The following is a 57,434-nucleotide window of genomic DNA, read 5'->3' as shown; positions in this document are numbered from 1 at the left end:
ACCGCTTCCCGAACGCTCGGGTGACGGCCATCGATCTTGATCCACTGCTGCTGACCCTGGCAAAAGAAGCCATGATCGAGCACAAAGACCGCATCCAGTTCATTCATGCTGATATCGCGCTACCGACCTGTTTTGATTCCGTTGAAGGAAAACCGCAGGCCATGGTATCCAGTACGGCCATTCACTGGCTGTTACCGGAACAGCAGACTGTGCTTTACCGCAATATCTATCACACTCTGGATCAGGGCGGCCTGTTCATGAATGCCGACCACCAGCGTTTTGATAACCGCAACCCACGCCAGAAACTGATGGCGCAAATGCACGATGAGCTGACGCAGGAACAAGGCTGGGCGGCGGGCGCGCAGGACTGGGATACCTGGTTTGAAACAGCAACCCGCCACCCTGAACTTGCCGAAAAAATGGATGAACGTACCGCTATCTTTGCTGGCCGTCCGATGCCGCTGCCGACGCCGATAGAATTCCAGCTCGCCATGCTGCGTCAGGCAGGCTTTGACGAGACTGGTACCGTCTGGCAGTTCCTGGATGATTACGTTATCGCTGGCTGGAAATAACCATGCTACGTTCCTCCGTCATCCGTGTTTTGATTCTGGTGCCAGCGTTACTGCTAGTGCTGTGTGTTGCCATTAAATTCGGCCCTGTCACCTTCTCACTTGATGAGGTGGTGAACGCCGTGATGGCGGGTTACTGGCATAGCGATACGGAAGGAACACTGCACCAGCGGATTCTATGGTCGCTGCGATTGCCCCGCGCCCTGCTGGCCACGCTGGCAGGCGCATCCCTGGCGCTGGCTGGAACCGTGCTTCAGTCGCTGACGCGCAACCCACTGGCTGATCCATGGGTGCTGGGTATTTCCTCCGGCGCTGGCGCTGGGGCGGTGCTGGTTATCGCGCTCGGTCTCAGTGTGGGCTGGGCGGCTGTCCCGGCAGGGGCATTTTGTGGTGCGGTGCTGGCCTTTGTGCTGGTGCTGTCGATGGCGGGAAAATCCCTTTCCGGTTCCTCCAGCCGCTTCATCCTGACAGGCGTGGCCGTCACGCAACTGCTGTCGGCGCTCACCTCGCTTATCACGCTCTGGAAGACCGACGCGGATACCACCCGTGGGGTAATGTTCTGGCTGCTGGGCAGTTTCGCTCAGGCAAGCTGGATGCAGGTGCTGTTGTGTGCGCTGGTGCTGCTGCCTGTCGGGCTATTCTGCTGGTGGCGCGCCGTGGAGCTGGATGTTATGACCTTCGGGAGCATTACCGCGCAATCCCTGGGTGTGGAAGTCGGCCAGATCAAACTGGTAATGTTCTGCCTGCTTACGCTGCTGACGGGGGTTGTCGTCGCCTGCTGTGGCGCTATCGGGTTCATCGGCCTGACCGTCCCGCATATCGCACGGATGCTTATCGGCCATCGGCATCGGACGCTGCTGCCTGCAGCCATACTGTCGGGGGCTATCTTCGCCGTACTGGCCGATACACTGGCACGCACGATACTTGCCCCACGTGAATTACCCGTGGGGATCTTAACCGCGCTTTTAGGCGTCCCTGTCTTCTTGTTCCTGATATCCAGAACGACCAAATAGCAATGTGGTGACCCTGTACTCGCTGACGCTATTCCAGCCGCAAGATCGGTGGCGTATCTAACACCTTTGAGTTTATAGTCAGAGAGTGGGCGCAGATGAAAAACGATAAAGAGTCATTTTCCCCAGCATCGGCATAAGGGATTAAATCTCTAAGGAAATCATTTAAACTTTGGTTAGCTAACTACAGCAACTCAAACAACTGCAATTATCCGTGATGGAAATCTCCGTATTGAAACGGCGAAATAAAATTCACGAATGCATATCAACGCAAACCATAACAGGTAGTACAAGTCCCTGGATAAGCCTCACCTGCCCCTTGATCTGAGAGACAGAGAAGAAGTTTGTACCTCCAAGTACCATTTCATTTAACATAACCTCTGGCGCTAAATCCTCTGGAGTTTTAGTCATTTTCACATCCGTTATATTAAAAATATTTGAACCAACGACTTTATCTACACTAACCTGATAATCTCTATTAATCAGATAACTTTCCCCCTTCTGAGTCATTATTCCTTTATGAATGATAGTAACAGCGCCAGAACTATTAAAGATAAAAAAAGATGTCACACGGATCTCTGCATCTTCACCAGATGAATCAGCTTTACGTACAACGACATCTGATTGACACCGAAAATCATCAAGATGATGTTCATCCCGGATAAAGTAATAAAAAATCACACAACCAGTGGCAATCAACATAATTATGACAAATATTATCTTTAACAACTTATCAGCCATCATCTAAGTTCCTGTCATGTTCCTGTAAGATATACAATTTTTATAGTCGTCGGCCTCTTTATTCCAATAGCATACACCTAAAAAAACAATTTCAATCTGGTGTTGTCCAAAGTTTGAATAGTAGACATCAGCACCGGGTAATTGACAATTGACATGCTCATCAACAATCATATTTCGTATCCTGTCCAGATAATGATTTACTGGCTCAACTTTGTTTTTCCCAACAAAATAAACTGCACATTCACTAATTTTACCGAGAAAATGTTGATGAATACCTTCTGAATACGGGTGCGGGTAATCGTCTTTTCGAATTAGTAGCAAAAATGTAGTTATCCCTATAAAAATACTGATAAAAAACACCCTCAACTTCCATACATGCTGTCGTGAAAATTGAGAACAAAAATGCCAACGGGTATTCATGAGGAAAATTTTATTGCGGGGTGTTTTTTCTGCCACCTGTTTTTGACTATCAGAAACTCTCAGTGTGTGATGATCAATATTCGCCTCAAGACAGAAACCCTTGCCTCGGATGGTCCTTATCAGCATGGGGTCACATCCGAGATAACGAAACGCTTTTCTTATTTCACTTACAGCTACATTCAGACTCACTGAAGAACCTGTGAATCCATGATCTTCCCACACTTTCTTTATCAAATCTTCACGTTCTACTACATGTCCATTATTAATGATTAATACGTATAATAATCTTGCACCTTGGTTAGATAAATGAATCGATGATTCTTCCTCACCATTAATCATAATAATTCCGCTATCGACTTCGTAAAGCATTGTAAGATCAATGAGGTACTTCATAAGTATCCTTACGAGCTAGTACATAAGAGAAATAATACCCACAAAATATTATGCGTCAAGTAAAGCCAACTAATTAACCGCAATGAAGTTATATATCCTGGTTAATTAAGAATTATTAAATGATTATTATGCATAGATATATCAGGCGTAGTAGATAGTAAAAATAATTCAGCCCAGAAAAGAAGATTATAATGTCGTTTATCGCCATTAATCAGTATAATGTTTTGATATGTGTCTTTTTGTTGCATGATACTCACGTTGAAGCAGAGTCGTTTCATCGACATACATATACCTCTGATGTTTCTGATTAGAAAATTTTAGTCACGTATTTAATTCAATGGTAAATCTGTGCGAAAGAATCAACTCCCCCGCTACATACCCATATTATTTGATATCAATCAAACGGAGTTTATTATGATTAAAAAGGTCATGATCGTATCTGCATTTGCAGCAGTTACCACTTCAGCAAGTACGATTGCTGCCGACGATACTGCTGGTGGCGTTATCAACTTTAGTGGTGCTATTACAGATACAACTTGTACAATTAATGGAGGTAAAAGTGCTGACTTTACTGTAGCGCTCTCTCCTATTACAATTACGGAAGCAGGAAATACTGTAGGCCTTATCAACAAAAATAAAAAGTCATTTTCAATGACATTCTCTGATTGTACACCAGCAGTTAGTACCTCAGGCATCCATTTTTTGAAAATTAATTTCTTTTCTGCTGATAATATTTCAACTGATGGGAAATATTTATTAAATAACTCCGTCAACGAAAACGACCCAAGCGTTGCACGTAATGTTGGCTTCTCACTTGTAGAGCCGGGTGCTACCGCACCAATTATTCTAAACCAACCATATACAACCTCGATTACAGAAGCCGCAAAATTATCTGACGAAGAGACACTCACTCTGGATGTTTACTACTATAAGACAAATACCACTGCCGCCACTGTGGGGGCATTAAGTTCGAACGTTACTTATACCATTTCATACCTGTAAGTCTCACCCATTCAGACTCTGCAAAAGCAGAGTCTGAATTAAAGGTTATAATCATGCTTAAAGCAACTTTACTGACTGTGTTTTTTCTAAGCATTAGCAATACACATGCTAATATAGTGATCAATGGCACGCGAATTCTTTATCCTGAAAAGAGTAAAGAAGTTATCGTTCAATTAATTAATAATGGCGATGCTCCTTCTTTAGTTCAATCATGGATTGATGATGGGAACATAAAATCAACCCCAGAAACTGCAAATGTTCCCTTTCTGCTTTCCCCCCCAGTAATAAAGGTTAACCCTAATAATGGTCAACATCTTCGCATCAAAAAGATACCGGCGAATCTGCCGACAGATCGTGAATCCGTTTTCTTTCTCAATGTACTGGATATTCCACCGACCCCTGAAAATTTACATGGTCAGAATACAATACAACTTGCTATCAAGACTCGTATCAAACTATTTTATCGCCCTGCCGCTTTAAATGGTTCTGTGGATAGTGCATTGTCCAGGCTAAAATTTATCGCAGAACATAAGCAGCTACGTATCATTAATGAAAGTCCTTTTAATATTACTATCGCTAATATTGAAAATATTCAAAAAGATAAATTACTGAATGAGCCGTTGATGATTTCGCCATTTGCACATGAAATCACCTTAACAACAAAAACTATCAACCCGGGTCAAAAATACTGGATTATGTATGTTGATGACCTGGGGGCATATAAACGCCACACTATCACCAGTCAGTGATAGGAATGTTTCATCATGCAAATTACGCAAAACAAGTTTTATCTATTGGTTATATGTCCGCTTCTATTTTCGTACAGATCGAGCGCCCTGACTTTCGATACTTCTATACTTGCTGGAGCATCTGGCAAGTCTGATCTTTCTCGCTTTTATGAAAATAATGAAATGCCAGTTGGTAAACATCCATTAAATATCTACGTAAATGGTAACTGGAAAGGCTGCTATGATGTCATATACGGAAAAGAACGAGATGATATCCGTCTCGGCTGGAAAGATTCACAACTACTAGGAATTAATACTCAAAATATCCCTACACCTGCAACTGAATCCGCTCAGGTGCAATTGCATGATTTGGTACAGGGAGGACGTATTGAAACGGATCCAGGTTCGTTAAGTGTAAAACTTACTGTTCCTCAGGCCGCGATAATTCGTACAGAAGAAGGCTATGTTGCCCCACAATTTTGGGATGAAGGTATCTCTGCAATAACACTTTCATACAACATGACCTACTACAACACGCAAACTAAAACACCCCCAAAAGTCAACAATGATGATTTCTACGCTGGTCTTAATTCCGGGGTTAATCTGCTCGGTTGGCAATTTCGTGATAACAGCACATGGAGTAAGCGCACCAGTAACGAAGGCCAGTGGGAAAATAATACCCGTTACTTTCGCAAACCCATTGCCGGACTGAAATCAAATCTGACTTTCGGTGATTTCTATACACCCGGAGATCTCTTTGACTCCCTTAGGATCCGAGGGTTTTCAATTAATTCTGAGATGAAAATGCGGCCTAATTCTCAACAAGGTTTTTCTCCAGTGATACATGGTATCGCACAGACAAACGCTCTCGTTAAAGTAATCCAAAGCGGCAATATCATTTACCAGGAGAATGTACCACCGGGCCAATTTTGCCTGGACAGTATTCAGCCAACAGGTTCCGCAGGAGATCTCCTGGTGGTCATTCGTGAAGCCGATGGGACAGAGCAATCTTTCACCGTGCCTTTTTCATCTGTGCCTGGCATGCTAAAAGCAGGGGTAACTCAATACGGTATTATCGCAGGGCAAGTTAACCAGACCACTATTGATACCACTCCCTCTTTTGTTCAGGGGACTTTCAGTTATGGCATCAATAACCTAATTACGGGTTACACCGGGGCGATCATTAGTGATAACTACCAGGCAAGTTTGTTCGGTTCTGGCTGGAACCTTCCTTTCGGCGCAGTTTCAATAGATGTTACCCACGCAAACACTAAGCTAGAGAATGCTACAAATAGTGGGCAAAGCTACAGGATATCCTACAGCAAATTTATCGATTCCACTGCCACAAACTTTACTGTGGCGGCTTATCATTATTCAACTAAAGGATATTATAGTTTCAACGATGCACTTTATTCACATGAGAGTTATCATCTTCTTAAAATAAGCCATGAAGACTATGCGGATAATATTTATAATGCAACAGATATGCCTTTTAATACTAAAGAGGCAACATACACTACACGTCCTAAAAATACATTTACGCTCAACTTAAACCAGAGTTTGACTGACTCATGGGGGACTATATTTTTATCGGGTACACAGAGCGATTACTGGGATTCAGGACAAAAAAAACTCGAATATCAAATGGGATATTCAAATTCGGTGGGAAAAACCAGCTATTCCATCTCTTCCAGCCGCGTAAGGGATATTCAAGGAAAAGAAGAAACACGTATGTATGCTTCATTAAGTTTGCCATTTTCATTATTTGAAGAGACAGCCTGGATAAGTTCCAGTGTTTCTGCCAGTGATACACATTATGAACAAAGCAACATTAGTATAAGCGGGACAGCAATGGCTTCTAACCGGTTAACTTATTCCCTGTCCGAAAGCCACTCAAATAATGGTGATAATATGGCGAGTCTTAATGCCACATACAGGTCCAACTATTCTACCCTGGGGACATCATACAGCAAATCAACGAATTTTCGGCAGTCAGGTATGAGCAGTCGAGGAAGCATTGTAGCGTTCCCATGGAGTATTCTCACCTCTAATGAAATAAGCAATACGATGACTATCGTAGAAGCACCTGCAGCCTCTGGGTTAATGATAAATGGTGATGAAAGCATCATTACAAACAATAAGGGCCTGGCACTTGTACCTTATGCTACACCTTATCGCAAAAATTCAATTACGTTAGCAGAAACAGACACCCATTCAGGAGCAGAAATAATAGGAAATATGGCAAATAGCGCACCATACGATGGTGCAATTAATTATCTATATTTTGAAACAGATAAGCGTCAAACATGGGAACTTCACGCAACACGGTCTGATGCTTCTCCCCTACCTTTCGGTACTGAAGTCTTTAATGAAGAGAATATCTCTGTTGGTTATGTCGGCCAGGCAAGCATGCTTTATTTGCGTGCAGAACATCCACCAAAACGCCTGAGAGTCAGGATGCGTGATAGTTACTGTGACATAACATATCCCGTATTCAGTTTGAATTCACCTACTGCTATTTGTAAATAAAAACAGGATCAATAATAATGAAGTGGCTCCTTCTCATGTTGTTCGCTTTTGTCAGCAGCACTAGCTACGCAACCTGCTCCGGTAATGGTATAAGCTATGCCGCCCCCATAAATGTCGATTTATCAGACAAACTAAGCACGGCTACGCCAGAATGGACGGGGAGGTTCACTACTCAGTATGCTGGCACTTTTAACTGTACAACATATAATAGTGATTTTGCGTATACTCCGATACTCTCAAATAACATAAAATACGCAACCATTCTTGGATTCAATAATAATAAACACATGATACTTGCAGAAATAACGAGTACTCATTCAACAGTTACTTTGAAATCGAATGGATTGCACTCTGCTTCAGAGTTGAATACCCGTTTCAACGTACGATTTTCGCTGGTAAACCAGGGAGGAATGGCTATCACAGGAGAAACAGTGAAACTTTATGATGTTTTGTTTGTGAGTGATCTTAGTGGATTGTCCTTTTCAGAAATCATATTATGGCCATTAAATCAGGTACAAAAAATATTCACATGGCTATTCAACGGTTTCAGGTGGCCATATGATACGCGCGACATGTTTGGTCAACCCATGATAATTAAATACTCACCGAAACAAACTACTTGTTCATTTATTAATGCTGGGTTGACGGTCAGTCTCCCTACCCTGGGAGTAAACCAGATTAACTCTTCAAACCAGCCCGGATTAACACCTTTTATATTGAATATGCGATGTCAGGATATAAGCATAGCTGGCACTTCAGACCGGGCAATCGAAATGTTTTTGTCAAGCAATACGTTACACTCCTCTGATAATTCAGTACTCGTGGACAACAGCGCATCTGGAATAAAAGGCATTGGATTGCGTTTGACTCTACAGAGTAAACCGCAAACACCAGTTATGATTTCCACCTCAAACACCAGCAGGGGTATGGCAACGCTGCTTTATAATGTTACGGCTGGACACTCTATAAGCGATAATTTTTCAATTCCAATGACAGTATACTATTACGCATGGGATAAAGAAAACATTACCCAGGGTAAAATAAATACATCCGCCACATTAAATATTATCTATCCATAAAATGAACATTCTAAATTTTATGATAATATTTTTTTAAACTTACTAAAAATAATAACGAAAACATCTCATCACTGAGCGATAACAGGTGGTATCAGTAATATTTTCCTGAAAACTGCATATCAGGTAAAAAGGAGAAGCGCATCCACACATAGAAAAAGTGGAGCGCTACATTGGACCTTGTGTACAAACGTCGTATTACAGTTTTAAAAATCCACGCACTTGCGTGGATTTCTTTGAGACTTGCCAGCCCATCTCCGCTATTACCACTTATCGCTTTTGCCCCGATGGATCCGGTTATGTTTTCTACGGTTAGCTTGTTTGCACCACTTTCATGACCGCAAAGTAGAAAACAGGCACGAATATATCGCAATAAGATATAACCACACCCATTGCATTGTTTCTTACCGCTGATCGGATACTCTTTTTTCACATTATCTCTGGCGGCGTTTGCCAGTACAGGATGGAGTGCAATCGCGCTGCACATGTGGTGTGCAATGCGATAATTTTCCTTGTCAGTAGAACGTCGGCGGGTTCGCAAATGCACCGTATGCCACTGGTGGAGTGCGGTGCAGAAAGGAGAAGAAACGCGCGTTATGAATATGAATAACGAGGAGACTTTTTATCAAGCCATGCGTCGTAAGGGAGTAAGCCGACGCAGTTTTCTCAAATATTGTAGCCTTGCAGCCACATCGCTGGGTCTCGGTGCCGGAATGACGCCGAAAATAGCCTGGGCACTGGAGAATAAACCCAGAATTCCGGTTGTCTGGATCCATGGCCTGGAATGTACCTGCTGCACCGAATCGTTTATCCGCTCCTCTCACCCTCTCGCCAAAGATGTCATCCTCTCACTGATTTCCCTCGATTATGACGACACCCTGATGGCCGCCGCCGGTACGCAGGCCGAAGAGGTATTTGATGACATCCTCAACCGCTACCACGGCAGATATATATTGGCAGTAGAAGGTAACCCTCCTCTGGGTGAGCAAGGCATGTTCTGCATCAGCGGCGGACGCCCATTTATCGAGAAATTAAAGAGAGCCGCGGCGGGAGCCAGCGCGATTATCGCCTGGGGAACCTGCGCGTCCTGGGGCTGCGTTCAGGCGGCCCGGCCTAATCCAACCCAGGCGACACCTATCGATAAAGTGATCACCGACAAACCGATCGTCAAGGTCCCCGGTTGCCCCCCCATCCCGGATGTCATGAGCGCCATCATTACTTATATGGTGACCTTTGATCGTCTGCCTGACCTGGATCGTCTGGGACGCCCACTCATGTTTTATGGCCAGCGCATTCACGACAAATGTTACCGCCGCGCGCATTTTGATGCCGGTGAGTTCGTCGAGAGTTGGGATGATGACGCCGCCCGTAAAGGATACTGCCTGTACAAAATGGGCTGTAAAGGGCCAACCACCTATAACGCCTGTTCTACCACCCGCTGGAATGGTGGTGTCTCCTTCCCGATCCAGTCTGGTCACGGTTGTCTGGGATGTTCAGAGAACGGTTTCTGGGATCGCGGTTCGTTCTATAGCCGTGTGGTCGATATTCCACAGATGGGTACTCACTCTACCGCCGATACCGTGGGTCTCACCGCCCTCGGTGTCGTAGCCGCAAGTGTGGGCGTGCATGCTGTCGCCAGCGCCGTGAATCAACACAACCGACATAAACAGCAATTAGCAGAAGCCGGACAACAGCAGTCAGACAAAGAGGACAAACAGGCATGAGTAACCAGTATCAAACCCAGGGATATACAGTAAATAATGCCGGTCGTCGTCTGGTTGTAGACCCAATTACCCGTATCGAAGGACACATGCGATGCGAGGTAAACATTGATGAGCAAAACATCATTACTAATGCAGTTTCCTGCGGCACCATGTTTCGGGGCCTGGAGATTATTCTTCAGGGACGCGACCCGCGTGACGCCTGGGCGTTTGTCGAACGTATTTGCGGAGTATGTACCGGCGTACATGCGCTTGCATCGGTCTATGCCATTGAAGATGCCATTGGCATCAAAGTGCCCGATAACGCCAACATCATTCGTAACATCATGCTGGCCACACTGTGGTGCCATGACCACCTGGTGCACTTTTATCAGTTAGCCGGAATGGACTGGATTGACGTCCTGAACGCCCTGAAAGCCGATCCGCGCGCAACATCACAACTGGCACAGAGTCTCTCTTCGTGGCCGATGTCATCACCTGGCTACTTCTTTGACGTACAAAACCGTCTGAAGAAATTTGTCGAAGGTGGTCAGTTGGGGATCTTCCGTAACGGTTATTGGGGACACCCTCAGTACAAACTGTCGCCGGAGGCCAACCTGATGGGTTTTGCCCACTATCTGGAAGCCCTCGATTTTCAGCGCGAGATTATCAAAATCCATACCGTGTTTGGCGGTAAGAATCCCCATCCTAACTGGATTGTCGGCGGCATGCCATGCGCTATCAACATCGATCAGAGCGGCGCGGTAGGCGCTGTCGATATGGAACGTCTCAACCTGGTTCAGTCGATCATCACCCGCACAGCCGACTTCATCAACAATGTGATGGTCCCTGACGCACTGGCCATCGGCCAGTTCAATAAGGCGTGGAGTCAAATTGGTACCGGACTGTCTGATAAATGCGTATTGAGCTACGGCGCTTTCCCGGACATCGCTAACGACTTCAGCCAGAAGAGTCTGCTGATGCCTGGTGGCGCTGTCATTAATGGCGATTTTAAAAACGTGATGCCAGTAGATCTGGCCGATCAGCAACAGATTCAGGAATTCGTAGATCACGCCTGGTATCGTTACCCTGACGATCAACTGGGCCGCCATCCGTTCGAAGGTATCACAGAGCCCTGGTATAACCCGGGCGACGTCAAAGGCAGTGATATTCATATCCAGCAACTCAACGAGCAAGAACGCTACTCCTGGATCAAAGCGCCTCGCTGGCGTGGCCACGCCATGGAAGTTGGACCGTTAGCGCGCACGCTGATTGCCTACCACAAAGGAGATGCCGCCACGATTGAATCAGTAGATCGAATGATGTCCGCGCTCAACCTGCCATTATCGGGTATTCAGTCAACGCTGGGTCGCATCCTGTGTCGCGCACATGAAGCACAGTGGGCCGTGAGTAAACTGCAATACTTCTTCGACAAACTGATGACCAACCTGAAAAACGGCAATCTGGCTACTGCCAATACCGATAAGTGGGAACCTGCAAGTTGGCCGCAACACTGTCGCGGTATCGGTTTTACCGAAGCGCCTCGCGGAGCATTAGGGCACTGGGCGTCGATTCGCGATCATAAGATCGATCTGTATCAGTGTGTGGTTCCGACAACCTGGAATGCCAGTCCGCGCGACCCCAAAGGACAAATTGGTGCCTACGAAGCGGCATTGATGGGAACCCGGATGGCAATCCCGGATCAACCACTGGAGATCCTGCGAACTTTGCACAGTTTCGATCCCTGTCTGGCTTGTTCAACCCACGTACTCGGCGACGACGGCAGCGAACTCATCTCAGTCCAGGTACGCTAAGCGTTAAGGAAAGGAACGATGACTGGAACGACACCCAAACGCGTCGGGGAGGCGCGTGACACCGCCGTCAGCCACTATGTGTTCGAAGCACCTGTGCGCTTGTGGCACTGGCTTACGGTGGGCTGCATGTTGGTTTTGATGGTGACGGGATACTTTATTGGCCGCCCTTTACCCTCCGTCAGTGGTGAGGCCACCTATCTGTTCTATATGGGAGACATTCGGTTGGTGCATTTCGCTGCCGCGATGCTGTTCACGGTGATACTGCTGGGGCGCATCTACTGGGCCTTCGTGGGTAACCGTTATTCACGAGAACTGTTTGTGGTACCGGTCTGGCGCCGCAGTTGGTGGCTGGGGGCATTTTCGGTGGTGCGCTGGTATCTGTTTCTGGAAAAAAAACCGGGGGATGATATCGGACATAACCCTGTCGCACAGGCAGCGATGTTCGGTTACTTCCTGTTATCGGTTTTTATGATCCTCACCGGTTTTGCCCTATACAGCGAGCATAGCCAGTACGCCATCTTTACCCCCTTCCACTATGTGACGGCATTTTTCTACTGGGCTGGTGGTAACTCTATCGACATTCACAGCTGGCACCGGTTAGGAATGTGGCTCATTGCTGCCTTCATCACCGGACATGTGTATATGGCAATCCGCGAGGACATCATGTCTGACGATACCGTCATCTCAACCATGATCAACGGCTACCGTAGCCACAAATTTCCCCGACGTCAGCACGACAAGGAGGCGTCATGAGTGAGCCAAACGTCATTGTGATGGGCCTGGGCAACTTGTTGTGGGCAGACGAAGGATTTGGCATTCGTGTCGCTGAACGCCTGTACGCCCATTACCACTGGCCGGAATACGTGGAGATCGTTGACGGTGGCACTCAGGGATTGAACCTTCTGGGTTACGTTGAGAGTGCCAGCCATTTGTTGCTGCTTGACGCCATCGACTACGGGCTCGCACCAGGCACCCTGCAAACCTACGCCGGTGAAAAAGTTCCCAGTTACCTCAGCGCAAAAAAGATGAGCCTGCACCAGAACAGCTTTTCCGAGGTGCTTGCCCTGGCTGATATTCGCGGTCATCTGCCCTCGCACATTGCTTTGGTCGGGCTGCAACCGGCACAACTGGACGAATATGGTGGGAGTCTGACCGACATCGCGCGCGCTCAGCTACTGGCTGCGGAGCAAGCCTCACTTAGGCAACTGGCTGCATGGGGCATTGTGCCAGAAGCAAACGAAGAAGCGCGTTGCCTTAACTATGAATGCCTGTCGATGGAAAACTATGAAGGTATACGCATCCGCCAGTACCGGATGACGCTGGAGGAACAAAAGAAGTGTTGAATGACAACCCGTTTTCTGCGCTATGGCAACGGATGCTGGCCCGTGGCTGGCAGCCGCTGAACGCGTCTGAACTGGACACCTGGATAGAACGTGTTAGTTATGGCGTCGTACTGCTCAGTAGCGATCCCCGCCGCACACCGGAAGTCAGCGATAACCCGGTGATGATGGCCGAATTACTCCGTGAGTTTCCCCTGTTTGACTGGCACATAGCCATGGCTGACCTGGAACAAAGTGAAGCAATTGGCGATCGTTTCGGCGTATTTCGTTTCCCTGCCACCCTGGTGTTTACCCGCGGGGAACTACGCGGCATCCTCAGCGGCATCCACCCATGGGCCGATCTGCTTTCCCTGATGCGCCCACTGGTTGAAGAACACGTTCCTGCGGAGTCAGAAAAATGAGCGATTCTTTTTTCCATCTGCTGGGGCCGGGGACACAACCAGACGATGACAGTTTTACTATGAATCCATTGCCTCTCACCTGCCAGGTAAACAGCGCCCCCAGCATGGCGGCGCTGGAAAGCTGCCAGCATAGCCCGACGGTGATGGCATTGTTAGCCGAACTGCGCAAACAACTCACCCGGCGCATCCCTGCCAAAGAGGAAGTCCTCGGGTGGGATTTATCCGCACTAAATGCAGACGATCTCACGTTTCTCAATACATTGCTGGGTGAAGGAGAAGTTTCAGCACGTATTCAGCATGCAGACGGCAGCGAGAGCGAGATCCAGGAGTCAATTTTCTGTGGTATCTGGCGGATACGTCGCCAGTCCAGCAATCAGCAATGGGAAGAGCGACTGGAAGCGGGTAGCGCCCCTCTGGTGCTGTGGCAGGCGGCAACACTGAATACATTGCCGGACGATACCCTGCTGCCACCGCCAGTCGACGGGTTGATGAACGGCCTGACGCTGGCCCAGGAATTACTGGCACACGTTCGCAACCCGGCAACGCAACCCCACAGTATCAATCTCACCCAACTCCCGATTAGCGACGCTGACCGTCTGTTCCTCACACGCTTATGCGGCCAGGGCCACATCCAGATCCGCACTGTTGGTTACGGTGAAAGCCAAATCGATGCCACGGCATTACGCCATGTCTGGCATGTCCGCTGTCTGGATACTCTCAAGGGGATCCTGCTCGATAGTTACGAAATCTGTCCGTTGCCTGAACTGGTGCAGGCCGCGCCGGAAGATCTGCTCGACTCACTCCAGCGCCTGAACGAAGTCTGCGGCTGGCTGGAAGGACCTCCACATTTTTAAGGTCCGTTACCTGGGCCAGTTGCATTTTCTGTTGCTGGTCTGACGCAGTTTGTCTTTCCCATTATTTCCATTCATCTGATTATTGCCTACAGGAGTTCGCATGTGGGATGTCATTGACTTATCGCGCTGGCAATTTGCTCTGACCGCGCTTTATCATTTCCTGTTTGTCCCCCTGACACTGGGGTTGATCTTTTTACTGGCCATCATGGAAACCCTCTACGTGGTGACGGGCAAAACAATCTACCGCGATATGACGCGTTTCTGGGGTAAGTTATTCGGCATTAACTTTGCTTTGGGAGTGGCGACCGGCCTGACCATGGAGTTTCAGTTCGGCACTAACTGGTCACTCTATTCCAACTATGTGGGCGATATTTTCGGTGCCCCGCTGGCGATGGAGGCCCTGCTGGCCTTCTTTCTTGAATCCACTTTCGTGGGATTGTTCTTTTTCGGCTGGCATCGCTTAACCAAATATCAGCACCTGCTGGTGACCTGGCTGGTCGCGTTTGGCTCCAATATCTCGGCGCTGTGGATCCTCAATGCCAACGGCTGGATGCAATACCCGACAGGCGCGCACTTCAATATAGATACACTCCGCATGGAGATGAGCAGCTTTAGCGATCTGGTCTTCAACCCCGTCAGCCAGGTGAAATTTGTGCATACCGTGATGTCCGGTTATGTAACTGGCGCTATGTTTGTTATGTCTATCAGCGCCTGGTATCTGTTGCGTGGTCGCAATCGCGAGTTTGCCCTTCGCTCCTTCGCGGTTAGCTCAGTATTCGGCACACTGGCTATCCTCGGCGCTCTGCAACTGGGTGACAGCTCTGCCTATGAGGTTGCCCGGCTCCAGCCGGTAAAACTGGCAGCAATGGAAGGCGAGTGGCAAACCGAACCTGCGCCTGCCCCATTTCATGTGATCGCCTGGCCACAACAGGAACAAGAGCGTAATGCCTTTGCCGTGAAGATACCTGCACTGCTTGGCATTCTGGCTACCCACTCGTTAGATACGCCGGTTCCAGGGTTGAAGAATCTGATGGCGGAGACGTTACCCCGATTGCAACGTGGCCGGGTTGCGTGGCTGCTGATGCAGAAAATTGCCAATGGGGACCGCACACCTCAGGTGCTCAGCGCTTTCCACCGCGTAGAAAATGATTTGGGTTACGGCATCCTGCTGGCGAATTTTGCCCCCAACATGAACAATGTCACACCAGATCAATATCAGGCGGCGCAACGCGGCGCAATACCGCAGGTAGCACCTGTATTCTGGAGTTTTCGCATCATGGTGGGATGCGGCTCCGCTCTGCTGCTGGTAATGGCGATTGCACTGATACAGACCTTACGCATGCGCATCGACCAACATCGCTGGGTGCTGCGTATGACGCTCTGGAGCCTGCCGTTACCGTGGATCGCCATTGAAGCAGGCTGGTTTATGACCGAGTTTGGCCGACAACCGTGGGCGATTCAGGACATTCTACCGACCTGGTACGCTCATTCAGCCCTGACCGCAGGTCAACTGGCCTTCTCTATGGGACTGATCCTTACGCTTTACACCCTGTTTTTAATTGCTGAAGTCTATCTGATGCAGAAGTACGCACGTCTTGGGCCGAGTGCGATGCAGAATCAACAACCGATGCAACAACAGGGATAAAGGAGACAATCATGTTGGATTATGAAACGTTACGGCTCATTTGGTGGCTGCTGATAGGCATCATTCTGGTAGCATTTATGGTCACTGACGGATTTGATATGGGAGTGGGATGCCTGTTACCACTGATCGCACGTAACGATGACGAACGTCGGGTGTTGATCAATAGCGTCGGTGCGCACTGGGAAGGTAACCAGGTGTGGCTCATTCTGGCAGGCGGTGCATTATTCGCCGCCTGGCCACGTGTCTATGCCGCCGCGTTTTCGGGGTTTTACGTAGCGATGATTCTGGTGCTGTGTGCTCTCTTCTTTCGTCCGTTGGCCTTTGACTATCGCGGTAAGATTGTTAATAGTCGCTGGCGCGCCTTGTGGGACACCGGATTGGTTATAGGGAGTCTGGTGCCCCCTGTTATCTTCGGCGTTGCGTTCGGCAATCTGTTCCTCGGGGTTCCATTTGCCTTTACGTCGCAGCTTCATGTGGAATACTTTGGCTCCTTCTGGCAGTTACTCTCGCCCTTTGCTCTGCTGTGCGGCGCATTAAGTCTGATGCTGGTGATCCTGCAAGGGAGCGTGTGGTTGCAGCTGAAGACCGATGGCATTATTCGCCAACGGGCGCTGTCTGCCACCAGCCGCAGCGCAATGCTGGTAGTGCTCTGTTTCCTGTTAGCCGGATACTGGCTATGGGCGGGTATTAATGGCTTTGTACTGCTCAGCCAAAATGCTAATGGCCCTTCCAACCCACTGCTAAAGGCCGTGACGATATTACCTGGTGCCTGGATGAATAACTTCATGCATACGCCGCTTCTGCTGATTATTCCGCTGCTTGGCATGCTTTTTCCGATGCTCACACTCTATGCCTGCACCCACCGTCGGATTGTCTGGGGATTCCTGTTTTCTTCACTGACCCAGGCCAGTGTGATCTTCACTGCCGGAATAACTCTGTTTCCGTTTGTGATGCCATCAAGCACGCACCCACTTTCCAGTCTGACGGTGTGGGATAGCACCTCCAGTCAAATGACGCTCAGTATTATGCTGATTATTGTGTTGATTTTTCTGCCGATCGTCCTGCTCTACACCTTGTGGAGTTATTACAAGATGTTGGGGCGAATTAATTCAGAAACTCTCCGCCGCCACCATCATGAACTTTACTAGGAGGTCTGTATCATGTGGTATTTATTTTGGTCCGTCAGCATTGTGCTGATGTGCTCGTTGTCTACGCTGGCCCTGGTATGGCTTGAATCTCGTCAGAAATAGATTTTAACCGGAGGGAGTGATACGCAACCTCCGGTTTATTTTATTGGTAATTGCAAAATATCCATTGTTAAGTCATGTGTAACATCAGAAGTGAAGAGTTTGCGCTCCTCACTACCAGCCAACATGTTACTTACTGATTTTACGGAGTTCTGTCACGGGCACGCCGCCAATACCCCAGTTATCTGTGTCAACCTCATCAATAACGACAATAGTTGTACTTGGATTTTTATTGAGCACATCGACCAACAATTGGGTAACCCCTTCCATCAACATTTTCTTTTGTTTATCTGTAGCACCTTCTTTCGTGATCTTTATATTTACGTAAGGCATGTTAACTCCTGTGAATTATATAAGTAACTATAACCAATTTCGGCTACATTATTTAATAGCGAACACCAACATGGCAATGCTATTTATTAGCAAACACTCTGTTTCATTTTTTACTAAAACTATCTAAGCATTTAACTTTTTCGTGCTGGAAATAGCTAATTCCTGCTGCGGCAAATAATGAACCTGCGCCCAAAAGAATCGATAGCGTCATCCCATTTTTGCTGGCCTGAAGCGCACTCACCATTAACGGTCCGGCGACTTGCCCGATGCCGTAGGTAAGCGTAACCAGCCCCAGCATGTTTATCTTACCTGGTGCTTTAATCTTTTTCGCCAGTGGCATGACCAGGGAACTTGTTCCCATAAATGTTGCACCAAAGCCAATACAACTTAAGGTCAATAGCCAGGGAGAATTTATGAATGATGCCAATACGACACAACTCGCCTGCATAATTAAGTTAACAGTCAGGCAAGGCAAGATATTCCACTGACGGGCAGCCCATAACCAACCGTAACACCCGGGGATAACCGCAAGACCAACAATCGACCATATATGATTTGCCAGAAAGTCATTTCCCATCCCTTGCGCCATTAACGGTAAATATGTAGCCACAATGATGTAACCAAAACCGGCCAGTCCATACAATAGTGCCAAATTCCACCATTGAATATCAGGCACTGACGTAGCGATCATTTTTTCGGGTGCGATAATGTTTTTATTTTTTGGTAGCAAAATAATCAATACTACGAATAACATTGCAGATATAAACGCAGCACCTGACCATAAAAATTTTGAGTTTGCCGCGTAAGCAACACCGGCAATAACATATTCGTTACCAATAAAAATGCCTGCTCCGACACCGGCAAACAAGGAGGCGATGACAAAGGGATTGTGGGTATGCTGCAGGATAAGCATTGATCCAAATATCATCATGCCCGCACTCGCCACTCCAGCCATAAATCTGATGCATAAAACGATCTCAGGCGACGTCACAATGGCCATGAAATAAATAAGTATTCCGGTGGCGAGCGCAGCTGCCAGTAACATTCCCCTGAGATGATTCGCCCCGTTAAATATACCGAACGAGAAAAGAAGGCTTCCGACCAGGTATCCCGCATAGTTTGCGCTGGCAATCAGTGACAACTGCGAAAATGTGAAAATACCCTCATGCAGCATGACCGGAAGCATAGGTGTATATAAAAAACGCCCTATTCCCATTCCTAATGTTAGTACGATCATGCCGAATACAGCTGTACTCACTTGACGATGACCAGCAACGCTGTGCTCAAGATCCATTTTTTGGACTCAATATGCTAACCAAACTTAATTGTTATCTTACGTGATAAAATGATAATAAAAAGTTAATATAAATGACAAATGCGTTCACTTTGAGTGATAGTCCCTATGAACAGTACCTCCCTTAACTTGTTTAAAACCGTCGCTGAAACAGGCTCGATATCAGCAGCAGCCCGCAATCTCCACTGCGTTTCCTCCAATGTTACAACCCGTCTTAAGCAGCTGGAGTCAAGCCTTGATGTCTCGTTGTTTATACGTGAGAAAAACCGTCTCCATATCACACCTGAGGGTGAGCTTCTTCTGCGATATGCCAACAAAATTCTGGCACTTTTAGATGAAGCGGAGCTGTCCATGCAGGGGACAAAAGCGGCAGGTCCTTTACGCATAGGCGCAATGGAAACCACAGCAGCCGTACGTCTCCCATCCTTACTGGCAAATTTTCACCGGGAAATGCCTTCCGTTGAGCTGAATTTAAAGACGTCTTCAACAGAAGTGCTGGTACAACAGATCCTCAATAGCGAGCTGGATATTGCTTTCGTTGCTGACCACCATGGCTTACATGCTGAGAATTCGAGGCTGCAATCGCAGGTTTTATGTCAGGAAACGCTTGTACTGGTGACCGCAGCAGAGCACCAGGACGTTACTACAGGATCTGACCTTAAGGTGACAAGGCCACTGGTCTTTGTGAAGGGGTGTAATTATCGCGCCAGATTAGGGCAATGGCTGCGACTGCAGAATGTAGATTATGCTGACCCTCTGGAGTTTGGCTCATTTCAGGCTATTCTCGGCTGCGTTAGCGCTGGGATGGGAATTGCACTTTTGCCGGAGAGCATCGTCAGGCAGTATGAAGGCAATTTCCCAATACGTTGGCACAGCATTACGCCAGAGATTGGTAATGTAAACACTGTGATGATCTGGTTGAAAAACCGGGAAGTCAGCCGCGTACTTAATTGCTTCGTATCATTTGTTGCAACGGCTTAATTTATAGATAAAAACCAGGGAATCCGTGAATATAAACACCTCAGACAATGCCTTGTCTGAGGTCCACGGTAGTATATAAAGAGCTTCAATATACTCACGCATTGGTATTATTTTTTTGTCGACCTCATCACCTTTTTCCTAAGTAAAATTCATTAGCTGAACTGGCACAAGACTAATACTTATCCTAGGGTTTAATCATGGCTTCCTGTATCACATTATTGCTTTTTTAAAGCAAAAAATGTGGTTATTTGAAAAAGGTAAAGAATATGGCTCCAGTCATAAGCGCACGCTTAATTCTTTTTTGCACCGCCTTTTCCATTCCTTCAGCAGCAAATGCCGCGACCGCGAATGGCACATTTCAGGTGCTTATGACTATTCAAAAGGCCTGTACCGTCACTACCGGTTCATCTTCAAATATTACTCTTGGGCCAGTTAATACCACTGCGACAAATACCAGCGCCAGTAACACAATTTCCATTAACTGCTCCAAAACTACCCCTTATTTTATTGGTCTGTCACCTTCAGCAGGCAATGGCGGTAATACAACAGGTGCAGGTGCTATGTCCTCTGTTGCTAACGCAGCGACGAACTCAGATAAAGTGCCTTATCAGTTGAATCAAACATCAGCAACTGGCCCGGTCTGGGGGAATACTGCAACCACAACGTCTGTGGGAAATGGTGTTGCCTCAATCGGAACCGGACAGGGGCAAAACTTCACCGTTTATGCCACAGCACCAAGCGCCAACTTCACTCCTGACGACTATGCCGACACCGTAACGGTTAACGTTAACTATTAACCTCAGGAAGACAAATGATATTTAAACTGCCTCTTCAGCAGTGCGCCTGCACGTGCCTGCTAGGGTTAGCTATGAGCATAAACACCGCCACGGCAAGCGGACTTCAGATAGCACCTGTTACGTTAACGCTGCAGGCAACGCAAAACGCCGATGGGATCTGGTTAAGCAACGCGGGTGATAGCGTGCTCAATGCCCAGGTCCGGGTTTTTCGCTGGAGTCAGAGCGCTTACGGCGACAGGTTATCCCCCTCCCAGGGACTTGTTATAAGTCCACCGATGCTGGCATTAGCACCGGGTGAACGTCAGTTGATTCGCGTTATTCGCACCGCTCCGCCATCAACCCAGGCAGAAGATGCTTACCGGTTATCCATCGATGAATTACCGCCCACAAAATTACAAAAAAATAAGCTGCAATTTGTCCTGCATTATTCCGTGCCCGTTTTTATTCAGCCAGCCACACAGGCTGAAACCGAAGCAAAACTTCAATGGAAGTTACAACTACTGGATGGCAAAAAATTCCTTGAAGTCAGTAATCAGGGAAACGGACATGCACAATTATCTGCTGCAACTTTTATTAATCATAACGGTACCAAAAAAGTCATTACGTCAGGACTGCTAGGTTATGTTCTTCCAGGCTCAACTATGCGGTGGATATTATCCCCGTCCGCCAGTGATACCCATAATGGCGGTAAAGTTGAAGTAACAGTAAATGGCCAAAAAACAGTACAAGATCTCTGACTGGTCATGCTTTCTGCTGAAATTTTGCTTACTCAACGGAGCATTAATATCTGCCATGGTTTCCGCACAAGCGCTTAATAATAACCAGACTAAAAATGGCGTTATTAGTGACGCAACTCCACTTGTGGGTGCCGATTTATATCTTGATGTAACGTTAAATGGTAACCCCGTTGGGCTGGTTCACCTTGGCTATGATAATGGAAAACTCTACGCTGGCGCACAGACCCTGCGCCAGCTAGGTTTTCGCATACCACAGGAAACCTCCGGGCCTGTTAACCTGAACGACATCGACCAGTTAAATATTGACTACAACGTTCAGCAGCAAACCCTGGCGCTTACGGCACCATTGAACGTACTTGATCTTGCCACCACTCAGCTTAACTCCCCTGCAGAGAACGCACCGATGGCATCATCATCGCGTGGGGCGTTACTCAATTATGACGTCTATGCGCAACAGGGGGATGAAAGCAGTTTTAACACCTTTAGCGAACTGCGTGCTTTCAACAGCTTAGGGGTATTAAGTACAACCCAGCTTACGCAATATTCTACTGTTGCAAATGCGAACAACACTTTTAACCGGCTGGATACCAGCTGGCGTTCCTCGTTTCCGCAGGACATGCTGGCGCTCACCGTTGGCGATACCCTGACAAGCTCACTCGCCTGGTCCCGACCTACCCACATCGGCGGTATCCAGATTGGGACCGATTTTGGTCTGCAACCCTATATGCCAACCACCCCACTCCCAGCCTACCTCGGCTCCGCAACCGTCCCCTCGAACGTTGAGCTGTACGTCAACGGAGTCAGGTACTACAACGGAGAAGTTCCGGCCGGGAGTTTTCAGATAAACACCATGCCAAACATCAGTGGCGCGGGTACCGGTCAAGTGATGATGACAGACGCGCTGGGCAGAACAACGGTACAAAACTTCTCTTTTTATAACGATCAACAACTCCTGCGGGCAGGGCTAACATCCTGGTCAGCTGAGCTGGGCGCAGTCCGGGAGAATTACGGTTACTCCTCATTTGGTTATGCCAGCGTCCCTGTACTCAGCGGTACCTGGCGTCGGGGGATCAGCAATACGTTCACCGCTGGCGTCCATGCAGAAACAAGTGATGGGCTTATTAATGCGGGTTTCAGTAATGACTGGATCCCCGGTAGCCGCAGCGGAACGCTGTCCACCGCACTGGCAGCCAGCGCCGACTCAGGGAAAAATGGTTTTTTGTACAGCGTGGGTTATCGCTGGTCTGCGGATAAATTTAATTTCAGCACCACTACCACCGCTACCTCCGGCGATTATCGGGACGTTGCCACCCATTATGGCGAGCCGCCGCCGACGCTGACCAGCAACACGGTTATTGGTTATTCAATGGCGTCTGCCGGGAATGTCAGCCTCAGCTACCTGCAGTTTCGCTATCCGCACGAAACGGCAGTGCGTTACGCCAACGCCAGTTGGTACAAATCTGTCACCGATAATGTCTCCCTCAATGCAGGCTTCAATCAGAACATTGATGATGACCGCGATCGCAGCATCTATCTGATGGTGACAGTCACCACCGGCAATAACCTGAGTGCCAGTAGCACCATACAACACACCAATAATGAAACCGGCTATCAGCTAAATGCCAGTCAGACACCGCCTGCCGACGGTGGATGGGGATGGAATATTGCCGCCAACCAACAGGCATCCCGCCAAAGCGGCCAGGGTGAGGTGGGATATCTGGGACGTTATGGGAAAGCATATACCGGCTTTAGTCGTTTACCGGACAACCACTATGGATATGCGGGGGTGACCGGTTCTCTGGTCACGATGGGCGGCGGCCTGTTTGCTGCCCGTGAAATCAATAATGGTTTTGCTGTGGTATCAACAGACGGCGTTCCTGACGTCCCTGTCAAACTGCAAAATAATCTTGTCGGGCACAGCGATGATCAGGGTCTGTTGTTAGTTACATCGTTGAACAGCTACCAAAGTAATCAGATCAGTATCGACCCGATGGATCTTCCCGCCAATATGCGGATCTCACGCGTTGAGGCTAACGCAACACCAGCGGATCGTTCCGGAACACTTGTCAGTTTTGGCATAACTCCCGTTCGCGCCGCACAAGTCATCCTGGTGGATGTTCAGGGTAAGGCGATTCCTGAGGGCAGCATGGCGAACGCTACCACCGGTTCGGGTCAGTCGTCTGTCGTCGGATTTGACGGTATGACCTGGTTCGACACGCTGGAACAACATAATCGTCTGCGCGTCGATACTGAAACCGGCAGTTGCAACGTGCAGTTTGACTACCCTCCTTCAGCAAAAGGCATTGTGCAGATAGGACCACTGGTATGCCGGTAAAAAGAACAGGAGAATTTTCTTGAGGTTAAGACATTGGCTACTCATGGTCGTTTTACCCGGATTTCCCGGAATAAGCTATGCAGTTACCTGTTCGGTAAGCAATGTTCAGCCAGTCAATTTTGGCTCCGTAAACCCGTTGTCGACGAATGGCGCGACATCAACAATGACGTTTGCCTATAGCTGCGCAAAGGAACTTGGCGATGTGCTTGCAGGGATCAATCTCTGCTTTAATATTGGCGCGTCAAACGTCAGCGGGCAGGTTACCCCGCGCACTATGTCATTAAGCGGTACACCGGCCAGAACGCTAAACTATCAACTCTACCAGGACACCGGATACAGCAAAATCTGGGGGAGCCAGTATCAGTCGGGAACCACCTTCCCGATGGTGCAGCTTAATCTGCTGAATCTGACGCCGGTAACAGGCACGTTAACGGTATTCGCGAAGATTGCCACCCCACAAACCGCCGCAGTCCCCGGCAACTATCAGGATAGCTATACGTCAGCAACCGCCCTGGTCACCCTCAATCCAGGACTACTTTTCCCACCTACCACCTGCGGCGATACCGTTGCCGCCAGGTTGCCTTTCAACGTATCGGCCGTAGTCACGAAACAATGCAATATCAGCTATGCCAACAACATTGCCTTTGATCCGGTTAAGGCGAGCCAGCGTAATGCTACCGCGACAGGCTCCCTCGGCGTGGCATGCTCCACGAGTACCCCTTATACCATTGGGTTAACGCCCTCCAACGGCAATACAACAGGCAGTGGCATTATGGCCGGTACGGGTGCGAACAACGATAAGGTACCCTATCTGCTTAGCTCGACACCGGGGCCATCCGGTACAGTGTGGGGCAATACATCCCTCAATAACGTGGCAGGAACCGGCACGGGTTCAACCACCGCTTATCCGGTTTACGCCACTGTTCCCAGCGCGAACTATACCCCCGACAACTATGCCGACACCGTCACCATCTCTGTCACCTACTGACGCGCTGAACCGTCACCAAAAAACAACAAAAGAAAGCACAAATCATTATCATATTATTTACTTTTAGAGGTGCGTCATAAATCTGACAAATAGCACACCTTAGGCATCATGCAGATTATGTGCATCAATTATCTATAAAAGCGCAGATTACGCCTTTAATATAAATAATTATTCATTAAGACTTTGCGTCAGCACCGAATTTTTGGCGGAGATTTCGTTTCTGGATGAGCCGACTCTTTGAAAAAATGTTAAATTTAAGTTTATATGGTGAGATTCACTGTATACCACGGCTAAATTAAGAACATATTACTTTTATAACTAAGGTTTATCATGGATAAGTTATCTTACGCTTCAGATAGCAGCACATCTGCCTGGAATACCTACCTGCAACAAATCGAGCGTGTGGCCCCTTACCTGGGCGAACTTTCCCATTGGGTGGATACCCTGCGTCACCCAAAACGCGCTTTGATTGTCGATATCCCGGTACAGATGGATGACGGTACCATCCGCCATTTCGAAGGATACCGCGTGCAGCACAACCTCTCACGAGGTCCTGGTAAAGGTGGTGTGCGTTATCATCCTGATGTTGATCTTAATGAAGTGATGGCCCTTTCTGCGTGGATGACCATCAAATGCGCAGCGCTGAACCTGCCCTACGGCGGCGCAAAAGGCGGCGTTCGCGTCGATCCGTTTAGCCTGTCCGAAGGCGAACTGGAGCGTTTGACCCGTCGCTATACCAGCGAAATCGGCATTATCATCGGGCCGCAGAAAGATATTCCTGCGCCGGATGTTGGTACTAACGGCAAAGTCATGGCCTGGATGATGGATACCTATTCCATGAACCACGGCACCACAGTGACCAGCGTGGTCACCGGTAAACCTATCCACCTCGGTGGTTCTCTGGGTCGTGATAAAGCAACCGGCCGCGGCGTTTTTGTTAGTGGTCTGGAAGTGGCACGCCGTGCAAACATCATGGTTGAAGGCGCTCGCGTGGCAGTGCAAGGTTTTGGTAACGTCGGCAGTGAAGCCGCCCGTCTGTTCGCAGCCGCGGGCGCTCGCGTCGTGGCGATTCAGGACCATACCGCTACGCTGTTTAACGCCACCGGGATCGATATGACCGCCCTCACCGCCTGGCAACTGGAGCACAAACAGATTGCCGGTTTCCCGGGTGCAGAAACGATTGCCAGCGAAACCTTCTGGAGCCTGGAGATGGATATTCTGATCCCAGCAGCACTCGAAGGTCAGATTACCCGCCACCGCGCGGAGACGCTGACCTGTAAGCTGGTGCTCGAAGGCGCAAACGGCCCAACTTATCCGGATGCCGATGACGTTCTGGCAAGCCGCGGTATTGTCGTCGTACCTGACGTTGTTTGTAACGCGGGCGGCGTAACCGTCAGCTATTTCGAATGGGTTCAGGACATGGCAAGTTTCTTCTGGAGTGAGGAAGAGATCAACGCGCGTATGGATAAAATCATGACCGATGCGATGGTGCACGTCTGGGAGAAAGCGGCTGAGAAATCCTGCTCCCTGCGTACCGCTGCCTACATTGTGGCATGTGAGCGAATTCTGTTGGCTCGTAAAGATCGTGGTATTTACCCGGGCTAATGCCAGGCCAATCCTAAAAGACCACCTGCTCAGCAGGTGGTTTTATCTCTACAATACCCATCACGTTCACTTTCTGCGATAAACGCTGCCTAACCTCTCATTTCTGCTGATTTATGCACCAATACGTTCCAATACGGAACATTGCAAGCCATGAATGTTCCGTATTGAAACATACATGCCGTCAATTTTCTTTTGACTACCCTCGTGCACAATAACCTTATCGGCAGCGAGCGGTCGCCGTGCGTTGTACACAACCGATACCCTACATCAGATGTCTGCCCGATTTATGCAGCCATCTCAGGACTGTCTGCGGAGCATAAAAAATGAAAAAATTGATTAACCGTGTTGAAGACGTACTGAATGAACAACTCGCGGGACTGGCAAAAGCCTACCCTTCACTGTCACTGCATCAGGACCCGGTGTACGTTACTCGCGCAGACGCGCCGGTGATGGGCAAAGTGGCGCTGCTCTCTGGTGGCGGCAGCGGACACGAGCCGATGCATTGTGGTTATATTGGTCAGGGCATGCTTTCCGGTGCCTGTCCGGGTGAGATCTTCACCTCACCAACGCCTGACAAAATGTTCGAATGCGCAATGCAAATTGACGGTGGCGAAGGCGTCCTGCTCATCATCAAAAATTACACCGGTGACATTCTTAACTTCGAAACCGCTACCGAGCTGTTGCATGAAAGCGGCGTAAAAGTCACCACGATGGTGGTGGATGATGATGTTGCGGTAAAAGATAGCCTGTATACCGCGGGTCGCCGTGGCGTCGCCAATACGGTACTGATCGAAAAACTGGTTGGTGCTGCCGCTGAACGTGGAGATTCACTGGAAGCCTGCGCGGCGCTGGGTCGCAAACTGAATAATCTGGGTCATTCCATTGGTATCGCCATCAGCGCGTGTACCGTTCCTGCCGCCGGACAACCCTCTTTCACCCTACAGGACAATGAGATGGAGTTCGGCGTCGGTATTCATGGGGAACCCGGGATTGACCGTCGCCCCTTCTCTTCCCTTGACCAGACCGTGGATGAAATGTTCGATACCCTGCTGGAAAACGGTAGCTACAGCCGCTCATTACGTCACTGGGATAACGTCCAGGGTGCCTGGCAGGAAGGCAAAGAAACCAAGCAACCGCTACAGGATGGCGATCGCGTCATTGCGCTGGTCAATAACCTTGGTGCAACGCCGTTGTCCGAACTTTTTGGCGTGTATAACCGTCTTGAAAGCCGCTGTCAGGATGCAGGCATCATTATTGAACGCAACCTGATCGGTTCTTACTGCACCTCTCTGGATATGACCGGCTTCTCAATCACCCTGTTAAAAGTGGATGACGACACGCTGAACTTATGGGATGCACCGGTTCACACCCCTGCTCTTAACTGGGGTAAATAAGGAGATTTATGATGTCCCTCAACAGAACACAAATTGTTAACTGGCTCTATCGTTGCGGTGAAATATTCACCACAGAAAGTGATTTCCTGACCGGACTTGATCGGGAGATTGGTGATGCAGACCACGGCCTGAATATGCACCGTGGCTTCAGTAAAGTGGTCGAAAAATTACCGTCAATTGCGGACAAAGACATCGGCTTTATTTTGAAAAACACCGGAATGGTGCTGCTTTCAAGCGTCGGAGGTGCCAGTGGCCCGCTGTTCGGCACCTTTTTCATCCGCGCGGCGCAGGTGACTCAGGCACACCAGAGTCTGACGCTTGAGGAACTTTATCAAATGATACGCGATGGCGCTGAAGGTGTGATCAGCCGGGGTAAAGCAGAGCCTGGTGACAAAACGATGTGCGATGTTTGGGTGCCGGTGGTTGAGTCGTTGCGCCAGTCCTGTGAACAGAAGCTAACGGTACAGGCAGCGCTGGAAGCAGCAAGCCAGCAAGCGGAAGCGGCGGCGCAAAGCACTATTACGATGCAGGCACGCAAAGGCCGCGCCAGCTATCTGGGTGAGCGCAGCATTGGGCATCAGGACCCTGGAGCAACGTCCGTTATGTTTATGGTGCAGATGCTGGCTCAGGCATCCAGAGAGTAAGGATAAAGCGATGGTAAACCTGGTTATTGTGTCTCATAGCGCTCAGTTGGGCGAAGGCGTCGGTGCGTTAGCCCGGCAGATGTTAATGGGTGACGGCTGTAAACTGGCGATTGCCGCGGGCATTGACGATCCTGAGAACCCCATCGGCACCGATCCGATTAAGGTAATGGAAGCCATTGAGTCAGTGGCGGATACCGATCACGTTCTGGTAATGATGGATATTGGTAGCGCATTACTGAGTGCGGAAACGGCGCTGGAGTTACTCGATCCGGCGATTGCCGCAAAGGTACGTTTATGCGCCGCCCCTCTGGTTGAAGGCACGCTGGCAGCGACGGTCAGTGCTGCTGCGGGGGCCGATATCGAGCGGGTCATCAAGGATGCAATGAACGCCCTCGACGCTAAATATGAGCAACTGGGTTTACCTTCGTCATCTCCGGATAAAACCGCACCGGCTGCACTGTCAGCCGACGCGGATGCACGTTCGGTTGCCGTAGTAGTGAAGAATCCCAACGGCATACACGTCCGCCCGGCGTCAAAGCTGGTCTCCACCCTGTCTGTTTTCAACGCTGACATGTTGCTGGAGAAAAACGGTAAGTGCGTAGTCCCTGACAGCCTTAACCAAATCGCCCTGCTTCAGGTACGTTGTAACGATACGCTGCGACTCATTGCCAAAGGTGAACAGGCGGACGATGCGCTGGCAGCATTCCAGCAGCTTGCAGCAGAGAATTTTGGCGAAACCATAGAAAAACCACATGCTGACAAATTGGCACATTCAACGCCCTCGCAGGTAACCGGTATGGCCTTCTGTTACACACCGTTCTCGCCGGAAATCCCCTGTCATGCAGCAGCAAATATGCAGGAAGAACAGCAGCAGTTACAGGTAGCTATACGCAAGACACTGGACGACCTGAGCTTTCTGACAGCTCTCGCGGAAGAAAAATATTCCGCCGATATCGCCGCAATTTTTTCTGGTCACCACACCCTGTTGGATGATCCTGAGCTGTATGATATGGCCTGCGATCTGATGCGTGAAAAACAGTGTAGCGCCGGGTATGCCTGGCAAAACGTTCTGAACGATCTGCGCCAGCAGTATCTCCAGCTCGACGATCCGTATCTACAGGCACGATATATTGATATTGAAGATTTGCTGTCCCGTTCGCTGAGGCATCTGACTGGGGAACATGCGCAAATCCCCACATTTGTTCGCCCAACAATCCTGGTCGCGGATGCCATTTACCCCTCTACCGTGTTGCAGCTCGATCCGCTGACTGTTAAAGGCATCTGCCTGCGAGACGGGAGCGAGACTTCTCATTCGGCGATTATTGCACGTGAAATGGGCATCTGCTGTATTTGCCAGCAAGGCGAAGCACTCGACGCGATTCAAACGGGTAATACCCTGACCCTTGACTGCGTGGCGAATAGACTGTTCTTTGTGAACTGATACTCACCGCACCCCCTTACCGTCTGGGTGTGCGGCTTCCCCTGAGTACATCAGGAAATGTCTGTTTGTTCGCAAAATAGGGCCTCAATCACGCGCAACGGCCAATCCTGAACTAAGGTTTTCTCATGGTAAATGCCGCTACTTCGGCACGCCGCTAAGGAGATTAACCGATGATAACGCCAGCAATTCGCCATCCTGGCATGCTCTCTGTCGTAATAAAACTGACACTCGCAAGTACCCTTTTCGCCTTTAGCTCGTTTGCCGTTAATGCCGCGGAACAGCCAACCGACGCACCTCAGCCTCCTGATATCCTGCTCGGCCCCCTGTTTAATGATGTGCAAACAGCGAAACTATTCCCCGATCAGAAGACCTTTGCCGACGCCGTACCCAACAGCGATCCGTTAATGATCCTCGCTGATTACCGGATGCAGAAAAATCAATCCGGTTTCGATTTACGCCATTTTGTGAATGTAAACTTTACACTGCCCAAAGAGGGTGAAAAATACGTGCCGCCTGCAGGACAGTCACTCCGTGAGCATATCGATGGGCTGTGGCCGGTGTTAACGCGTTCAACAACCGATGCCGAGAAATGGGATTCGTTGCTACCACTGCCCGAACCTTATGTCGTACCCGGCGGTCGTTTTCGCGAAATTTATTACTGGGACAGCTATTTCACCATGCTGGGGCTTGCTGAAAGCAATCACTGGGACAAGGTTTCCGACATGGTGGCGAACTTTGCTTACGAAATCGACACATGGGGACACATACCTAACGGTAACCGTACCTACTATCTAAGTCGTTCTCAGCCTCCGTTCTTCGCCTTTATGGTCGAACTGCTGGCACAACATGACGGTGATGATGCTCTGAAAAAATATCTGCCGCAGATGCTCAAAGAGTACACGTACTGGATGGAAGGCGTCGAAACTCTCCAGCCTGGCCAGCAGAACAAGCGTGTCGTCAAACTGGCTGACGGAACCATTTTGAACCGCTACTGGGATGACCGCGATACACCAAGACCGGAGTCCTGGGTTGAGGACATCGCGACCGCCAAAAGCAACCCGAACCGCCCCGCCACAGAAATTTATCGCGACCTGCGATCTGCCGCGGCTTCGGGCTGGGATTTCAGTTCACGCTGGATGGATAATCCCAGCCAGTTGAGCTCCATTCGCACCACCAGCATCGTCCCGGTAGACCTCAATGCGTTGCTTTATAAAATGGAAAAAATGATCGCCCTCGCCAGTAAAGCCGCAGGCGACGACGCGAAGGCTGCGCAATACGAAGGCTTCGCCAACGCCCGGCAAAAAGGGATCGAAACCTGGTTATGGAATGATAAAGAAGGCTGGTACGCCGACTACGATCTGCAAAGTAAGAAAGTACGTAATCAGCTGACTGCCGCCACGCTGTTCCCGCTGTATGTCAATGCGGCAGCAAAGGATCGAGCCAGTAAAGTCGCTACTGCAACCCAGAAGCACCTGCTGCAACCCGGCGGTGTGGCTACCACGTCGGTGAAAAGTGGCCAGCAGTGGGATGCCCCTAATGGCTGGGCTCCCCTGCAGTGGGTTGCCGCCTCCGGGCTACAAAACTATGGTCAGGATAACGTCGCCATGGACGTGACCTGGCGGTTCCTCACTAACGTTCAGCACACCTACGACCGTGAGAAAAAGCTGGTTGAAAAATATGACGTGAGCACCACTGGCACCGGCGGTGGTGGTGGCGAGTATCCGTTGCAGGACGGCTTTGGCTGGACCAACGGCGTGACATTAAAAATGCTCGATCTGATTTGTGCCAAAGAAAAACCCTGTGACAACGTTCCATCAACGCGCCCGACGCCTGCCAGCGTTACACAGACCGAAACCCAAAAGCAGACTCAAACAACCCCATAACGTGCATGTGTTGCCCGAAAATCCGCGCATCGTCGCGGATTTTTTATTTCAGTCTCCCTCTCTTTTCACTGTCCCCATTGCACATAACTCTTACGGGTTACCCGGGATTTTCATCAGTGTGAAATTGATTCTGAACATGTTTTTATTCGCTATATATGTAAATATATAGCGAATTTATCACCGTTCAGGATGAATATAATGCCACTGACAAGACGGATGTTTGCCCATCTCGTGGCCTCTGCGCTGCTTTTACGCCACTTTCCGGCCAGCTCCCGTACGCCGCTCACCGTTGCTATCGGTACCTCTCCCGGGACTAACGCTATTCAACGCGTGGTGAGCGCCGGAGCTCCCGCTGATGTACTGCTGTTAGCCGTCGCACCGGAAAAGCTGGTGGGATTTTCATCCTTTGATCTCTCCCACCAGGCTGCCATTCATTTGTCAGATAACATCCGTGCATTACCCAAACTGGGCAGGCTGGCGGGTCGTGCCAGCACATTGGCTCTTGAAGCATTGCTGGCGCTGAAGCCCGATCTGGTCGTTGATTGCGGTAATGCGGACGAAACCTGGCTTTCACAGGCAAAGCAGGTCTACGCGCAAACGCAGATACCGTGGCTGCTGATTAACGGCGAACTTCGACAAACTCCGCAACAACTGCACGCCGCGGGTAAAGCACTGGGCACGGAAACGCGAACAGCAGCCCAGGCAGCACTTGCCCAGAAATTCATTGATGAAGCCGATATTTTTTCGCGCTCTCCAGCCGCCAAACTGCGTTTTTATGCCGCTCGCGGCGCCAGAGGACTTGAAACGGGGTTACAAGGCTCACTGCACACCGAAGCCGCAGAGCTACTGGGATTACACAATGTAGCGCAAATCCCAGGACGGCACGGACTGGCGCAGGTGTCGATGGAAAACCTGCTGAGCTGGCAGCCCGATATCATCCTGGTGCAGGATGCGGTTACAGCACAGTACCTGCGAGAAGATCCGGTCTGGCAAGGGGTAAAGGCCGTCGCCGATAAACGTATTCTTTTTCTCAGCGGTCTGCCGTTTGGTTGGCTCGATGCGCCTCCCGGCATCAACCGTTTACTGGGTTTACGCCGCCTGCACGCCTGGCTTGACCCACTGGTAAATGCAAGCTTTCAGGATGACATGCAGCGCTATTCACAGCTGTTCTGGCATACCTCTTTAAGCGAATCGCAGTATCAACAACTGGTGGCGGTCTGATGAGAACAACGACACTCAGTCTCCTGATGATTGTGACCATTGCGCTTTGTGTGGTTGTCGCTGTGCTTTCCGGAGCCTATCGGCTGGATATTCAGCATGTGATGGCGCTCATTGTCAGCCAGGAGGGTGTGACGGCGCAGGATAAAATCGTCTTCTGGCAAATTCGTCTGCCGCGTATTGTGGCCGCGCTGCTACTGGGGGCGGCACTGGCCGGAGCAGGCACAACCTATCAGGGAATGTTCCGTAATCCGCTGGTCTCACCGGATATTCTTGGCGTCGCGGCTGGTGCCGGTTTAGGTGCCTGCTCGGCCATCCTGCTGGGTTTGCCGATACTGTTTATTCAGCTTTACGCATTCGTCGGAGGTTTGCTGGTAGTCGCGGGCGTCTGGCTCATTACCCGCCGTGTTTCCCGCCACGATCCGGTATTAACGCTGGTACTGGTTGGGATTGCGCTGGGAACAGTATGTGGCGCGGGAATTTCGCTTATCAAGACGCTGGCTGACCCATATACCCAGCTCCCTTCGATTACCTTCTGGCTACTCGGCGGTTTATCCACCATTACGCAACATGACCTTTGGTTTTCAGCGCCGCTGATCGTGGCAGGTTCGATTCCGCTTTTGCTGCTGCGATGGCGCATGAACCTGCTTACGCTCTCGGATGATGAAGCACGCTCACTGGGAATTAACGTTTCTCGGCTGCGGCTGGGGTTGATCGTCTGCGCCACGCTCATTACCGCCAGCACCGTCGCCATTGCTGGCATTATCGGCTGGATTGGGCTGGTTGTGCCGCATATCGGCAGACTCCTCACCGGTAACAATCACCAGCAGTTACTGCCTGTTTCAATGGGAATTGGTGCCATTTTACTGCTGTTGACCGACACCCTCGCGCGCACGCTTAGCAGCACGGAAATCCCACTCGGGATCCTGACGGCCTTTATTGGTGCCCCCTTCTTTTTGTTACTGCTCCTGCGGGGTGGTCGCCCATGACGCTGCTAACCGTGTGCAACGCTTCGCTGGGATATTCTGCCCAACACCCGGTGTTGCGCAATGTATCGTTCAACGTCTGCGAGGGGGCAATTTGCTGTCTGCTTGGCGCAAACGGTAGCGGAAAAACCACGCTGATGCGCACGCTCCTTGGCGTTATCCGGCCACTCCACGGCGATATTTTACTGGATGGCGTAGCGGTGAATCTTCTCAGCGAACGTGAGCGCGCGGGTGCCATCGCCTGGGTCCCGCAAGCCCACGACGGCGCTTTTGCCTTCACCGTTCTGGATATGGTGATGATGGGACTGACCCCGCAGATGGCCGTCTTTGCAGTCCCTGGCGTAAAAGAGCGCGAAATTGCATATCAGCAACTGGAGCTGTTGGGGATCCCCCATCTGTCAGCCAGACGCTGGAACACGCTGAGTGGCGGTGAACGCCAGTTAGTGCTGATTGCCCGCGCGCTGGCGCAGCACCCACGTTTACTGTTGCTGGATGAACCGGCCTCCAGCCTCGATTTTGGTCATCAGATCCGCCTGCTCGACACGCTGGTTACACTGAAGAAGAGCGGAATGGCCCTGTTGATGTCCACTCACCACCCATTGCATGCGCGAGCAATAGCCGACAGCGTAGTGCGCATCGAACCAGACGGGCTGGTATCGCAAGGACTTCCCGAACAACAACTCGCCACAGATCGGCTGGCAACGCTGTACCGCGTCGCCCCTTCTCAAATCCACCACCACCTCTTTGGCACCCAACAATAAGGAATCACGATGCTCATTGACGACATTGATTTTGCTGACCTTTACCGTAAACAGTTACTTCTGGCGAACCGAACCGAGAAAAAGCCAGAGCACTGGGATAAACGTGCGGAAAAAATGGCAGAGAATTGCGCCTCATTAACCGACAGCTATCTGCAACAGCTGCTGGGGAAAATTAATCTTGAAGGTGTTGAATCACTGTTCGATATGGGCTGCGGTCCTGGTACGGTCTCACTGGCGTTAGCAAAAAAGATCCCGACAATATACGGCGTGGATTACAGCCAGGGAATGCTGAGCGTGGCCGCTCGTCGCGCCGGGCAGATGGGAGGCAGCCATGTCCACTGGGTGCAACGTTCCTGGGAGGAACACTGGGACGATTTGCCCCCATGCGATATCGCCGTAGCGTCCCGCTCCACGCTGGTCGCCGATATGCGCCAGGCGATGACAAAACTGAACAATCAGGCGCGGCTGCGGGTTTACACCACCCATCTCGTGAGTTCTTCGTTTGTTTCTCCCACAATTCAGCGCGCGCTGGGCCGCGAGGTGATTGAGCTTCCCAACTATATCTACGCGTTAAACGTTTTATATCAGATGGGCATCCATGCCCACGTTGATTTTATCCGGGGGCCAAACTGTCAGCAGGACAACAGCACCTGGTCCCGCTTTCTGGAAAATGTGCGCTGGAGTATGGGCGATCTCAGTGAAGATGAGGTTGATCGTCTGGATACCTGGTATCAGCAACAGGATCCCCGCGCCATTGCTCCCGCCAGTCGCGACTGGGCGCTGATCTGGTGGGACAGCGTCGCCCCGGAGGCGCTGCGATGATTTACTTTTCTCAGGCGCAGACCGACGCCTTGTTACTGGAAGATATTCAAGGGGGCGACCTGACTACCCGGGCACTGGGTATCGGTGCACAACCGGGAGTCATGGAATTCTGTCATCGCCAGGGCGGGTGCGTCAGCGGCATTACCATCGCCAGACAAATGCTTCATTCACTGGGACTGACCGTCACTGAACAACTGGCGGAGGGTGAACGGGCGACCGCCGGTCAGTTAGTTATTCGCGCACACGGGAATGCGGCCGCGCTACATCAGGGCTGGAAAGCCGTACAAAATGTTCTGGAATGGAGTTGCGGCGTTTCAGACTATCTCGACAATATGTTGACCATTGTTCGTAGCCGCTACCCTGACGCCCAGATAGCCTGTACCCGAAAAGCGATTCCTGGCACCCGAATGCTGGCCACACAAGCGATTCTCGCGGCGGGAGGGATTATCCACCGAGGCGGATGTGCCGAATCCGTACTGCTTTTTGCTAATCATCGCCGTTTTCTTGCTAACGAAAACAACTGGGCTGACGCTATCGCACAGTTGCGACGTCATGCGCCGGAAAAAAAGATTGTGGTCGAAGCGGACAATCCCACAGAGGCGCTGGACGCACTACGCGCCGTGCCCGATGTCCTGCAGCTCGACAAGTTTAGCCCTGAACAGGCCGCTGAGATTGTACGCATAGCCCCTTCTCTGGCCCCCCATTGCACGCTGGCGCTGACTGGCGGCATTACTCTCGCCACCCTGGCGAGTTACCTCGATTGCGGCATCAGACTCTTTATCACTTCCGCACCTTACTACGCCCCACCAGCGGATATCAAAGTCACCCTGAGTCCGGAAGCTCGCGGTATTTAACATTCATAAATGGACTAAAAATAATGAATTTCAACAAGAGTTTTCTTTACACAGCGCTGTCGTTTGTTTTTGCACAGAGTGCTTTCGCCGGGCCAGAAAGCGAAACGATGACTGTCTGGTCAAGTCCAGCCTCTGCGGCCAGCACGACGGTACTTGGACAGGAAACAATGCAGGATCTGGACAAGCAAAACGTTGCCCAGGCGTTGAGTGTTATCCCCGGTGTAGTGCTACAAAAATCAGGCAACCGTAACGAACAGCAGGTGAAAGTACGCGGCTTTGATAGCCGTCAGGTGCCGGTATTTTTCGACGGTGTTCCTGTTTATATCCCCTATGATGGCAACCTGGATTTAGGACGTTTTCTCACCTCTGATATCGCCACGGTTGAAGTCTCTAAAGGTTACTCATCCTTGCTTCAGGGACCAAACCAGATGGGTGGCGCTATCAACATCACCACTAAAAAACCGACGAAACCCGTTGAGGGCAGTATCGGATATCGTCAGGGCTGGAGTCGCAGTAAAGACAATGCTCACGATATGCACGCCTCATTTGGCGCCAGTAACGACCTGGGATATATCCAGCTTAGCGGGAGCCAACTGAAGCAAGATTTTCTCGGCTTGCCGCATGGTACGGATAACCCGGTGGCGGGTCGCAATGGCAAAATGATTAACTCATCCGCTGATGATAAACGCGGGATCGTTAAACTGGGTTTCACCCCGCGTGACAATGATGAATATGTCCTCACCTACATCAATCAGGACGGCGAAAAAGATAACCCTCCCTACGCCGGTACCAGCAGCCAGAAATCACGCTACTGGCAGTGGCCACAATACGATAAAGAGAGTTATTACTACCAGGGCACGACACATCTGGGCGATCGCTTTACCCTGAAAAGTCGACTTTATCGCGACACCTTTGAAAATACGCTGATGATGTACAACTCTGTTGCTGATTTAAAAAATAAGAAAGGCAGCTACAGCCACTATTCTGACTATAGCGACGGGGCTGGCCTGCAGCTCGCCGCCGATATGCGTGAAAACGATCTGCTCTCTTTTGCTGTTAACTGGAAAGACGATGTTCACCGCGAAAAAGGCGCGCCGAACGCTGCTTACGATCGTTACGAAGACCGTACCTGGTCTGTCGCCAGTGAATACCAGTGGGCAGCAGCGGACAGTGTCGATGTCGTCGCGGGTATAAGCTACGACTGGCGCGACAGTCTGGAGGGGATGAAGCATGAGAAAAACGGTAGCGTCACCCATTATGATGACAACAATCAGTCGGCATTTAACTGGCAGGTGATGACCAAATATCACTTTGAAAATTCTGACACCCTGGCGCTTTCTTACTCTGACAGAACGCGCTTTCCGACGCTCAAAGAACGTTACACCACGTCGAAACCCGCTTATAACCAGGTGGCACTTGTTAATCCACAGCTAAAACCTGAACGTGCCCGCAGCGTCGACCTGACCTGGAATGGTTCGCTCACACAGGACTGGGGATTTGAAGTCAGCGTGTATTACAACCGCATTACCGATGCGATTCTTTCGCACAATATTGATGCAGACACTATCCAGAATCAGAACAGCGGTCGCGTGGATTACACTGGTCTGGATGCGGGTGTCAAAGGTAACGTCTTTGATATGCTGGACGTCGGGTTAAGCTATGGACTCATCCATGCAGACGCCAAACGCAGTGATATCGGCAAGATTACCGACCTGCCTACGCAAACGCTCACAGCCTGGATGACGCTAAAACCCTGGGATCCGCTCAGCATCACGCTGTCCGAAGAGGCACGTTCCTCAAGCTACAGTAATACGGATGGCTCACAAAAAGCAGCAGGTTTTGCCATCACCCATTTACGTGCCGACTACGCCATCGGTCACGGTTTTAGCGTTAACGCATCGGTCAATAACCTGTTTGATACGCAATATGTGTATAGCGAAGGGTTTATCGAAGAAGGTCGCAATTACTGGGCAGGCGTTGAGTATAAATTCTAGCTATTATTGTTTCAGAAAAACGGCCCCGAGGGGCCGTTCAATTAATTTCTGCGCACAAGGCGGAAAACACCCAGCACGACAATCGCACCAACGACAGCCACCAGGAAACTGTGGAGGTTAAATCCACTGATATCACCACCGAGACCAAACATTGTTGCCAGCCATCCACCAACCACGGCCCCGACGATACCGAGAATACAGGTCAGGATATACCCACCACCATCACGACCCGGCATGATCAGTTTGGCGATCACCCCCGCAATCAGACCAAAAATAATCCAGGCAATAATTCCCATTTTCAGGCCCTCTTTCCAGTGAATGCACGCGCAAGACATTCCTGCGCCACTAGGTTAAGTATAGGCAGTGCGTTTTCATTCAGACGTAATTCCGTGGATTTGATAAAAAATTTCATCCATTTGTATTAAGTTCCGTCACGTGATGCCGATAATCCAACGACAAACCAGGCATCCAGGAGTCATTAGGTGTGAGCAACTACAATGAGCAGTTCCTGAAGCAAAATCCATTAGCGGTGTTAGGCGTGCTCCGGGACTTAAATATCAACCAGGTTCCACTGCGTATCTCCTGGTCAGGAGGTCAGTTCATCAGCAAGATCCTCGCTGTTAACCCTGACGAACTGATCATGGATTTTGGCAGTCAGGAATATGAAAACCACGCCGTACAACGCGCGAATCAAATTTCGATAATCGCCGAAACGCAGGGGGCCAAAGTTGAATTCACCCTGCCAGAGCTCAAAAAAGGCGAGTATCAGCGGCTGCCGGCATTTATCTCATCACTGCCGCCTGCGCTATGGTTCATCCAGCGTCGGGAGTATTTTCGCATCTGTGCTCCACTGCATCCTCCCTATCACTGCACGGCGAAAATGCCGGACAACAGTATTCTGCGTTTCCGCTTATTCGATCTGTCTCTAGGCGGGATGGGCGCATTGTTAGAAGAGGCAAAACCCGAGGGATTGACGGAAGGGATGCGCTTCTCGCAAGTTGAACTGAATATGGAACGATGGGGGGTATATCATGTTGACGCCCAGCTCATCTCCATTAGCGAACGCAAAGTAATTGACGGGAAAAATGAGACCATCACCACTCCCCGCCTGAGCTTCCGTTTTCTCAACGTTGGCCCGGCGGTGGAGCGGGAATTACAGCGGATTATTTTTTCACTTGAGCGCGAAGCCCGGGAAAAATCTAATAAGGTGCGCGAATAGCATCGCGCTAACTACATGGCATCCAGCGCTTGCTGAAGCTTCCAGATATAGCGTGGAGCCTGCGGCGCAGGATGGTTATCGGCAACGTGTTCGATAAACTCATCAGCACTAAGATCGTTGATTTTGCTGATAGCCTTTTTCCTGTCGGAGGAGAATGTCCGCAGAAGCGCGCCGGCACCGTTGGCATATGACACCACCAGGGCATATTGCATTACCTGTGGATCTTCGATCCCAGCCAATGGCCCGTTTTCCAGAATACTCAGGTATGCTGCACCCATAGAGATATTTCGCTCAGGGTTTTTCAGCTCACTGGTAGACGGCTCTCCACTCCATCCCATGCGACGATATACATCCCGTCCCGAAGTGGAGGCTTTTAATTGCATCAGTCCAATTGCATTGGATTTGCTGACGGCATTTGGGTTACCACCCGATTCAATCGCGATGATAGCCGTAATCAATTGTGGGCTAACCCCCCAGGCCGCGCCGGCTTTTTCACTAATAGGCATCCATTGCATTGCGCGTTTTACCGGAACTTCAGCATTCCATGGCGGATTTTTGTAATCCTGTTTTGAACTACAGCCCGCAAGTAATACAACCAAAAAAGCAAACCATCTCAATTTCACGTCATCTATCCTTATAGCCGGAACCTGTCGCTGAGGTGACAACGACATACCTACGCGGCATGATATACATTTGGTTTTAGTTGTAGCAAGGAAATGCCATGTCCCGGTTTCACTTAATTGCCCCTTCGGGCTACTGTCTCAACCAGCAAGCGGCGTTACGCGGGCTTCAGCGTCTTACTGAAGCTGGTCATCAGGTCGAAAACTCTGCAGTTATTGCCCGTCGCTACCAGCGTTTTGCCGGTACCGAAGCAGAACGACTGGCGGATGTAAATTCACTCGTTGACCTGAAAACGCCCAATACCATTGTGATGCCGGTACGCGGCGGCTACGGCGCCAGTCGTTTGCTGGAGGATATTGACTGGCAGGCGCTGGCCGCCAGACAGCAACACGATCCGTTGCTTATCTGCGGGCACAGCGACTTTACGGCAATCCAGTGTGGTCTGCTGGCGCAGGGCAATGTCATCACCTTCAGCGGTCCGATGCTGGCAGCAAACTTCGGTGCCGAGGAGATGGATCCGTTTACTGAACAGCATTTCTGGCTGGCGCTGCGCAATGCGCAATTTACTGTCGACTGGCAGGGTAATGGCCCTGAATGCGCGACTGAAGGAACGTTGTGGGGGGGGAATCTGGCGATGCTCATGTCGCTGATAGGTACGCCGTGGATGCCAGCTATCGATAACGGTATTTTGGTGCTGGAAGACATTAACGAGCACCCATTCCGCGTAGAACGTATGCTCCTGCAGTTGTATAACACGGGTATTTTAGCTCGCCAGAACGCCATCATTCTGGGCAGTTTTAGCGGCAGTACGCCGAATGATTACGACGCCGGTTACGATCTGGATGCAGCCTGTACGTTTCTACGTTCCAGACTGTCTGTGCCATTGATTAGCGGCCTCGATTTTGGCCATGAGCAACGTACCGTCACGCTACCGCTGGGCGCTAATGCAGTGCTGAAAAATGATAAAAACGGCAGTCAGCTCACACTGACCGGACATCCGGTGCTTAAATCGTAAAAAAAGCTTCATCCAGGGCTAAGTAAAACGCTGTTTCTGTCGTTATTATGTTAGGGTGTTATTAATACGAAACAGCGTAATTCAGGAGTAAACGAACGTTGGATGCCGCAGCAATTATCAGCCTTTTTATTTTAGGTTCCGTCCTCGTCACTTGTAGTATTTTACTCAGTTCATTCTCATCACGCCTTGGTATCCCTATTCTGGTGATATTTCTCGCTATCGGTATGTTGGCGGGCGTGGACGGTATTGGCGGTATTCCTTTCGATAACTACCCTTTCGCCTACATGGTGAGTAACCTGGCGCTGGCGATAATCCTGCTCGATGGCGGGATGCGAACCCAGGCCAGCTCCTTTCGCGTTGCGCTAGGTCCGGCGTTATCGCTGGCAACCATCGGGGTGTTGGTTACCTCAGGGTTAACCGGCATGATGGCCGCATGGCTGTTTCATTTGGATCTTATCGAAGGGCTGTTGATTGGTGCGATTGTCGGGTCAACTGATGCCGCGGCAGTCTTCTCTCTGCTCGGTGGTAAGGGACTTAACGAACGTGTCGGTTCCACGCTGGAAATAGAATCAGGTAGCAACGATCCGATGGCGGTATTTCTGACCATCACACTTATCGAAATGATCCAAAACCATGAGACCGGCTTAAGCTGGATGTTCGCGGTGCATATTATCCAGCAATTTGGTCTGGGTATCGCACTCGGTCTCGGCGGTGGTTATCTGCTGTTGCAAATGATTAACCGAATTTCGCTGCCTGCCGGACTCTATCCGCTGCTGGCGTTGAGCGGTGGGATCCTCGTTTTTGCCGTCACTACCGCACTCGAAGGAAGTGGAATTCTGGCGGTCTATCTGTGCGGATTTTTGCTTGGTAATCGCCCTATTCGCAACCGGTTTGGTATTCTGCAAAACTTTGACGGCCTGGCCTGGCTGGCGCAAATCGCGATGTTTCTGGTGTTGGGACTGCTGGTTACGCCGTCCGACCTGCTGCCAATTGCAGTGCCGGCGCTGATTTTATCTGCCTGGATGATTTTCTTTGCCCGCCCGTTGTCAGTGTTCGCCGGGCTGTTGCCTTTTCGGGGCTTCAATCTGCGCGAGAGAATTTTTATCAGTTGGGTTGGCTTACGCGGCGCGGTACCGATTATTCTGGCCGTATTCCCCATGATGGCCGGGCTGGAAAATGCGCGGCTGTTCTTTAACGTCGCGTTCTTCGTGGTGTTGATCTCGCTACTGTTTCAGGGCACGTCACTTTCCTGGGCCGCGAAAAAAGCCAAAGTGGTGGTCCCCCCGGTCGGCTGGCCTGTATCCCGTATTGGCCTGGATATTCATCCTGATAACCCCTGGGAGCAGTTCGTTTATCAGCTTAGTGCAGACAAATGGTGCGTTGGTGCAGCATTGCGTGATCTGCATATGCCAGAGGAAACACGAATTGCGGCACTGTTTCGCGACAACGTGCTGTTTCACCCGTCAGGCAGTACCCGTCTGCGTGAGGGCGATGTTTTGTGCGTGATTGGCCGCGAACGCGACCTCCCGGCATTAGGGAAGCTGTTCAGTCAGTCACCTCCGGTGGCATTAGACCAACGATTTTTTGGTGATTTTATTCTCGAAGCCAGTGCCAAATATGCTGACGTCGCGCTGATTTATGGGCTGGAAGATGGCACCGAGTACCGCGAAAAACAACAAACGTTGGGTGAAATTGTCCAGCAACTGTTAGGTGCAGCACCGGTTGTGGGCGACCAGGTGGAGTTTGCCGGCATGATCTGGACCGTTGCTGAAAAAGAGGATAATGCGGTATTGAAGGTCGGTGTGAGGGTGGCCGAAGAAGAGAGTGAATAACTGAACTGACCGTAACTTTCGTGGGCCGGATTAGCATAAATACCATCCGGCCATGTGTAAAGTTACACCGTCACAACAGGCACACGCAGCGCCAGCGAACACATTAACTCATAGCCCACCGTACCTGCCGCTGCTGCCACATCATCGATTTTGATCTCTTTCCCCCACAGCTCTACAGGCGTACCTATTCCTGCCTGTGGACACGGTGTCAGATCAACGGCCAGCATATCCATGGATACCGTTCCTACCGTACTGGTTCGCACACCGTCCACCAGCACTGGCGTACCGCTTGCTGCATGACGCGGATAACCGTCGGCGTAGCCGGTAGCCACAATTCCTATTCGCTGCTCACCGCTGGCAGTGTAACGCCCGCCGTAACCGACCCGGTCCCCCGCTTTCAGCGTCTGCACACCAATGATTTCGCTGCTCAACGTCATGACGGGTTTAAGACCTGTGTTGGCAATATCACGCCATTGCCCGGACGGAGATGCGCCGTACAAAATTATACCCGGACGAACCCAGTCAAAATGCGCTTCCGGGTGCCACAGCGTCGCTGCCGAGTTAGACAGCGAACGTTTGCACTCCAGTCCTTCCGTCGCCAGCCCGATCCGCGTCATCGCCTCCTGAATGCCATCCGGGTGTTCAGCATCCGCAAAATGTGACATCAGCGTCATTTGACCGACGTTAGGCATCGCCCGCAGCTGTTGCCAGACGGTCGATATCCGTTCCGGTAAAAAACCCAGTCGGTTCATGCCGCTGTTAACCTTCAGATAAACATCCAGCGGCGCGTTAAGGCGGGCATTCTGCAACGCTTTAAGCTGCCAGTTACTGTGTACACAGGTGGTCAGACGATACGTGTCATACACCGTCAGGTCTTCAGCATGGAAAAAGCCCTCCAGCATGAGGATCGGGCCTTTCCATCCACGCTCGCGCAAGGTTATCGCCTCTTCAAGATTGAGCATGGCGAAACCGTCGGTCGTTCCCAGCGCATTCCAGACACGTTCTATGCCGTGTCCGTACGCATTAGCTTTTACCACTGACCAGACGCGAGCGTCCGGCGCAGCCTGGCGCGCAATTGCCAGATTTTGTTTCAACGCCTGCAGGTCAATGCTGGCCAGTATCGGGCGGGTCATCTCGCATCCTTATCAGTTATGTGCGCCGTGTAAATGCCGAGGACGTGACGGAGTAAATCCAGGGCTGTAACGTGCCACGCTCAGGTCGTCGTACGGTATCGCGGGAGTGCGCCCGGACAGAATATCGCTCAGGAGCTGGCCTGAGCCACAGGCCATTGTCCACCCCAGTGTGCCGTGACCGGTATTGAGCAACAGATTCTTAAAGCGGGTACGCCCCACGACTGGCGTACCGTCCGGCGTCATCGGGCGCAGTCCGGTCCAGAAGGTCGCCTGCTCCACATGACCACCGCGCGGGAAGAGATCGCGCACCACCATCTCCAGCGTTTCACGACGCGGCTGTAATAACTCCGTATTGAAGCCCACAATCTCTGCCATACCACCAACGCGAATACGGTTATCAAAACGGGTAATGGCGATTTTGTAGGTTTCATCAAGAATAGTGGAAACCGGTGCACCATTTTCCTCGGCAATTGGGATAGTCAACGAATAGCCCTTAAGCGGATACACAGGGATATCAACAATCCCTTTCAGCATTGCCGTGGAGTAAGAGCCAAACGCCATCACATAGGCATCGGCTTTGATGATTTCATCTCCGCACTGCACGCCGTATATCTGCTCGCCTTCGCTCAGCAGCTTATCAACCGGCGTGTTGTAGCGAAACTTAACGCCCGCCAGCTCCGCCATTTGCGCCAGCCGCTGGGTAAACAACTGGCAGTCTCCGGTTTCGTCATTAGGTAAGCGCAATCCGCCGGTCAGCTTATGAGCGACTTCAGCCAGCGCCGGTTCGACTTCCGCCAGGCGGTTAGCTTCCAGCAACTGATAAGGTACTCCAGCATCTTCCAGGACGGCGATGTCACGCGTGGCGTTCTCATACTGTTGCGCGGTGCGGAAAAGTTGTAACGTCCCACCCTGACGACCTTCATACTCAATGCCCGTCGTCGCGCGCAGTGCCTTCAGGCAATCGCGGCTGTACTCCGCGAGGCGTACCATACGCCCCTTGTTTTCCATGTAATGGCTGGTGTCACAGTTACGCAGCATTTGCCACATCCATTTCAGCTGGAACTGCGTACCGTCAAGGCGAACGGCTAACGGAGCATGGCGCTGAAACATCCACTTAATTGCTTTTAGCGGTACACCCGGCGCCGCCCAGGGGGCTGCATAACCTGGAGAGATTTGCCCCGCATTCGCCGCGCTGGTTTCCAGTGCCGGGCCAGGCTCACGATCAATGACGGTGACATCGTGTCCAGCCTGACTTAAATACCAGGCGCTGGTCACGCCAACGACACCACTTCCCAGTATGACAACTCGCATAGCCACTCCGTTAACAGTAAAAGAACAATCTTCTAATTACATCTTGATAACTCAGTTGAAAATATTATTCAACATATGGCTTTTTTATGGTGACCTATCTCACACATAGCGGTGATTGCAGGGAACTCTCTGGTTTGGGATCTCCTGCTACGCGTTATTTTTATCCAGCATAAAATTTTGTGATTATTGCGTTTTTCGACTCCACGCTGATGGGATATCGCAAAGAAAAATTTTCTGCTTGAGCACGCTTTTTAACACCGTGTTCTATGCTTGAAATGAGGTACTCCAGACAGAGAGTGCCGCCAACAATGAGGGTGCGCGAATGGCTACGATTGATTCCATGAACAAGGACACCACGCGGTTGAGCGATGGACCCGACTGGACGTTTGATCTGCTGGATGTCTATCTGGCGGAAATAGACCGCGTGGCGAAACTCTATAAGCTGGATACCTACCCGCACCAAATCGAGGTGATCACCTCCGAGCAGATGATGGACGCCTACTCCAGCGTCGGGATGCCGATCAACTATCCTCACTGGTCGTTTGGTAAAAAGTTTATTGAAACCGAACGTCTGTATAAGCATGGGCAGCAAGGACTGGCCTATGAGATTGTCATTAACTCTAACCCATGTATCGCTTATTTGATGGAGGAGAACACCATTACCATGCAGGCGCTGGTGATGGCGCATGCCTGCTACGGGCACAACTCCTTTTTCAAAAATAATTACCTTTTCCGCAGCTGGACCGACGCCAGCTCGATTGTCGATTATCTGATTTTCGCGCGGAACTACATTACCCAGTGCGAAGAGCGCTACGGGGTTGATGAAGTTGAAAAACTGCTCGACTCCTGTCACGCGCTGATGAATTACGGCGTTGATCGCTATAAACGCCCACAAAAAATTTCATTACAGGAAGAGAAAGCCCGGCAAAAAAGCCGTGAAGAATATCTGCAAAGTCAGGTGAATATGCTGTGGCGTACCTTGCCGAAAAAAGAGGAAGAGAAAACCGTGTTTGAAGCGCGGCGTTATCCCTCTGAGCCACAGGAGAACCTGCTGTACTTCATGGAGAAAAACGCCCCGCTGCTGGAGTCCTGGCAGCGAGAAGTCCTGCGCATCGTGCGTAAGGTGAGTCAGTATTTTTATCCGCAGAAACAGACCCAAGTGATGAACGAAGGCTGGGCGACATTCTGGCATTACACCATCCTTAACCACCTTTATGATGAAGGTAAAGTCACCGAGCGGTTTATGCTGGAGTTTCTTCACAGCCATACCAATGTGGTATTCCAGCCACCGTACAACAGCCCATGGTATAGCGGAATCAACCCCTATGCCCTCGGTTTTGCGATGTTCCAGGATATCAAGCGTATATGTCAGTCGCCTACCGAAGAGGATAAATACTGGTTCCCGGATATTGCCGGTTCCGACTGGCTGGAAACTCTGCATTTCGCGATGCGCGATTTTAAAGACGAGAGCTTTATCAGTCAGTTCCTGTCACCGAAAGTGATGCGTGATTTCCGTCTGTTCACCGTGCTGGATGATGACAGGCATAACTATCTGGAGATTTCAGCAATTCACAACGAAGAGGGTTATCGTGAAATCCGCAACAGATTGTCGTCGCAATATAACCTGAGCAACCTGGAGCCAAATATTCAAATCTGGAATGTTGATCTGCGCGGCGATCGTTCCCTCACCTTACGCTATATCCCGCATAACCGCGCGCCGTTGGATAAAGGACGTAAAGAGGTGCTGAAACATGTACATCGTCTGTGGGGATTTGATGTGACGCTGGAACAACAGAATGAGGATGGGAGCGTTGAACTGCTGGAGCGTTGCCCGCCAAGAATGAACGGTCTATAAAATCTAATGCCGGATGACGCTGTCATCCGGCATTTAGCGATTAGCGGCCCTGAATAGCTAAATCACCCGGCAGATTCTTCTGCATACGATGCCAAATTTCACCACTATCGTGACCATAGCGGCGCACCGTTTCATATACCTGGTCATGAGAACCCTGCTCACACAGCTCTGACAGTTTACGGTAGAAATTCAGCGCCAGACCACGGGCTTCCGGGTTGGCAAAGTAATGCCGGCCAATACGCGTATACAGCCCTTTCATTCCGTTCAGGATCAGACCATAAATCGGGTTACCGGACGCAAATGCCAGGCCGCGGAAAATGTTGTAGTCCAGATCGGCGAATGCGTCAGCATGATCGGCAACCTGATTCGCCGTCGCCAGAACGTCCTGTGCTTTGTCCGGATGCTGGCGGAACGCAGTACGAATAAAGATCGTCGAAATATTGGTTCGCACCGACAGCAAATTATCAATCAACTGCGGGACGCTCTCATGATCGAGACGCGCCAGCGTTTCCAGGATGTTCAGCCCGGACGTTTCCCAGAAATTATTCACTTTCGTCGGTTTACCGTGTTGAATGGTCAACCAGCCGTCCCGCGCCAGGCGTTGCAATACTTCACGCAACGTGGTTCGTGTGACTCCGATGAGTTCAGAGAGTTCACGTTCTGCGGGCAAAATAGTGCCAGGGGGGAAGCGGTTATTCCAGATACTTTCAATGATGTACTCTTCCGCGAACCCCGCCGGGCTTTGCGCCTTAATGACCATAGTAATAATTCCATTACACAGCAAAACATAGTTACAGTTATCATACCAGACGGGTTACATAGCTGATAGCTGACACCATGAAGAAAAAGTGGATCAAGGCTTCATTTTCCGGATAACGCTGAAGTACATCTGCCGCGAGGCGTCACGTGAAGAGCTTGCCTGCAATCCTTCGTCCCGCTAAGCTTTGCGGTCAAACTTAAAAACATGATTTCATTTTTATAGGTAAGGGAAACTGCCATGGAGCTCTCCTGGAGTCGCGCGTTGTGGCGCAACTTTTTGGGCCAGTCACCAGACTGGTACAAACTCGCATTACTTGTCTTCTTAATCGTTAATCCGATCATATTTTTCATCAACCCGTTTGTCGCAGGCTGGTTACTGGTTGCCGAATTCATTTTTACGCTGGCAATGGCGCTAAAATGCTATCCGCTGCTACCGGGTGGGCTGTTGGCCATTGAAGCCGTGATCATCGGCATGACCAGCGCCGCACATGTTCGCGAAGAGGTTGCCGCCAATCTGGAAGTGTTATTGCTGCTGATGTTTATGGTGGCAGGCATCTACTTTATGAAGCAGTTGCTGCTGTTTATTTTTACCCGACTGCTGCTCAGCATCCGTTCCAAAATGATGCTGTCTCTGGCTTTTTGTGTTGCCGCAGCCTTCCTTTCCGCGTTCCTTGATGCATTGACTGTGGTTGCAGTGGTAATAAGCGTGGCGGTAGGTTTTTATGGCATCTACCATCGCATCGCCTCTTCCCGTGGTGAAGATAATAATATGCTCGATGACAGCCATATCGATCAGCATAATAAAGCCGTGCTTGAGCAGTTCCGCGGTTTTCTGCGCAGCCTGATGATGCACGCGGGGGTCGGTACAGCGCTGGGTGGCGTGATGACCATGGTGGGAGAACCGCAAAACCTGATTATCGCTAAAGCAGCGGGCTGGCATTTCGGTGACTTCTTCCTGCGCATGTCGCCAGTAACCGTCCCGGTATTGATTTGTGGACTGTTAACCTGCGTACTGGTCGAGAAATTACGTTGGTTCGGCTACGGTGAAACGTTGCCAGAGACGGTACGTGAAGTCCTGCAGCAGTTTGACGATCAAAGCCGCCTGCAGCGCACCCGCCAGGATAAAATTAAACTGATCATTCAGGCGATTATCGGCGTCTGGTTGGTGGTCGCCCTGGCTCTGCATCTGGCAGAAGTCGGGTTGATTGGTCTGTCTGTTATCATCCTGGCAACCTCTTTAACCGGTGTAACCGACGAGCATGCCATTGGGAAAGCATTCACCGAATCGCTGCCGTTCACCGCACTGCTCACCGTATTTTTCTCTATTGTTGCCGTGATTATCGATCAGCAACTCTTCGCGCCGATTATTCAGTTTGTTTTACAGTCATCAGAGCACGCACAGCTCACCCTGTTCTATCTCTTCAACGGCCTGCTCTCTTCTATCTCCGATAACGTTTTTGTTGGGACAATTTATATCAACGAAGCGAAAGCGGCGATGGAACACGGAACAATCAGCCTTAATCAGTTTGAGCTGTTAGCCGTAGCGATCAATACCGGCACCAACCTGCCTTCCGTCGCCACGCCTAATGGTCAGGCGGCTTTTCTGTTCCTGCTGACCTCCGCACTGGCACCGTTGATTCGACTTTCCTATGGCCGCATGGTGTGGATGGCTCTGCCTTATACGCTCGTCCTGACACTGGTTGGGCTTCTCTGCGTGGAGTTTACGCTCGTCCCGGTGACCGAGTGGATGACACAAACAGGCTGGTTAGCCACACTTTCATAGCAATTCACCGGGCAAATCACTGCCCGGTTTGACTTTTTGCATGATAATTATCCAATTACACAATATTTCAATTGCCGCTAGTGGCGCTTAAATTGAATTGGTTTAAACTGCGGTCTCTACGCATGTTGCAGGGAAATTATTATGTTGCGATTTTTAAACCAGTGTTCCCGTGGTCGTGGGGCATGGTTATTGTTGGCGCTCACCGCTTTGGCTCTGGAACTGGTCGCGCTGTGGTTCCAGCACGTTATGCTGCTTAAACCTTGCGTGTTGTGTATTTATGAACGTAGTGCATTATTCGGCGTGATGGGTGCTGGAGTGGTGGGGGCAATCGCGCCGAAAACACCGCTGCGCTACGTAGCAATCATTATCTGGATTTACAGTGCATGGCGCGGCCTGCAGTTGGCGTATGAACATACGATGATTCAGCTTCACCCGTCACCCTTTATGACCTGTGATTTTGCCGCGCGTTTCCCAAGCTGGTTACCACTGGATAAATGGCTGCCGCAGATATTCCTCGCATCCGGTGATTGTGCTGAACGTCAATGGTCCTTTTTAACCCTGGAAATGCCGCAGTGGCTATTGGGGATTTTTGCTGCTTATCTCATTGTCGCCGTGCTGGTGTTGATTGCTCAGCCGTTTAAACCGAAAAAACGCGACCTCTTCGGCCGCTAACAGAACGCTCCTCCGGGAGCGTTTTTTTTACCATAATGTCGTTGCCTGGTGGCATTTATAAGATGTATATTAAATACATCTTATAAATGCCACACCAAGGAGATGTCTTATGTCCCACTTACGCATCCCGGCAAACTGGAAAGTTAAACGCTCTACCCCCTTCTTTACTAAAGACAATGTCCCTGCAGCATTGCTTTCTCACCACAACACGGCAGCAGGTGTCTTTGGACAACTCTGCGTGATGGAAGGAACGGTAACCTATTACGGTTTCGCCAATGAAGAAGCGACAGAACCTGAGGTGAAGGTAGTTATCAATGCCGGTCAGTTCGCAACCAGCCCACCGCAGTACTGGCATCGTGTTGAATTAAGTGACGATGCACAATTCAATATTAATTTCTGGGTTGAAGATGACAACCACGGAGATGAGATGTATCAGGCGAAAAAGTCTTAATCTTCAACGCCTGCTGATCAATGGGCGGTTCATTCCGCCCATGAAGGTTTGTTCAAAATATGGTCCTGCCAGTCATACACTTCCGATTCTTTCACTGCAATATGTCGTACCGAAATGCGTTCACCATGCATTGCCGCTTTAGAACCTGTCAGCAACGGGTGCCAGTCTGGTAACCCCTTACCTTCCGCTAACAGACGATAGGCACAGGTCATCGGTAGCCATTCAAAAGTCGGGAGATTATCACGCGTTAACTTAATACAATCAGGCTCATATTCGAATCGGCGTTCGTAATTACGGCACTGGCAGGTTTTAATGTTGAGCTGACGACAGGCGACGTTGGTAAAGTAAATTTCGTCGGTGTCCTCATCCATCAGCTTATGCAGACAGCATTGACCACACCCATCACATAATGACTCCCACTCGGCATCGGTCATTTCATCCAGGGTTTTGCTTTGCCAGAAAGGTTTGTCGCTCATCAGGGTATCCGCTATTGCAATAAAGCTGCACCTTATAACCAGTCTGGCACGCTGATGCAAGTTTTGCCGCCCGAAAAGGCGGCAAGAAGAGATTACAGCACTCGGGTCGTGAGAGTCTGACCATGGAAACTAATAGCCAGCTCATCACCACTATGCAATGGCCCAACACCTTCCGGCGTCCCCGTCAGCACAACATCACCCGCTTTAAGCGTGAAGAAACGGCTCATATAGGCAATCAACGGGACAATTTGATGGATCATATCCGCTGTGGAACCGTGTTGACGTTTTTCACCGTTTACTGTCAGACCGAGCTGCGTATTTTGCGGATCGCCGTTAAATTCCGAAACAGGAATAAAGCCAGACAACGGACAGGAGTTATCAAATCCCTTCGCTTTCTCCCACGGCTGACCCGCCTTCTTCATTTTGCCCTGAATATCACGCAGGGTCAGATCCAGAGCCACACCATAGCCAGCGATGGCTTTGCGCACGTGCTCTTCCGTCGCCTGGCGCAGAGTCGAACCAATCAGCACCGCCAGCTCAACTTCGTGGTGAACAGATCCCATATCCGCCGGGATCACCAGCGGCTGACGCAGATCGCACAGTGCGGTTTCAGGTTTTATGAACAGGACCGGTTCATCGGGCGTTGCACTACCCATCTCTTTAATATGCTTTGCATAATTGCTGCCTACACAAACCACTTTACTTACCGGGTAATCCAGCAGAGCACCATGCCAGTTGTGATGTTGATACATTACTTTCCCCTAACGTAGTCATTGATTTCATAAACTGCATCGATGGGACACGCTACTGCCGGATACAGTTTAAGGTTTAACGTCTGGTGTATTTTGTTTAACCACAGACAGATGCTGTTTGAGTAAATCTTCTGGCGGTGGCGGTAATTGTAAATAATAGCCCTGCTCAGTTAACGCCTGTTTTACTTTTTCAAGATCGGCGTTGACGAGTTTTTTACGGCCATCAAGCGGTAAAATCATTGCCAGCTTCGGTTGACCAAATCCTTTCATCAGTTCTTCAGGAACGCGTGAGAAATCGTCTTTTTTTTCGACATATAAATAGGTCTGGTCACGTTTGCTGCTTCGGTAGATCACACAAAACATATCTTTTACTCTGAATTCAGGGAATGGTGGCTTGCCTCAATATAATACTGACTATAACATGCCTTATAGTCTTCGGAATATCACCCCGCGCTGGGGATGATAAATAGCAAATTGAGTAAGGCCAGGATGTCAAACACGCCAATCGAGCTTAAAGGCAGTAGCTTCACCTTATCAGTGGTTCACTTGCACGAAGCAGAACCCGAGGTTATTCGTCAGGCGTTGGAAGACAAAATCGCGCAGGCACCTGCTTTTTTAAAACATGCTCCCGTGGTGATCAACGTCAGTGGCCTTGAAAGCCCGGTAAACTGGCCGGCGCTGCAAAAAGTGGTCGCATCTACCGGCCTGCGTATTATTGGCGTCAGCGGCTGTAAAGACGCCAAACTTAAGGCTGAAATAGACGAATTGGGTCTTCCTTTACTCACTGAAGGTAAAGAAAAAACCATCCGTTCCGCGCCAGTTAATACCCCGGCCCCTGCCGCGCCACCACAAAACGTTACTCCCATCACAAAAACGCGATTAATAAATGTACCGGTTCGTTCCGGTCAGCGTATTTATGCACCACAATGTGATCTGATTGTTACAAGCCACGTCAGCGCAGGCGCTGAGCTTATCGCTGATGGTAACATTCACGTGTATGGTGTGATGAGAGGCCGTGCATTGGCGGGCGCCAGCGGTGACCGGGAAGCACAAATTTTTTGTACCCATCTGACGGCAGAACTGGTGTCTATCGCAGGTGTATATTGGCTGAGTGATAATATCCCAGCAGAATTTTATGGCAAAGCGGCTCGTCTGCAATTAGCAGAGAACGCTTTGACAGTTCAACCGTTGAATTGATCCCTTTTTAACAAGGAATTTCTATGGCACGCATTATTGTTGTTACTTCGGGTAAAGGGGGCGTTGGCAAAACAACCTCCAGCGCGGCCATCGCTACAGGTTTGGCCCAGAAGGGAAAGAAAACTGTCGTTATTGATTTTGATATCGGCCTGCGTAATCTTGATTTGATTATGGGTTGTGAACGCCGCGTCGTTTACGACTTCGTCAACGTGATCCAGGGCGATGCGTCGTTAAATCAGGCGTTAATCAAAGATAAGCGTACCGAAAATCTCTTTATTCTTCCGGCCTCACAGACTCGCGATAAAGACGCGCTGACGCGCGAAGGCGTCGCAAAAGTTCTGGATGATCTGAAAACGATGGGCTTCGATTTCATCGTCTGCGACTCCCCGGCAGGTATTGAAACCGGCGCGTTGATGGCCCTGTATTTTGCTGATGAAGCTATCATCACCACCAACCCGGAAGTTTCATCCGTACGTGACTCTGACCGTATTCTGGGTATTCTGGCGTCGAAATCTCGTCGCGCTGAAAATGGTGAAGATCCGATTAAAGAGCACCTGTTACTTACGCGCTACAATCCGGGCCGCGTAAACAAAGGCGACATGCTCAGCATGGAAGATGTACTGGAGATTCTGCGAATCAAGCTGGTCGGCGTGATTCCTGAAGATCAGTCAGTCCTGCGCGCGTCTAACCAGGGTGAGCCGGTTATTCTCGACATCAATGCTGATGCCGGCAAAGCCTACGCAGATACCGTAGACCGTCTGTTGGGAGAAGAACGTCCTTTCCGCTTCATTGAAGAAGAGAAGAAAGGTTTCCTCAAACGCCTGTTCGGAGGATAAGTTATGGCATTACTGGATTTTTTTCTCTCGCGGAAAAAGAGCACAGCAAACATCGCTAAAGAGCGACTGCAGATTATTGTTGCGGAACGTCGTCGCAGTGACGCCGAGCCGCATTATTTACCGCAGTTGAGGAAAGATATTCTCGACGTTATCTGTAAGTATGTACAAATTGACCCCGAAATGGTCACCGTACAACTTGAACAAAAAGACGGCGATATTTCTATCCTCGAACTTAACGTGACATTACCTGAAGCAGAAGAGTCTAAATAACGTCTTTTGTAACAGAGTATGGTCAGCAGCAAAAAGGCAGATTATTCTGCCTTTTTTATTTTTCCCCCAGCCAACTCGCATTTATTCCAGAGAAAATCTGGGGTAATTCTCCTCAAAATAGCGGCGCAAAAACTCAACCGTAATACGAATTTTGGCCGATGTCGCCAGGCGAGAAACATATACAGCCCAGATATTAGCTGGCTGATAATACTCTGGTAATATCTGAACCAGATGTCCGCTAGTAATGTTGTCGCATACATCCCACCACGAACGCAGCGCAATACCCTGCCCATCCAGACACCACTGATGAACAACCTCACCGTGATTAGATGATAATGGACCCGTCACTTTAATCGAGTGCTCACCTTCTTTATTACGCAATTGCCAGATGCCAAACGGATGATCACGTTCTTTAATTACCAGGCAGGGAAAGCTTGCCAGTTCATTCAGTTGCTTAGGCGCACCGTATTGCGTCACAAATTCTGGTGAAGCGCACAGGATGCGATAATTAGTCGCCAGCTTTCGTGCTATCAAATTAGGAGCAATATCATCACCAATACGAATATCAAGATCGACACCTTCATTAACCAGATCCACCAACCGATCCTCAACATCGAATCTTAGCTCAAGCTGCGGATACTGTTTCGCCAGTGCAGACAGTGCAGGCGCCACCACCCGACGACCAAAGCCAAAGCTACTGATAATGCGCAACATACCCTGAGGGATCTGCCGGACATCAGACAACTCATCCATCATCTGATCCACATCCTGCAGGATCCGCTGCGCCCATTCGTAGATCCGCTCTCCCTCTTCCGTGATGGTCACTCGCCGCGTGGTGCGGTGTAACAACACGACATTCAGCGTCTGTTCAAGCAGCGCAACGCGCTTGCTGATAAACGCGGGAGAAACGCCCAACTCCTCAGCAACAGCGGCAAATCCTGCACGACGGGCAACCAGCATAAAGACGCGTAAATCATTTAGCAGCGGCAGATTATTCATGATCTGTGTTTTATGTTTCACCAGTTAGGGGGATTAACTCTTAATCAGTCAATTATAGGATAAGGGGAAAGTCAATTTTGATGGCGTACAAGTGAGAGCTGCTATGAAGAAAACCTGTCGTATTGCCGCTATTCCCGGAGATGGTATTGGTAAAGAAGTCCTGCCTGAAGGCATTAATGTGTTACAGGCGGCTGCGGAGCGTTGGGATTTGTCGCTCAGCTTTGAGCAAATGGAATGGGCCAGCTGCGAATACTATACGCATCACGGAAAAATGATGCCGGATGACTGGCATGAGCAGCTAAAATCATTCGATGCTATCTATTTTGGAGCTGTCGGTTGGCCCGATACCGTGCCGGATCACATCTCATTATGGGGATCATTACTCAAGTTTCGGCGCGAATTCGATCAGTACGTCAACCTGCGTCCGGTTCGCCTGTTCCCCGGCGTTCCCTGTCCACTGGCAGGAAAAAAACCAGGCGACATTGATTTTTATGTCGTGCGCGAGAATACCGAGGGGGAATACTCTTCACTGGGCGGGCGAGTAAACGCAGGAACCGAGCATGAAGTGGTCATTCAGGAATCCGTCTTCACCCGTCGTGGAGTCGACCGCATTTTGCGTTACGCGTTCGAACTGGCCCAGAGCCGTCCACGCAAAACGTTAACTTCTGCAACCAAATCAAACGGTCTTGCCATCAGTATGCCCTACTGGGATGAACGCGTTGAAGCCATGGCAGCTCAATATCCTGAGATTCGCTGGGATAAGCAGCATATCGATATTCTGTGCGCCCGTTTTGTTATGCAACCTGAACGCTTTGACGTGGTGGTCGCCTCGAACCTGTTTGGCGATATCCTTTCCGATTTAGGCCCTGCTTGCACAGGGACAATTGGTATTGCCCCTTCTGCAAACTTAAACCCGGAACGCACCTTTCCATCGTTGTTCGAACCGGTACACGGTTCGGCACCAGATATCTACGGCAAGAATATCGCCAACCCGATTGCCACAATCTGGGCGGGAGCCATGATGCTGGATTTCCTCGGCAACGGTGATGCAAATTATCAGGCTGCTCACGATGGGATCGTGGCGGCGATTGAACAGGTCATTGCCAGTGGTCCTAAAACACCGGATATGAAAGGGACCGCCACCACATCACAGGTTGGCCAGGCCATCTGTCAGGCCCTTCGTTAAAGGTCAAACCACTTAATTTGAGCCGCGTCACTGACGCGGCTTTTTTATGCGTTCAATTGCTGAAATAACCTGCGCGAATTCACCTTTTATTATTTCCGTTCCGTGTTTTATTGCTTCACGCATCGGGCAATTGTTTAATTCATGTAAAGAACAAATAATTAAAATGTTAAATAACGAAGCGACACATTGTACCCCTACAGCATGATAACAACGACAGGCTAATGCCAAACGCGGGCAACTTATGCCCAGGAGATCACCCATGTTGAGCAACGTAAAGAAAAAAGATGTGCCACTCATAGCCATCAGCCTGGTGGCCATTCTTTTTATCGCAGCCACACTGAGTTTCTTCCCTCAGCAATCCGCGCAAGCGGCAAACACCATTTTTAATGGTGTCACCCGCATGTTAGGTTCAGCAGTCCAGATACTGGTCCTCATGGCTATGGGACTGGTCATCTATCTTGCCACCAGCAAGTACGGCAACATTCGTCTGGGAGAAGGCAAAGCGGAATACAGCACACTTTCCTGGCTGTT

General features: G+C 50.1%; 57 protein-coding genes (2 of these 57 running past the window's edge). 43 read left to right on the top strand and 14 right to left on the bottom strand.

Annotation, left to right across the window (positions count from 1 at the left end):
• Positions 1-572: the 3' portion of a class I SAM-dependent methyltransferase gene (locus OGY01_RS06215; protein WP_200011020.1), read on the top strand. The gene continues 178 nt to the left of window position 1, outside the view; only the last 572 of its 750 coding nucleotides appear in the window; its start codon lies beyond the left edge, outside the window; it ends in the stop codon at positions 570-572.
• 2 nt (positions 573-574) lie between these two features.
• Positions 575-1,582, top strand: coding sequence for a FecCD family ABC transporter permease (locus tag OGY01_RS06210; protein ID WP_286492658.1), 1,008 nt, complete (start codon positions 575-577; stop codon positions 1,580-1,582).
• A 249-nt stretch (positions 1,583-1,831) separates the two neighbouring features.
• Here OGY01_RS06210 and OGY01_RS06205 read toward each other — a convergent pair whose 3' ends face one another.
• Both OGY01_RS06205 and OGY01_RS06200 read right to left on the bottom strand, forming a co-directional pair.
• Positions 1,832-2,323 (bottom strand): hypothetical protein, encoded by a 492-nt coding sequence (locus OGY01_RS06205; RefSeq protein ID WP_286492657.1) that lies wholly within the window; start codon positions 2,321-2,323, stop codon positions 1,832-1,834.
• Complete coding sequence (locus OGY01_RS06200; RefSeq protein WP_045443754.1) at positions 2,324-3,133, bottom strand: winged helix-turn-helix domain-containing protein; 810 nt, start codon at positions 3,131-3,133, stop codon at positions 2,324-2,326.
• A gap of 414 nt (positions 3,134-3,547) precedes the next feature.
• Between OGY01_RS06200 and OGY01_RS06195 the strand changes: the two genes are divergently transcribed.
• The 4 genes from OGY01_RS06195 to OGY01_RS06180 are packed head-to-tail and all read left to right on the top strand — an operon-like array spanning position 3,548 to position 8,471.
• Positions 3,548-4,135: a fimbrial protein gene (locus OGY01_RS06195; protein WP_045443757.1), complete on the top strand. Its 588-nt coding sequence runs from the start codon at positions 3,548-3,550 to the stop codon at positions 4,133-4,135.
• Positions 4,136-4,188: 53 nt separating this feature from the next.
• Positions 4,189-4,884: a fimbrial biogenesis chaperone gene (locus OGY01_RS06190; protein ID WP_045443760.1), complete on the top strand. Its 696-nt coding sequence runs from the start codon at positions 4,189-4,191 to the stop codon at positions 4,882-4,884.
• A 15-nt stretch (positions 4,885-4,899) separates the two neighbouring features.
• On the top strand, positions 4,900-7,392 hold the full coding sequence (locus OGY01_RS06185; RefSeq protein WP_286492655.1) for a fimbria/pilus outer membrane usher protein: 2,493 nt from the start codon (positions 4,900-4,902) through the stop codon (positions 7,390-7,392).
• A 14-nt stretch (positions 7,393-7,406) separates the two neighbouring features.
• Complete coding sequence (locus tag OGY01_RS06180; protein WP_286492823.1) at positions 7,407-8,471, top strand: fimbrial protein; 1,065 nt, start codon at positions 7,407-7,409, stop codon at positions 8,469-8,471.
• A gap of 91 nt (positions 8,472-8,562) precedes the next feature.
• Here OGY01_RS06180 and OGY01_RS06175 read toward each other — a convergent pair whose 3' ends face one another.
• Complete coding sequence (locus OGY01_RS06175) at positions 8,563-8,955, bottom strand: hypothetical protein (protein WP_286492653.1); 393 nt, start codon at positions 8,953-8,955, stop codon at positions 8,563-8,565.
• Positions 8,956-9,070: 115 nt separating this feature from the next.
• On the opposite strand from OGY01_RS06175, the gene hyaA reads away from it, so the two are divergent.
• The 9 genes from hyaA to cbdX all read left to right on the top strand — a co-directional run bounded on the left by hyaA (position 9,071) and on the right by cbdX (position 17,472).
• Complete coding sequence (hyaA, locus tag OGY01_RS06170) at positions 9,071-10,192, top strand: hydrogenase 1 small subunit (RefSeq protein ID WP_045449661.1); 1,122 nt, start codon at positions 9,071-9,073, stop codon at positions 10,190-10,192.
• A complete protein-coding gene (gene hyaB, locus OGY01_RS06165; RefSeq protein ID WP_225760992.1) occupies positions 10,189-11,982 on the top strand; it encodes a Ni/Fe-hydrogenase large subunit in 1,794 nt (597 codons plus the stop codon). The genes hyaA and hyaB overlap by 4 nt, the downstream gene beginning before the upstream one ends.
• Positions 11,983-12,000: 18 nt before the next feature.
• Positions 12,001-12,735 carry a Ni/Fe-hydrogenase b-type cytochrome subunit gene (gene hyaC / locus OGY01_RS06160; protein WP_286492651.1) on the top strand — a complete coding sequence of 245 codons (735 nt, stop codon included), beginning with the start codon at positions 12,001-12,003 and terminating at the stop codon, positions 12,733-12,735.
• Positions 12,732-13,325, top strand: coding sequence for a hydrogenase 1 maturation protease (gene hyaD, locus OGY01_RS06155; RefSeq protein WP_286492650.1), 594 nt, complete (start codon positions 12,732-12,734; stop codon positions 13,323-13,325). Before hyaC ends, hyaD begins: the two co-directional genes overlap by 4 nt.
• The gene (hyaE, locus tag OGY01_RS06150) at positions 13,319-13,723 is read left to right on the top strand and encodes a hydrogenase-1 operon protein HyaE (RefSeq protein ID WP_286492649.1); all 405 of its coding nucleotides are present in this window, start codon (positions 13,319-13,321) and stop codon (positions 13,721-13,723) included. The genes hyaD and hyaE overlap by 7 nt, the downstream gene beginning before the upstream one ends.
• On the top strand, positions 13,720-14,577 hold the full coding sequence (locus OGY01_RS06145) for a hydrogenase expression/formation protein (RefSeq protein WP_048221342.1): 858 nt from the start codon (positions 13,720-13,722) through the stop codon (positions 14,575-14,577). The genes hyaE and OGY01_RS06145 overlap by 4 nt, the downstream gene beginning before the upstream one ends.
• Before the next feature lie 100 nt (positions 14,578-14,677).
• Positions 14,678-16,222 carry a cytochrome bd-II oxidase subunit 1 gene (gene appC, locus OGY01_RS06140; RefSeq protein ID WP_286492648.1) on the top strand — a complete coding sequence of 515 codons (1,545 nt, stop codon included), beginning with the start codon at positions 14,678-14,680 and terminating at the stop codon, positions 16,220-16,222.
• Positions 16,223-16,233: 11 nt separating this feature from the next.
• On the top strand, positions 16,234-17,370 hold the full coding sequence (gene appB / locus OGY01_RS06135) for a cytochrome d ubiquinol oxidase subunit II (RefSeq protein ID WP_286492647.1): 1,137 nt from the start codon (positions 16,234-16,236) through the stop codon (positions 17,368-17,370).
• Positions 17,371-17,382: 12 nt separating this feature from the next.
• A complete protein-coding gene (gene cbdX / locus OGY01_RS06130) occupies positions 17,383-17,472 on the top strand; it encodes a cytochrome bd-II oxidase subunit CbdX (RefSeq protein WP_286492646.1) in 90 nt (29 codons plus the stop codon).
• Between the two features lie 126 nt (positions 17,473-17,598).
• Here cbdX and OGY01_RS06125 read toward each other — a convergent pair whose 3' ends face one another.
• Complete coding sequence (locus OGY01_RS06125) at positions 17,599-17,802, bottom strand: 2-hydroxymuconate tautomerase family protein (RefSeq protein ID WP_045443799.1); 204 nt, start codon at positions 17,800-17,802, stop codon at positions 17,599-17,601.
• 103 nt (positions 17,803-17,905) lie between these two features.
• On the bottom strand, positions 17,906-19,096 hold the full coding sequence (locus tag OGY01_RS06120) for an MFS transporter (RefSeq protein WP_045443802.1): 1,191 nt from the start codon (positions 19,094-19,096) through the stop codon (positions 17,906-17,908).
• Positions 19,097-19,204: 108 nt separating this feature from the next.
• Between OGY01_RS06120 and OGY01_RS06115 the strand changes: the two genes are divergently transcribed.
• The 16 genes from OGY01_RS06115 (at position 19,205) to OGY01_RS06040 (ending at position 38,536) form a co-directional block, all read left to right on the top strand.
• Complete coding sequence (locus tag OGY01_RS06115) at positions 19,205-20,077, top strand: LysR substrate-binding domain-containing protein (RefSeq protein WP_045443805.1); 873 nt, start codon at positions 19,205-19,207, stop codon at positions 20,075-20,077.
• 266 nt (positions 20,078-20,343) lie between these two features.
• Positions 20,344-20,874 (top strand): Csu type fimbrial protein, encoded by a 531-nt coding sequence (locus OGY01_RS06110; RefSeq protein ID WP_045443808.1) that lies wholly within the window; start codon positions 20,344-20,346, stop codon positions 20,872-20,874.
• A 14-nt stretch (positions 20,875-20,888) separates the two neighbouring features.
• Entirely contained in the window at positions 20,889-21,611 is a 723-nt protein-coding gene (locus tag OGY01_RS06105) for a fimbrial biogenesis chaperone (protein WP_048221338.1), read from the top strand.
• Between the two features lie 55 nt (positions 21,612-21,666).
• Complete coding sequence (locus tag OGY01_RS06100) at positions 21,667-23,946, top strand: fimbria/pilus outer membrane usher protein (protein WP_286492822.1); 2,280 nt, start codon at positions 21,667-21,669, stop codon at positions 23,944-23,946.
• Positions 23,947-23,965: 19 nt separating this feature from the next.
• Complete coding sequence (locus tag OGY01_RS06095) at positions 23,966-24,934, top strand: Csu type fimbrial protein (RefSeq protein WP_200011046.1); 969 nt, start codon at positions 23,966-23,968, stop codon at positions 24,932-24,934.
• Between the two features lie 330 nt (positions 24,935-25,264).
• A complete protein-coding gene (locus tag OGY01_RS06090; RefSeq protein WP_045443817.1) occupies positions 25,265-26,539 on the top strand; it encodes a Glu/Leu/Phe/Val family dehydrogenase in 1,275 nt (424 codons plus the stop codon).
• A 323-nt stretch (positions 26,540-26,862) separates the two neighbouring features.
• On the top strand, positions 26,863-27,933 hold the full coding sequence (dhaK, locus tag OGY01_RS06085; RefSeq protein ID WP_045443820.1) for a dihydroxyacetone kinase subunit DhaK: 1,071 nt from the start codon (positions 26,863-26,865) through the stop codon (positions 27,931-27,933).
• Positions 27,934-27,944: 11 nt separating this feature from the next.
• The gene (gene dhaL, locus OGY01_RS06080; RefSeq protein ID WP_048221336.1) at positions 27,945-28,577 is read left to right on the top strand and encodes a dihydroxyacetone kinase subunit DhaL; all 633 of its coding nucleotides are present in this window, start codon (positions 27,945-27,947) and stop codon (positions 28,575-28,577) included.
• Positions 28,578-28,587: 10 nt separating this feature from the next.
• On the top strand, positions 28,588-30,018 hold the full coding sequence (gene dhaM / locus OGY01_RS06075; RefSeq protein WP_286492645.1) for a dihydroxyacetone kinase phosphoryl donor subunit DhaM: 1,431 nt from the start codon (positions 28,588-28,590) through the stop codon (positions 30,016-30,018).
• Positions 30,019-30,188: 170 nt separating this feature from the next.
• A complete protein-coding gene (locus OGY01_RS06070) occupies positions 30,189-31,901 on the top strand; it encodes an alpha,alpha-trehalase (RefSeq protein ID WP_286492644.1) in 1,713 nt (570 codons plus the stop codon).
• A 198-nt stretch (positions 31,902-32,099) separates the two neighbouring features.
• Positions 32,100-33,122 (top strand): ABC transporter substrate-binding protein, encoded by a 1,023-nt coding sequence (locus tag OGY01_RS06065; RefSeq protein ID WP_286492642.1) that lies wholly within the window; start codon positions 32,100-32,102, stop codon positions 33,120-33,122.
• A 26-nt stretch (positions 33,123-33,148) separates the two neighbouring features.
• Complete coding sequence (locus tag OGY01_RS06060; protein ID WP_370637149.1) at positions 33,149-34,108, top strand: FecCD family ABC transporter permease; 960 nt, start codon at positions 33,149-33,151, stop codon at positions 34,106-34,108.
• Positions 34,105-34,866, top strand: coding sequence for an ABC transporter ATP-binding protein (locus OGY01_RS06055; protein WP_286492641.1), 762 nt, complete (start codon positions 34,105-34,107; stop codon positions 34,864-34,866). Before OGY01_RS06060 ends, OGY01_RS06055 begins: the two co-directional genes overlap by 4 nt.
• Before the next feature lie 9 nt (positions 34,867-34,875).
• Complete coding sequence (locus OGY01_RS06050; RefSeq protein ID WP_284096689.1) at positions 34,876-35,688, top strand: class I SAM-dependent methyltransferase; 813 nt, start codon at positions 34,876-34,878, stop codon at positions 35,686-35,688.
• Positions 35,685-36,542 (top strand): ModD protein, encoded by an 858-nt coding sequence (gene modD, locus OGY01_RS06045; RefSeq protein ID WP_286492639.1) that lies wholly within the window; start codon positions 35,685-35,687, stop codon positions 36,540-36,542. Before OGY01_RS06050 ends, modD begins: the two co-directional genes overlap by 4 nt.
• A 23-nt stretch (positions 36,543-36,565) precedes the next feature.
• Entirely contained in the window at positions 36,566-38,536 is a 1,971-nt protein-coding gene (locus OGY01_RS06040) for a TonB-dependent receptor plug domain-containing protein (protein WP_286492636.1), read from the top strand.
• Positions 38,537-38,577: 41 nt separating this feature from the next.
• Here the strand turns inward: OGY01_RS06040 and OGY01_RS06035 are convergent, their stop codons facing one another.
• A complete protein-coding gene (locus OGY01_RS06035; RefSeq protein ID WP_045449665.1) occupies positions 38,578-38,832 on the bottom strand; it encodes a GlsB/YeaQ/YmgE family stress response membrane protein in 255 nt (84 codons plus the stop codon).
• 188 nt (positions 38,833-39,020) lie between these two features.
• Between OGY01_RS06035 and ycgR the strand changes: the two genes are divergently transcribed.
• Entirely contained in the window at positions 39,021-39,755 is a 735-nt protein-coding gene (gene ycgR, locus OGY01_RS06030) for a flagellar brake protein YcgR (protein ID WP_045443852.1), read from the top strand.
• 11 nt (positions 39,756-39,766) lie between these two features.
• Here the strand turns inward: ycgR and emtA are convergent, their stop codons facing one another.
• Entirely contained in the window at positions 39,767-40,378 is a 612-nt protein-coding gene (gene emtA / locus OGY01_RS06025) for a membrane-bound lytic murein transglycosylase EmtA (RefSeq protein WP_048221326.1), read from the bottom strand.
• Positions 40,379-40,476: 98 nt separating this feature from the next.
• Here emtA and ldcA point away from each other — a divergent pair, with 98 nt between their 5' ends.
• Positions 40,477-41,391, top strand: coding sequence for a muramoyltetrapeptide carboxypeptidase (ldcA, locus tag OGY01_RS06020; RefSeq protein WP_286492634.1), 915 nt, complete (start codon positions 40,477-40,479; stop codon positions 41,389-41,391).
• 98 nt (positions 41,392-41,489) lie between these two features.
• Complete coding sequence (locus OGY01_RS06015) at positions 41,490-43,223, top strand: potassium/proton antiporter (protein ID WP_045443861.1); 1,734 nt, start codon at positions 41,490-41,492, stop codon at positions 43,221-43,223.
• Between the two features lie 62 nt (positions 43,224-43,285).
• Here OGY01_RS06015 and dadX read toward each other — a convergent pair whose 3' ends face one another.
• Positions 43,286-44,356, bottom strand: a complete 1,071-nt coding sequence (dadX, locus tag OGY01_RS06010) for a catabolic alanine racemase DadX (protein WP_048221324.1) — start codon at positions 44,354-44,356, stop codon at positions 43,286-43,288.
• A 12-nt stretch (positions 44,357-44,368) separates the two neighbouring features.
• Positions 44,369-45,667 carry a D-amino acid dehydrogenase gene (locus OGY01_RS06005; RefSeq protein WP_045443866.1) on the bottom strand — a complete coding sequence of 433 codons (1,299 nt, stop codon included), beginning with the start codon at positions 45,665-45,667 and terminating at the stop codon, positions 44,369-44,371.
• 322 nt (positions 45,668-45,989) lie between these two features.
• Between OGY01_RS06005 and OGY01_RS06000 the strand changes: the two genes are divergently transcribed.
• The gene (locus OGY01_RS06000; RefSeq protein ID WP_045443867.1) at positions 45,990-47,522 is read left to right on the top strand and encodes a SpoVR family protein; all 1,533 of its coding nucleotides are present in this window, start codon (positions 45,990-45,992) and stop codon (positions 47,520-47,522) included.
• A 40-nt stretch (positions 47,523-47,562) separates the two neighbouring features.
• Here OGY01_RS06000 and fadR read toward each other — a convergent pair whose 3' ends face one another.
• Positions 47,563-48,282, bottom strand: a complete 720-nt coding sequence (gene fadR, locus OGY01_RS05995) for a fatty acid metabolism transcriptional regulator FadR (RefSeq protein WP_045443868.1) — start codon at positions 48,280-48,282, stop codon at positions 47,563-47,565.
• A 237-nt stretch (positions 48,283-48,519) separates the two neighbouring features.
• Here fadR and nhaB point away from each other — a divergent pair, with 237 nt between their 5' ends.
• The 3 genes from nhaB to OGY01_RS05980 all read left to right on the top strand — a co-directional run bounded on the left by nhaB (position 48,520) and on the right by OGY01_RS05980 (position 51,187).
• A complete protein-coding gene (gene nhaB, locus OGY01_RS05990; RefSeq protein ID WP_286492632.1) occupies positions 48,520-50,064 on the top strand; it encodes a Na(+)/H(+) antiporter NhaB in 1,545 nt (514 codons plus the stop codon).
• Positions 50,065-50,205: 141 nt separating this feature from the next.
• Positions 50,206-50,736 carry a disulfide bond formation protein DsbB gene (gene dsbB / locus OGY01_RS05985; protein ID WP_225761009.1) on the top strand — a complete coding sequence of 177 codons (531 nt, stop codon included), beginning with the start codon at positions 50,206-50,208 and terminating at the stop codon, positions 50,734-50,736.
• A 109-nt stretch (positions 50,737-50,845) separates the two neighbouring features.
• Positions 50,846-51,187 (top strand): TehB family protein, encoded by a 342-nt coding sequence (locus tag OGY01_RS05980; RefSeq protein ID WP_045443877.1) that lies wholly within the window; start codon positions 50,846-50,848, stop codon positions 51,185-51,187.
• A gap of 29 nt (positions 51,188-51,216) precedes the next feature.
• On the opposite strand, the gene ycgN is transcribed toward OGY01_RS05980, so the two are convergent.
• From ycgN to OGY01_RS05965, 3 genes are all read right to left on the bottom strand, one after another.
• Positions 51,217-51,663, bottom strand: a complete 447-nt coding sequence (ycgN, locus tag OGY01_RS05975; RefSeq protein WP_045443879.1) for a cysteine cluster protein YcgN — start codon at positions 51,661-51,663, stop codon at positions 51,217-51,219.
• 92 nt (positions 51,664-51,755) lie between these two features.
• Entirely contained in the window at positions 51,756-52,415 is a 660-nt protein-coding gene (locus tag OGY01_RS05970; RefSeq protein ID WP_045443881.1) for a fumarylacetoacetate hydrolase family protein, read from the bottom strand.
• A gap of 69 nt (positions 52,416-52,484) precedes the next feature.
• Positions 52,485-52,778 (bottom strand): YcgL domain-containing protein, encoded by a 294-nt coding sequence (locus OGY01_RS05965; protein ID WP_045443883.1) that lies wholly within the window; start codon positions 52,776-52,778, stop codon positions 52,485-52,487.
• Positions 52,779-52,904: 126 nt separating this feature from the next.
• Here OGY01_RS05965 and minC point away from each other — a divergent pair, with 126 nt between their 5' ends.
• Genes minC through minE form a run of 3 tightly spaced genes read left to right on the top strand, consistent with a single transcriptional unit; the run spans position 52,905 to position 54,718 of the window.
• Positions 52,905-53,612, top strand: coding sequence for a septum site-determining protein MinC (gene minC / locus OGY01_RS05960; protein WP_200011062.1), 708 nt, complete (start codon positions 52,905-52,907; stop codon positions 53,610-53,612).
• 23 nt (positions 53,613-53,635) lie between these two features.
• Complete coding sequence (gene minD / locus OGY01_RS05955; protein WP_045443887.1) at positions 53,636-54,448, top strand: septum site-determining protein MinD; 813 nt, start codon at positions 53,636-53,638, stop codon at positions 54,446-54,448.
• Between the two features lie 3 nt (positions 54,449-54,451).
• Complete coding sequence (gene minE, locus OGY01_RS05950; protein WP_003833739.1) at positions 54,452-54,718, top strand: cell division topological specificity factor MinE; 267 nt, start codon at positions 54,452-54,454, stop codon at positions 54,716-54,718.
• 81 nt (positions 54,719-54,799) lie between these two features.
• Here minE and OGY01_RS05945 read toward each other — a convergent pair whose 3' ends face one another.
• A complete protein-coding gene (locus tag OGY01_RS05945; protein WP_286492631.1) occupies positions 54,800-55,717 on the bottom strand; it encodes a LysR substrate-binding domain-containing protein in 918 nt (305 codons plus the stop codon).
• Positions 55,718-55,820: 103 nt separating this feature from the next.
• On the opposite strand from OGY01_RS05945, the gene OGY01_RS05940 reads away from it, so the two are divergent.
• Both OGY01_RS05940 and OGY01_RS05935 read left to right on the top strand, forming a co-directional pair.
• Positions 55,821-56,903: a tartrate dehydrogenase gene (locus OGY01_RS05940; RefSeq protein ID WP_045443899.1), complete on the top strand. Its 1,083-nt coding sequence runs from the start codon at positions 55,821-55,823 to the stop codon at positions 56,901-56,903.
• A gap of 259 nt (positions 56,904-57,162) precedes the next feature.
• Positions 57,163-57,434: the start of a BCCT family transporter gene (locus tag OGY01_RS05935; RefSeq protein WP_045443903.1), read on the top strand. 1,330 nt of this gene lie beyond the right edge of the window; only the first 272 of its 1,602 coding nucleotides appear in the window; it begins with the start codon at positions 57,163-57,165; its stop codon lies off the right edge, out of view.

The organism is Citrobacter sp. Cm038 (genome assembly GCF_030333105.1).
Lineage (GTDB): Bacteria > Pseudomonadota > Gammaproteobacteria > Enterobacterales > Enterobacteriaceae > Citrobacter > Citrobacter murliniae.
Note: the sequence above shows the minus strand (reverse complement) of the source record. Positions and strands in the feature narration are given on the sequence as shown.

Excerpts from the sequence above, each read along its gene's own strand:
- OGY01_RS06210 (WP_286492658.1), top strand. The coding sequence starts at position 575 with ATGCTACGTTCCTCCGTCATCCGTGTTTTGATTCTGGTGCCAGCGTTA.
- OGY01_RS06205 (WP_286492657.1), bottom strand. The coding sequence starts at position 2,323 with ATGATGGCTGATAAGTTGTTAAAGATAATATTTGTCATAATTATGTTG.
- OGY01_RS06200 (WP_045443754.1), bottom strand. The coding sequence starts at position 3,133 with ATGAAGTACCTCATTGATCTTACAATGCTTTACGAAGTCGATAGCGGA.
- OGY01_RS06195 (WP_045443757.1), top strand. The coding sequence starts at position 3,548 with ATGATTAAAAAGGTCATGATCGTATCTGCATTTGCAGCAGTTACCACT.
- OGY01_RS06190 (WP_045443760.1), top strand. The coding sequence starts at position 4,189 with ATGCTTAAAGCAACTTTACTGACTGTGTTTTTTCTAAGCATTAGCAAT.
- OGY01_RS06185 (WP_286492655.1), top strand. The coding sequence starts at position 4,900 with ATGCAAATTACGCAAAACAAGTTTTATCTATTGGTTATATGTCCGCTT.
- OGY01_RS06175 (WP_286492653.1), bottom strand. The coding sequence starts at position 8,955 with ATGTGCAGCGCGATTGCACTCCATCCTGTACTGGCAAACGCCGCCAGA.
- hyaA (WP_045449661.1), top strand. The coding sequence starts at position 9,071 with ATGAATAACGAGGAGACTTTTTATCAAGCCATGCGTCGTAAGGGAGTA.
- hyaB (WP_225760992.1), top strand. The coding sequence starts at position 10,189 with ATGAGTAACCAGTATCAAACCCAGGGATATACAGTAAATAATGCCGGT.
- hyaC (WP_286492651.1), top strand. The coding sequence starts at position 12,001 with ATGACTGGAACGACACCCAAACGCGTCGGGGAGGCGCGTGACACCGCC.
- hyaD (WP_286492650.1), top strand. The coding sequence starts at position 12,732 with ATGAGTGAGCCAAACGTCATTGTGATGGGCCTGGGCAACTTGTTGTGG.
- OGY01_RS06145 (WP_048221342.1), top strand. The coding sequence starts at position 13,720 with ATGAGCGATTCTTTTTTCCATCTGCTGGGGCCGGGGACACAACCAGAC.
- appC (WP_286492648.1), top strand. The coding sequence starts at position 14,678 with ATGTGGGATGTCATTGACTTATCGCGCTGGCAATTTGCTCTGACCGCG.
- appB (WP_286492647.1), top strand. The coding sequence starts at position 16,234 with ATGTTGGATTATGAAACGTTACGGCTCATTTGGTGGCTGCTGATAGGC.
- cbdX (WP_286492646.1), top strand. The coding sequence starts at position 17,383 with ATGTGGTATTTATTTTGGTCCGTCAGCATTGTGCTGATGTGCTCGTTG.
- OGY01_RS06125 (WP_045443799.1), bottom strand. The coding sequence starts at position 17,802 with ATGCCTTACGTAAATATAAAGATCACGAAAGAAGGTGCTACAGATAAA.
- OGY01_RS06120 (WP_045443802.1), bottom strand. The coding sequence starts at position 19,096 with ATGGATCTTGAGCACAGCGTTGCTGGTCATCGTCAAGTGAGTACAGCT.
- OGY01_RS06115 (WP_045443805.1), top strand. The coding sequence starts at position 19,205 with ATGAACAGTACCTCCCTTAACTTGTTTAAAACCGTCGCTGAAACAGGC.
- OGY01_RS06110 (WP_045443808.1), top strand. The coding sequence starts at position 20,344 with ATGGCTCCAGTCATAAGCGCACGCTTAATTCTTTTTTGCACCGCCTTT.
- OGY01_RS06105 (WP_048221338.1), top strand. The coding sequence starts at position 20,889 with ATGATATTTAAACTGCCTCTTCAGCAGTGCGCCTGCACGTGCCTGCTA.
- OGY01_RS06100 (WP_286492822.1), top strand. The coding sequence starts at position 21,667 with ATGGTTTCCGCACAAGCGCTTAATAATAACCAGACTAAAAATGGCGTT.
- OGY01_RS06090 (WP_045443817.1), top strand. The coding sequence starts at position 25,265 with ATGGATAAGTTATCTTACGCTTCAGATAGCAGCACATCTGCCTGGAAT.
- dhaK (WP_045443820.1), top strand. The coding sequence starts at position 26,863 with ATGAAAAAATTGATTAACCGTGTTGAAGACGTACTGAATGAACAACTC.
- dhaL (WP_048221336.1), top strand. The coding sequence starts at position 27,945 with ATGTCCCTCAACAGAACACAAATTGTTAACTGGCTCTATCGTTGCGGT.
- dhaM (WP_286492645.1), top strand. The coding sequence starts at position 28,588 with ATGGTAAACCTGGTTATTGTGTCTCATAGCGCTCAGTTGGGCGAAGGC.
- OGY01_RS06070 (WP_286492644.1), top strand. The coding sequence starts at position 30,189 with ATGATAACGCCAGCAATTCGCCATCCTGGCATGCTCTCTGTCGTAATA.
- OGY01_RS06065 (WP_286492642.1), top strand. The coding sequence starts at position 32,100 with ATGCCACTGACAAGACGGATGTTTGCCCATCTCGTGGCCTCTGCGCTG.
- OGY01_RS06060 (WP_370637149.1), top strand. The coding sequence starts at position 33,149 with ATGATTGTGACCATTGCGCTTTGTGTGGTTGTCGCTGTGCTTTCCGGA.
- OGY01_RS06055 (WP_286492641.1), top strand. The coding sequence starts at position 34,105 with ATGACGCTGCTAACCGTGTGCAACGCTTCGCTGGGATATTCTGCCCAA.
- OGY01_RS06050 (WP_284096689.1), top strand. The coding sequence starts at position 34,876 with ATGCTCATTGACGACATTGATTTTGCTGACCTTTACCGTAAACAGTTA.
- modD (WP_286492639.1), top strand. The coding sequence starts at position 35,685 with ATGATTTACTTTTCTCAGGCGCAGACCGACGCCTTGTTACTGGAAGAT.
- OGY01_RS06040 (WP_286492636.1), top strand. The coding sequence starts at position 36,566 with ATGAATTTCAACAAGAGTTTTCTTTACACAGCGCTGTCGTTTGTTTTT.
- OGY01_RS06035 (WP_045449665.1), bottom strand. The coding sequence starts at position 38,832 with ATGGGAATTATTGCCTGGATTATTTTTGGTCTGATTGCGGGGGTGATC.
- ldcA (WP_286492634.1), top strand. The coding sequence starts at position 40,477 with ATGTCCCGGTTTCACTTAATTGCCCCTTCGGGCTACTGTCTCAACCAG.
- dadX (WP_048221324.1), bottom strand. The coding sequence starts at position 44,356 with ATGACCCGCCCGATACTGGCCAGCATTGACCTGCAGGCGTTGAAACAA.
- OGY01_RS06005 (WP_045443866.1), bottom strand. The coding sequence starts at position 45,667 with ATGCGAGTTGTCATACTGGGAAGTGGTGTCGTTGGCGTGACCAGCGCC.
- OGY01_RS06000 (WP_045443867.1), top strand. The coding sequence starts at position 45,990 with ATGGCTACGATTGATTCCATGAACAAGGACACCACGCGGTTGAGCGAT.
- fadR (WP_045443868.1), bottom strand. The coding sequence starts at position 48,282 with ATGGTCATTAAGGCGCAAAGCCCGGCGGGGTTCGCGGAAGAGTACATC.
- nhaB (WP_286492632.1), top strand. The coding sequence starts at position 48,520 with ATGGAGCTCTCCTGGAGTCGCGCGTTGTGGCGCAACTTTTTGGGCCAG.
- dsbB (WP_225761009.1), top strand. The coding sequence starts at position 50,206 with ATGTTGCGATTTTTAAACCAGTGTTCCCGTGGTCGTGGGGCATGGTTA.
- OGY01_RS05980 (WP_045443877.1), top strand. The coding sequence starts at position 50,846 with ATGTCCCACTTACGCATCCCGGCAAACTGGAAAGTTAAACGCTCTACC.
- ycgN (WP_045443879.1), bottom strand. The coding sequence starts at position 51,663 with ATGAGCGACAAACCTTTCTGGCAAAGCAAAACCCTGGATGAAATGACC.
- OGY01_RS05970 (WP_045443881.1), bottom strand. The coding sequence starts at position 52,415 with ATGTATCAACATCACAACTGGCATGGTGCTCTGCTGGATTACCCGGTA.
- OGY01_RS05965 (WP_045443883.1), bottom strand. The coding sequence starts at position 52,778 with ATGTTTTGTGTGATCTACCGAAGCAGCAAACGTGACCAGACCTATTTA.
- minC (WP_200011062.1), top strand. The coding sequence starts at position 52,905 with ATGTCAAACACGCCAATCGAGCTTAAAGGCAGTAGCTTCACCTTATCA.
- minD (WP_045443887.1), top strand. The coding sequence starts at position 53,636 with ATGGCACGCATTATTGTTGTTACTTCGGGTAAAGGGGGCGTTGGCAAA.
- minE (WP_003833739.1), top strand. The coding sequence starts at position 54,452 with ATGGCATTACTGGATTTTTTTCTCTCGCGGAAAAAGAGCACAGCAAAC.
- OGY01_RS05945 (WP_286492631.1), bottom strand. The coding sequence starts at position 55,717 with ATGAATAATCTGCCGCTGCTAAATGATTTACGCGTCTTTATGCTGGTT.
- OGY01_RS05940 (WP_045443899.1), top strand. The coding sequence starts at position 55,821 with ATGAAGAAAACCTGTCGTATTGCCGCTATTCCCGGAGATGGTATTGGT.